This is a genomic window from Herpetosiphonaceae bacterium (assembly GCA_036374795.1).
In the GTDB taxonomy this organism is placed as follows: Bacteria; Chloroflexota; Chloroflexia; order Chloroflexales; family Kallotenuaceae; genus LB3-1.
The window spans coordinates 1-49,151 of sequence record DASUTC010000159.1 but is presented as its reverse complement, the minus strand read 5'-3'; the positions used below and the strand labels follow the sequence as shown (position 1 = coordinate 49,151).

The window sequence follows — 49,151 nt, the reverse complement described above, 5'->3', positions numbered from 1 at the left end:
TCTGGCTCCAGATGGGCCATCTCGCGCCGCACGGCACCTACGTACATGTCTATCTCAATGGCCTCTACTGGGGCCTGTACAATGTCACCGAGCGCATCGACGAGAAGTTTCTCCAGGCGTATCTCGGCCTGAGGGAGACGGACTACGATGTGATCGAGGCCGACGAGGACCTGGATGATATTCCCGTCGCCGACGCGGGCACCGTCGACGCCTGGAACGAGGTGCTGTCGCTCGTCTCAGGCAGCGCTCCGATCAGCAACGCGCAGTATCAGACGCTTAAAACGAAGGTCGATCTGGCGAATCTCGCGGATTATTTCGTCCACGTCCACTATATCGCCAAGACCGACTGGCCGCATCATAACTGGAACGCCTACCGGCAGCGCACCGGGCCGGACACCCGCTTGAAGTTCATGCCCTGGGACAACGATAGCGGCCTGAACAAGGTCGAGGAGAACACGACGCTGATGCAAGACCTCAAGGGTCCGCCCGATGCGCCCGTGCATGTCTTCCTGCGCCTGACGACCAACGCCGAGTTTCGGCAACTGCTGGCCGACCGGCTTTTCAAGCACGTTGTCGATCCCACGGGCAAGCTCACGCCCGCCAACTGCACAGCGCTCTATATCCAGCTCGCCAGTATCGTCGACCAAGCCGTGATCGGCGAGTCCGCGCGCTGGGGCGACTACATGCGCGATAAGTACCCGCCGACCAACGAAGCGCCCAAGGGCTTTCCGGCCTATCTCCACAGCCGCGACCTGCCCAACAGCTACACCGATCCGGCGAATGCGGTCGTCGACGGCGAGCAAAAGACCTGGGTCGACGTGCGCAGCCAGAAGATCGCAAGCTACTGTCCCAATCGCAGCAATACCCTGGTAGGCCAGTACGTCGCCAACGGCTGGTATCAGACCACGCTCAAGCCGCCCGCGTTCTCGCAGACCGGCGGCGCGGTGCCCGCCAACACGACGCTCAATCTCTCGAACGGGCCTAACGGCGGCGCTGGCACGATCTACTACACCATCGACGGCAGCGATCCACGGGCAGAGTTTGGGGCGGTCGCGCCGGGCGCGCTCAACGGTGCCGACTCGGTCAACGTGGCGATCAGCCGCGTGATGACGGTGCGCGCGCGCGTGCTCAACGGCAGCGCGTGGAGTCCTCTCGCAGCGTATACGTTCTACCCGCCACAGCCCTTTGAGAATCTGGTGATCAACGAGATCCACTACAGCCCGGTCGCGCCGTCGTCGCCCGCTGGCCTGGACCCCGACGACTACGAGTTTATCGAGCTGCACAACAAAGGCGGCATTCCGCTGCGGCTGGATAATGTCTCGTTCTCGCGCGGCATCAGCTTTCACTTCCCGCCGAGCACGACGATCGCGCCGGGGCAATACCTTGTGCTGGCGAGCGAGCGCGGCAGCTTCCAGGCGCGCTATAGCGCTGCGCCCTTTGGCGACTACCGGGGCAATTTGTCGAACGAGGGCGAGGCGCTTGAGCTGATCGACGCGCTCGGCACGCCGATCGACTTCGTCGACTATCAGATCACGGCTCCCTGGCCGACAGAGCCGAACGGCAGCGGCAAGTCGCTCAGCCTGCTCAATCCCAACGCCGACAACAGCGCGGCGACGAGCTGGCGAGCCTCGATCGGCAGCGGCGGCACACCGGGCGCGGCCAACGGCCATCTGCCGATCAACCTGCCGCGTCGGGCGCTGATTCCGATCATCGCCAAATAACGATGCCTATCCAGCGGCCTCCGTTTACCAACCTCATCCGGTGAGCGGAGGCGGCGGCTCCGCCTCTCCGCTGTCTGCTCCCTCCCCCGACTCAACCCACGATCGGCGTGCGCTTGCCGCTGCCGCAGCGTGCGGCTATACTCCACACGAGGCACAAGGAGGGAGCAGCTATGACGATCCGCACGGGCGCGGCGCTGGCGGCGCAGATCGAGCAGTTGGCGGTGCCGCAGGGCATGGTCGCGCTGTGGGCGCTTGGACAATCCGGCTTTGTGGTCAAGAGCGGCACGACGCTGGCGGTGATCGATCCCTACCTCTCGGACGCGATCCGCGCGATGGGCGGGCCTGAGCGGCGATTCCCGCCGCCGCTGGAGTCCGACATGCTGCGCGGCGTCGATCTGGTGCTGTGTACCCACGAGCATCCCGATCATACCGATGTGGAGACGCTCAAGCCGCTGCTGGCCGCGTCGCCCGCTGCTCAGGTGGTTGTCTCGCCGCAGAGCAAGACGCTGCTCGCCGACGCGGGCATTGCCGGTGAGCGCATTCACGTGCCGCAGCTTGGCGCGGACTATACGATCAAGGATCTGCGGTATCGCGCGCTGCCCGCCGCCCACTACGATCTGACGATCGACGACGAGGGTTATTCGCGCTGGATGGGCTTTCTGCTCGCCTGGGGCGACATCACGCTGCTGCACACCGGCGATACGCTGCTCGTACCGGCGCTGTATCAGGCGCTCGATGGCCTGTCGGTCGATGTGGCGCTGCTGCCGATCAATGGGCGCGACTATCTCAGGGAGCGGCAGGACATCCTCGGCAACGTCCTGCCACGCGAGGCGACTCAGTTTGCGCACGACATCGGGGCCGAGGTGCTGATCGGCATGCACAACGATCTCTTTGCCACCAACCGGCTCAATCCGGCTGAGCTGTGGGACGATCTCGATCGCCGCTTTCCGTGGCAGCGCTGCCATCTCTTACAGCCCGGCGAGCTGTATCTGTATGTGAAGTAAAGAACAAAGGGCGAGAGAACAAGTGAACAAAGGAACAAAGGAACAAGGGAACACGTCAACAAGCAACGAACAAAGAACAAAGAACAAAGGGACGTGATTCAACTTTGAACTCGAAACTTTGAACTTGGCACTCGGAGGATGCACAGCATGTCTCGAAATTGGATCATTGGACTCGTCATGGTAATTGCGCTCGGCGTAGCGCTGATCGACGCGCCGTGCGTCTTTGCCTGCTCCTGCATGATGCCTGGACCGCCGCAGCAAGAGCTGGGCCTTGCCAGCGCCGTCTTTACGGGAACGGTGGCGCAGCAGACGGCACCGCAAGGCCCAGCCGTCAGCAGCGCAGATCCGGTCAACGTCGCCTTTCAGGTCGATCAGGTCTGGAAAGGCCAGGTGCCCCGCAGCGTGATCGTGCAGACAGCGCGGGATAGCGCAAGCTGCGGCTTCACGTTCCAGAACGGCGGCGAGTATCTGGTCTATGCCCAAACCATCGACGGGCAGCTATCGGTTAGCCTGTGCAGCCGCACCAGCCTGCTGGCAGACGCGCAAGACGATCTGGCCGCGCTCGGCCAGGGCACGCCCCCGGCGGGCGAGCCAGAGGGCGCAGCGCCGCCGAGCGCTGAGGCAGCGCCGAGCCAGCGGTTCGTTCTTGGTGCCATCGCAGCGGGCGTGCTCGTCGTGCTGGGCGCGCTGACGCTACTGGGCATGCGGCTGTACAGGCGGCCGACATAGAGGGCGGATCAGCCCGATCGACACAGCCGGACCCATCCGATCGGACGAGCGCGGCGACTAAAGAACCGGGCACGGCGCGGGCAGTGCTCGGTTCTTTGTTCTCTCGCTCCCCATGCTATAATCGAGCGCATGGACATTGCATCGCTTATCCGCCCGGATCTGGCCGCGCTGGAGCCGTACACGCCGATCGTGCCGTTTGAAGCGCTCAGCGAGCGCCTGGGCTTACCCGCAGACCAGATCGTCAAGCTCGACGCCAACGAAAACCCCTACGGCCCGTCGCCGCGCGCCGTGGAAGCTATCGCCGCCTACCCGTACTATGCCATCTACCCCGATCCCGATCAACTGCCGCTGCGCCGCGCCCTGGCGCGCTACACGGGACAGCCCGAGTCGCGCATTCTGTGCGGCAACGGCTCCGATGAGATCATCGATCTGCTGATGCGCCTGTTCCTCGCGCCGGGCGATGCCGTCGTCGAAGCGCCGCCGACCTTCGGCATGTACAGCTTCAATACCGGCGTCGTCGGAGGGCGCATCGTGCAGGTGCCGCGCGACGGGCACTGGAACGTCGATGTAGAGCGCATTGCAGAGGCCGTGCAGGCTGAGCGCGCCAAGCTGGTCTTTTTGCCCTCGCCCAACAACCCCGACGGCAGCATCTTGCCGCGCGCCGCTGTCGAGCGGCTGCTGGAGCTGCCCGCCGTGATCGTGATCGACGAGGCATACGCCGAATTTAGCGGCGCGAGCGTCGCGGATCTGGTCGGCACCGTGCCCAACCTGATCGTGCTGCGCACCTTCTCGAAGTGGGCCGGGCTGGCTGGCCTGCGCATCGGCTACGGGCTGATCCCGGAGCCGATCATCCAGCACCTATGGAAGATCAAGCCGCCCTACAACATCAACATGGCTGCCAACGCCGCCGCCATCGCCTCGCTCGACGATCTGCCCTACCTGATGGACAACGTGCGGCGTATCGTCGCCGAGCGGGAGCGCGTCTTTGGCGAGCTTCAGATGATCGCCGGGCTGCGGCCCTACCCATCGCAGGCCAACTTCATCCTGATCCGCCTCCACGACGGACGCGGCAAAGAGCTGAAGGCGGCGCTGGAGCAGCGCGGCATCCTGATCCGCCACTACAACAAGCCCGGCCTGAGCGACTGTGTGCGCGTCAGCATCGGCACGCCAGCCCAGAACGATCGGCTGCTGGCGGCGCTGCGTGGGCAGTAGCGTCTCGAGTTCCAGGTTTCAAGTTTCGAGTCTCCTGCTCTTGATTCTCGGTTCTCGGTGCTTGGTTCTTAGTTCTCTGTGCTCCGTTTGCTCTTTGTTCTTTGTTCTGTTGTTCTTTGTTGTGTTCCGAGGTTATCATGCGCGACGAACCGATCCGGCAACTACTGGATTTTGCCCAGGAGTTGGCCTGGCAGGCCGGCAAGATCACGCTGGCCTACTTCGGCACCGGGGTTGTGCCAGAGACGAAGGTCGATCTCACGCCCGTGACGATCGCCGACCGGCAGGCCGAGCAGCGGCTGCGGGCGATGATCGAGGCGCGCTTTCCCGATCACGGCATCCTAGGCGAGGAGTACGGCGAGGCCAATCCGGGCGGGCGCTACCGCTGGATTCTCGATCCGATCGACGGCACCAAGTCTTTCGTGCAGGGCGTGCCGCTCTACGGCGTGCTCGTGGGGCTGGAGCGCGACGGCGAGCCGATCGTCGGCGTGTGCTTCCTCCCGGCGCTGGGCGAGATGATCGCGGCGGCGCGCGGCGAGGGCTGTACGCTCAACGGGCGGCGGGCGCAGGTCAGCAACGTTGCGCAGCTTGCCGACGCGGTGATGCTGGCGTCGGATACGCGCTCGTTCGACGAGCACGGGCGCGGCGCGGCCTATCGCGAGCTCGAGCGGCGGACCAAGTTCGGGCGCACCTGGGGCGATTGCTACGGCCATATCCTGGTGGCGACGGGCCGCGCCGAGATGATGCTCGATCCGATCATGAACTCGTGGGACTGTGCCGCGCTCCTGCCGATCGTTCAGGAGGCGGGCGGCACCTTCACCGACTGGCGCGGCGTCTCCACGATCCACGGCGGCAGCGCGCTCTCTACCAACGGGCTGCTCTTCGATGAGGTGATGGAGATTATCGAGAAAACAAAGATCAAAGAACAAAGAACAGAGAATAACCTTGAACTTTGACTTTGAACTCAAAACCGAGGAGCTTCCATGCCACGGACGGCGACCATCGAGCGCACGACCAAAGAGACGGAGATCACGCTCACGCTGAATCTCGACGGCAGCGGCCAATCGACGATCAGCACCGGCGTGGGCTTTTTCGACCACATGCTGGAGCATATTGCCAGGCACGGCCAGTTCGATCTCACGGTCCAGTGTGTCGGGGATCTGCACATCGACGAGCATCACACCGCAGAGGACGTATCGATCTGCCTGGGCCAGGCGATCAGCCAGGCGCTCGGCGACAAGGCCGGAATCGTGCGCGCGGCGCATGCGTTCGTGCCGATGGACGAGGCGCTCTGCTTTGCCGCGATCGACATCAGCGGACGACCCTACGCCGTCGTCGATGCCGAGTTTCACACCGACCGCCTGGGCGGCCTGAGCACCGATCTGATCTGGCACATCTTCGAGACGATCGCGATCCACGCGCGCATCACGGCGCATCTGCGCGTCCACTACGGTCGCAATGATCACCACAAGGCAGAGGGCCTGTTCAAAGCCTTTGCCCGCGCCCTCGACGCCGCAACGCGCATCGACGAGCGGATTCAGGGCCAGGTGCCGAGCACCAAGGGCGTGCTGTGAGCAGCCCGCCGTCAGAGTCCGAGCTGGCGGGACGGCTGGCGCGGTCGCTCACGCCTGAGGTCTATCGCCTGCTGCAAACAGCAGCGCTGATCGGCCAGCAGCAGCGCGTGCCAATCTATCTGGTGGGCGGCCCCGTTCGCGATCTGGTTCTTGAGCAGCCGATCACCGACATCGATCTGGTGATCGAGGGCGATGCCTGGCCGGTTGCCGAGGCGTTTCACGCGCATGTCGGCGGCAGGCTGACCGAGCACGCCGCGTTTCGGACGGCGGCGGTTGAGATCGAGGTCGACGGCGCGCCCTTCGCGATCGATTTTGTCACCGCCCGCCGCGAGGTCTATCCCGCGCCCGCCGCGCTGCCGGTGATCACGCCATCGCACATCAAAGACGATCTGCATCGCCGCGATTTTACGATCAACACGCTGGCGCTGCGCCTGGACATACCCGATGTGAAGCTGCTCGACCCGTACGACGGCCTGCGCGACATTCGTCATGGCCTCATGCGCGTGCTGCATGATGATTCGTTCAACGACGATCCGACGCGCATCCTGCGCGGCGCGCGCATCGCCACGCGCCTGCATTTCGCCGTCGAGCCGCACACGACCGCGCTGATCGGCCAGGCGCTGGATGTCGCGATGATCGCGCGGACCTCGGCGCAGCGCATCTTGCACGAGCTATGGCTGCTGCTGAGCGAGCCGGAGCCGGAGGCCGCGCTGACGCTGCTGCATGCGTGGGGCACGTTTCCGCAGCTTGAGCTGGTCTGGAGCACCGCGTGGCTCCATCAATTTCCGGCGGCACGTGCCCTCCACCCGCCCGACGCGCCGCTGCCCCTGATCTACGTCGGGCTGCTGCTCTGGCCGATGGACGCGACGCGACGCGCGATCTTCGCCACGCGCTACAACCTGCCGCACGCCGAGCGCAAGCTGCTGCATGACCTGCCGCCCGCGCTGCCAGCGGCGCTCTCACAGCCGGATCTTCCGGCGACCATGCTTGAGCAGATCTTGCATCCATACAGCGCCGTCGTGCTGCGCGTGCTTCAGCTTGTCGCGCCGCCCGCGATGGCGGCACAGATTATGCGCTACCTCACCACGATCCGCCCGCTCCCTGCCCTGCTCTCCGGCGACGATCTGCGGGCGCGCGGTATCGCGCCGGGGCCGATCTATCGCGATCTGCTCCATGAGCTACGTCAGGCGCAGCTTGGCGGCACCATCACCACCCGCGACGAGGCGCTCGGCTGGCTGGCCCGACGATGGGCCTGACGCGCCGACAGGCCGGGCAGGTGCCGTGCCCAGAGGGCACCCGGCCCGGGGTGTCGCCCAAAGATTCCCCGTGCTGATGCAGAAACGCATGAGTCCTTGCCCGAACAGGCTCGTTGATTCTGCACTAACGCTTAAGCCGTAGTCGTGCTACGATGGTAGTAAAGAAAGGTGCCAATCATGGAACAATTGCTGGCGCTGTTTCCGCTGAACGTGGTGCTTTTTCCCGGCGCGATCCTGCCGCTGCACATCTTCGAGCCGCGCTACCGGCAGATGATCAGCCGCTGTATTCAGCTTAAGCAGCCGTTCGGCGTGGTGCTGATCCGTGAAGGCGAAGAGGTCGGCGGTCCTGTGGCCGAGCCGTACACCGTGGGCACAACGGCGGCGATCCAGAATGTGCTGCGCTTTCCCGATGGTCGGATGCTGCTCTCGGCGCAGGGCGAGCGGCGCTTCCGCATCCTCCAGATCATCCAGGACGATCCCTACCTCGTTGCATCGGTCGAGATGCTGGAGGACGAGATTCCGCCGGATGCGCCGGAGCTGGCCGCGCAGGTGCGCGAGCTCTACCTCAAGCACCGCGATGCCGTGACTCACGCGACGGGCGTGACGCAGCCGCTGGAAGAGCTGCCCGACGATCCGGTTGCGCTGTCGTACCTGCTCTCCGATCAGTTTCGGGTCGTCAACTACTCCAAGCAGCAGTTGCTCGAAGCCGATGTTGAGGAGCGCCTGGGTGCTATCGCCGAGGCGTTCGATCGTGAGCTGCGCTTCCTCCCGCAGCCGCCGCAGATGCCTGCCCGGACCAGCGACGGCCCCTGGACGCTGAACTAGCCACGATCATCGGCGCGCGTGCGGCCCGCTTTCGGCTTGAAGCGGGTACAATACCTCGTGCGTGTATTCTTCACTACCTGATTGAGAATCTATGATTATCGGAAGCCTACTGCTCGAACTCTTCATCCCGACCTCGCACAGCTTGAAGGACAAGAGAAGCGTGGTTAAATCGATCCTGCAACGGTTGCGGAACGAGTTTAACGTATCCACTGCGGAGGTCGATCAACAGGACCGATGGCAGGTTGCGGTGCTGGGCGTTGCGTGCGTATCATCCGATCGACAGTATGCCCACCAGCAGTTGCAGGCCGTAGTCGAGTGGGTATACAACAATCGGCCCGATCTCGAAGTCAGCCGCGCCGACATCGAAATCCTCTAAGCTCACGCGACGTCTGGTGGAGCAGCATCACACGATGGACCCGATCAACGTTTATCCGTTTCCCGCGCTCGTCGGCCAATCCGAGCTGAAGCTGGCGCTGCTGCTGGCGCTGGTCAATCCGGCGATCGGCGGCGTGCTGCTGGAAGGGCCGTACGGCGTAGGCAAGACCACCGCCGTGCGCGCGCTGCTCGATCTGCTGCCGCCCGTGACACGCTCCGTCTGCCACCACGGCTGCACGCCCGACGACGAGGCGATCTGTCCGGCCTGCCGCGAGCGTCTGGCCCGAGGCGAGGCGCTGGTCGTCACCGAGCCGATGCGGCTGATCGAGCTGCCGCTCAACGCGCGGCTGGAAGATGTCGTCGGCGGCGTGAACGAGCGGGTAGCGCTGGAGCAGCGGCGGGTCTTGCTGGAGCCAGGCGTGCTGGCGGTAGCTCACGGCAACGTGCTCTACATCGACGAGGTCAACCTGCTCGACCCGGCGGTCGTCGATGCGATCCTCGACGCGGCGGCGCAGGGCCGTACGTTTGTCCGGCGCGGCGCGATGGTCCGGCTCTTCCCGTCGCGCTTCGTGCTGATCGGCTCGATGAATCCGGAGGAGGGCCGCCTCCGCCCGCAGATCCTCGACCGCTTTGGGCTGCGTGTGTGGATGCCGCCGCTGGTCGCCGGGGCGGAGCGGCTGGAAGCGACCCGCCGCGCGCGAGCCTATCGCGCCGATCCCGTGGCGTTTCGCGCCCGGTTTCACGCCGAGCTGCACGAGCTGGCACAGACGATCGATCGAGCGCGAGCCGCACTTGCCGAGATACAGCCCGGCGAAGATGCCGAGCTGCTGGCGGTCGAGCTGGTCGGCGCGCTTCAGATCCCCTCGCATCGCGCCGAGATTGTGCTGCTGGAAGCGGCCCGCGCTCATGCCGCGCTGCACGGCCAGCCCGGCGCCACGCCCGACGATGTTGCGCGCGTCGCGCCGCTGGTGCTGCGTCAACGGCGCTCCGCCGCGATCGACGCCGAGGCCGAGCGCGTAGCCCAGGAAGACGCCGCGATCCGCCAGGCGCTCGACGCCGCACGCGCCGCCTGCTCATCCCACTGAGCGCGCCGGCACCACGGAGCCGTGTGATGCCGCCCTACTTCTTCAGCTTTTCGAGATGCTGCTGGCGAAACTTGGCAACCTTGGGCGCGACGACCGCCGTGCAGTAGGGCTGCCGGGGATTGCGCTCGAAGTACTCCTGGTGATAATCTTCGGCGGGATAGAACGTCTGCAACGGCGCTACCTCGGTGACGATCGGCGCGCTCCACAGCCGGGCGGCATCCAACTCCTTGATCGTCTGCTCGGCGATCGTCTTCTGCTCCGGCGTGTGGTAGAAAATCGCGGATCGATACTGCGTCCCGACATCCGCGCCCTGGCGGTTGAGCGTCGTCGGATCGTGAATCGTGAAGAAGATCTCCAGCAGCTCCTTGAACGAGACAACCTGCGGGTTGAATGTAATCTGGACCACTTCGGCGTGGCCGGTGGTGCCGGAGCAGACCTGCTCGTACGAGGGATTGATCACCCTGCCGCCCGCATACCCCGACTCGACCTGCGTCACGCCCCTGAGCTGATCGTACACCGCCTCCAAGCACCAGAAGCAGCCACCGGCCAGCGTCGCCACCTCCAGATTATCGCCCGAACGAGCCGATCGATCTGATCCTTGCGTCATAGCTCTTACCTTTGCCTTCGTTTGTCGTACCCTTGAACAGGCCGTAGCCTCGATCATCAATACGCAGCGCGCGTGCCCTGAGATGTGCAGTGAAGAACAAGGGAACAAGAGAACAAGAGAACAACGGAACAAGAGAACAACGGAACAAAGGGGACGGAGAACCAAGAACCACCTTCCCCCTCGCCTGCGCAGCGGGAGCGGGGGCGGGTGCCCTCTGGGCATGGTGATGGCCTGGAACTTGGAACTCGGAACTTGAAACTTGAAACTTGAAACTCAAAGCTAGGGCAGCCGCAGCAGGGGTCGGCCCTGGCTCAAAAACGGCCACGGGATCGCAATCAGGATCAGCAGCAGCACGACGACCATCAGGATCGTGCCGACCTTGAAACGCCTGCGGTCGCTTGTGAGACGACGGACAATCGCGTTCCCGGTATGCGACAGGCCGATCGCGATCGTCATCTGGAGCGGATGCTCAAGCGTAAAGAAGCGCAGCACACGATCCCTCATGATCACATGCATGCTGCTGCGGTCGAGCACGCTGCTGACCAGCGCGCCCGGCAGCAGGTACAAGATCGCGCCGAGGACGAACTGCACGCTGAAAATGAGCGCAAACCAGCGCATACTGCGGCGATCGGCGGCGCTCCATGCGCGATTGCCGCGCCAGCCACGCGCCAGCCGGTAGAGCGCCCACGCGCCGAATGCGAGCACCAGCCAGCGGTTCAGATTATGCAGCGCCAGGAAGATGGGATAGCTCATGGAATAGTTTATAGCATATTGCCCGCTCATGATCATGGTACAAGCTAAGCGGCCTCACCCGCGCGCGACGGATGAGGCCAGGACTCAGGATATGCCTGGTTTTTAGCGATCGACGTAGAGGATCGCGCTGCTGCCCTGCGGCGATGCGGCGGCAAACGAGGCTACCTCGCGCAATGCTCCGGCGTCGTTGATCGGCAGCTCATACAGCCGCTCCTGCGCACCATCCTCGACCAGCAGGAGCAGCGCGTCGTCGCTGCGCCAGAGCGGAGTCCGCAGCTTCATGAAGGCAAAGGGTAGCTCCAGCCGCATTGGCTCCGTGATCGCGGGACCGACGATGGTGTAGCTCGTAGGCGGCCCGGCGTAGGGATCGCTACCGGCCAGGTGCGGCTTATAGAGCAGCTTGCTGCTATCGGGCGACCAGGCCAGGCTGCTCACGCCGCCGGGCTGCTCCGGCTCGATCAGCGTGGTTTCGCCCGATGCAAGATCCTGGATCGAGAGCGAGAAGGTCGGATTTTCGATGCCTAGGCCAACCATGCCGCCCACGATCGCAAGCTGCTTGCCGTCAGGCGAGGGCACCGCGTAGACATACGGATCCTTATCCGAGCGGATCCTGCGCAGGTCGCCAGTCGCAGGATCGATCAGATAGATTCCTTCCGGCCCGCCATCGGTGCCGTAGGCGAAGCCGCCGACCGCGATGATGCCCTGCGGTGTCCAGGCCAGCGGCACGTACATCGGCATATTACTGCCCTGCTGCAAGACGCGCTGCTCGCGGCTCGCTAGATCGAGCCGATACATCCGCCAATCTTGCCCGGCATCGTTGTCGACGGTGAAGACCAGCGCGCTGCTATCATGCGCGAAGCGAATATGTCCGACATGTCCGTCTTGCGGGATGATCTGCTGCTCGCCGGTTTCGGTGTTATGCAGCGCCAGACCCGATGCTGCATCTGGCATCACCGGTCCGGCAATCCACGAGCCGTCAGGCGAAACCGCAATATCGAAGGTTCGCGTCTCCAGGCCCTCAACCTGGATCTCGCTCGTCGATCCATCGGACGCGACAGATAGGAGCTTCTCGCCGCGCGAGAGCACGATCGCATCGGCTTTGGGAGCGGGCTGGAATGTCGGCGTCGGCGCGGCTACCGTTGGTGTGGGTGCGGCTGCCGTCGGCGTCGACGTCGGCGCGGGCGCGGGGGTCTGCGTAGCGACAAACGTCGCGGTGGGCACGCTCGGCTGAGTGGGCGAGGCTACCGGCGATGGCGTTGAGGCCGACGCTGTGGCAGCGCCGGTGGTGGCCTGTGGGCGCTCCGGCGCTGCCGCGCTGTCGGTTGAAGGTCTTGGTTCGGGCGAGCCACAGCCGACGAGCAGGCTGAGCACGATCAGATAGCTCCAAAGAATATGTCGCATGGGGGACTCCTGGTGAGATGCGTTGTATGGAGATAGCGTAGCCGGATGGCGGCAAAAATACGATGAGATCGCGGCTACAAGGGTGTGTAGCGTCGCTGAGAGAATTCGATCGTGTTCTCACCTTCTGTCTGGCGGCTGATACTGCCGCACGCAGCAAGGCCATGTCCGCGCCGGAACATGGCCGCTGCCTTCTCGCAGCGCTGGTTGTTCGCCGGAAGCATCAGGGCGTGTGGGGTAGCGCCTCGTTTAGATTGCGTTCAGATGCAGAGCGGAGCGCCGCAGGCGCAGCGCTCACGCCTCGGCCAGCAGCGTATTCAGAATATCGAGCGCGACGGCCTTATCGAGCGGCTGGTTGCCGTTGCCGCACTTGGGGCTTTGAATACAGCCTGGGCAGCCATCGGCGCATGGACACTCGCGGATCAGATCGCGGGTCATGCGCCACCACGTTTCAAGCTCGCCGTAGCCCAGCTCGCTGATGCCGACGCCTCCGGGCACGCCATCGTAGATAAAGATCGTCGCGGCGTCGGTGTCGGGATGCCAAGCCGTGGAAACACCGCCAATATCCCAGCGGTCGCACATCGCCAGCAGCGGCAGCAGCGCGATCATCGCGTGCTCGGCGGCGTGCAGACCTCCGCGCAGATCGTGCTGCGCCTGGCGCAGCCGCTCGACGTGCGGACGCGGCAGCGTAAACCAGATCGCGTGCGTGACGAACTGCTGCGGCGGTAGCTCAAGCTCGTGATCGCTCAGCACGTCCTCTTTGTAGAGCGCCTTGCGCCGGTAGCCGACCACCGTGCGGCGCACGTCGACCTCGCCGAAGGAGGCGGTAGTGATGCCTGCGGGACGGCTGGCACGCGCCTCGACCACCTGCACATCGGTGACATCGCGCGGCTGCGTGTAGTAGCTGACCTCGGCCTGCCGCGCCGTCGCCGAGCGTGTCAGCAGGTCCAGATCGAGCACCAGATAGCTCTCGCCCTGATGCAGATAGATCGCGCCGGAATGGACCTCGAACGGCGCGCGGTTCAGCGGCACCTGCTCAAGCACATGCCCATTCTCAAGCCGCAGCTCTACCGTCTCGCCGCCCGTGGCGCGAATCGAGACATGTTCGGCGGGATAGGTGCCGATCGGCATGTAGGCCCGGCCCGACCGCTCGCGCAGTAGCTCGTCTTCGATCAGCGCGGCGACCAGTGACACGCCACCATCGCCAAACCAGGCGGCGGTTTCGTCCGGCTCCAGAGGGCGCTCGTAGGCCGCGCACAGCAGATGATCGGACAGGATATAGGGATTGTCGAGCGCGATGCGCGCCTGCTCGTGAGGCCGCGCGAAAAACTCGGCGGGATGACGCATCCAATACTGGTCCATCGGATCATCGAGCGCCACCAGCACGCCCAGGCTTGGCTCCTGCCCGCGCCCGGCTCGCCCGAACTGCTGCCATGTGCTGGCGACGGTGCCGGGATAGCCGTTGAGGATCGCCGCGTCCAGCCCGCCGATGTCCACGCCCAGCTCCATCGCATTGGTCGAGACGATCCCGATCAGCTCGCCGGTGAAGAGCGCCCGCTCGATCGCCCGCCGATCCTGGGCCTGGTAGCCCGCGCGATACGACGAGATCCGCGCGGCGATGTCGGGATGCTGCGGCTCTAGCCTGCTGCGGGCATAGCGCACCAGCAGCTCGGCGATCTTGCGCGCTCGCGTAAAGGTGATCGTCTTGATCTCACGCTCGACCAGCTCGGTAAACAGCGCGGTCGTCTCCACGTTGGTCGAGGCGCGCTGGCCGGAGGCCACATCTTGCAGCGGCGGATTCCAGAAGACTACCGTGCGCGCGCCCTGCGGTGCTCCGTTGCCGTCGATCACCGCGACATCATCGCCCAGCAGCGCGCGTAGATGCTCGTGCGGATTGCCGATCGTCGCCGAGGCAAAGATAAACTGGGGATCGCTGCCGTACATGCGGCAGACGCGCCGCAGCCGACGCAGCAGCAGCGCCACGTGCGAGCCGAAGACCCCGCGATACACGTGCGCCTCGTCGATCACCACCACCGTAAGCCGACTAAAGAACCGGCTCCAGGTCGCGTGATTGGGCAGAATACCCATATGCAGCATATCGGGATTGGAGAGCAAAATATTGGCGCTGGCGCGGATCGTCGCGCGCTCCGACTGAGGCGTATCGCCGTCATAGATCGCCGCGCGAATATGCGGCAGATGCGTGCCGGTCAGCTCGCGCAGCGCCCGCAGCTGATCCTGCGCCAGCGCCTTGGTCGGAAACAGATACAGCGCGCGGGCACGCGGCTCGGCGTGGATCGCCTCCAGCGTCGGCAGGTGGTAGCACAGCGTCTTACCGGAGGCGGTCGCCGTGACAACGCCGAAGTGCCGCCTCGCGCGCCCCAGATCGAGCGCCTGCGCCTGATGGCTGTACAGCCGCCGAATGCCCTGCGTATCGAGCGCCGCCTGCAACGGCGCGGCTAACGGTGCCGTGGACTCGGCCCACTCTGCCATGCGCGGATTGATCCGCTCAAGGTGGACGATGCGCTCCCGGTATTCGGGACGCGACTGTAACAACTGTAAGAATTCTGAAAGATGCATGAAAATTTCGTCAAAAATCCTCTTCCAAAGTGCTGCCCTGCATGCTATACTACAGCAAGTCACAGTATATCACTTGCTACCCCCCACGCCCCCTGCGCCCACGACGACGCCACCTAGCTCGCAAGTTTACTGTCTTGACTGGTCGACGAAGATCAGAAAAGAAGAAGGAGGCCCACGATGTTGGACCCCCAAGTTACTCAACTCCTTGAAACCGCAGTTAACACATCCTGCAAACTGGCTATTGTTCTCACCTTCATGGAGCATAGCTCGCTTCGCGCCACACCAGGCGAGATGGCAGCTCGCGTGTGCCGCGACATCTGGAGCGTCGAAACCGCGCTCAATGAGCTGGTAGAAGATGGGATGCTCACACTCCGCGATAAACGGTATAGCTGTGAGCCGTGTGCCGAGCGACGCGCACAGCTGGGCGTGCTACGCGAAACGTACGAGCAACCCCTGCAACGCAACGAGCTGCACATGCTGCTGCGTGAGCTGGAGCGCTACGCGCCCTATCGCAAAGAACTACCGTATCCGTTTCTCCAAACGTTCGCACTGTAGACATATTGGCCCACTTCTTGCACGCTGCTGATCCGAAGCAGAGTAGCAAGGAGAGAGCCATATGAAGATTCTCAAGCTTTTGTTCGTCGGCATGCTGCTGGTCCTGGCGGCCTGCGGGCCTGCCGAGGTCGAGCAGGGTGCCAACGAGGCCGCTTCCGCCGTCAGCTCGGCATCGATACCGCCCGGCGCGGAGCAGACCGCTGCTGCGGCGCTCAACGATCCGACCGCCCAGGCGTTGCTCGAACAGGCTGGCGCGGAGCTAGAAGGGCTCGTGCCGTCCGACCTCAGACTTCAGCGCGATCAGCCGCTAGTGCTGGATACCACCAGAGAGGTCGCGGGCGTTACTAACTATAAGTGGACGGTCAGCCAGGCTCCGGCAGGTGCCGAGAGCGCCAAAGGCCAGGTCATTCGCGAAAACTCCAACGGCAAGCTCACGCTTGAGCCAGCCGATTACGAGAAGTACTTTCCGGTTGCCGGCGACTACACGATCGACCTTGAGCTGACCTTCACGGACGGCACCAAGCAGACCGTGCCACTTGAGGTGACAGCGCCGTAGGGGACGGAAGCGCAGAACTAAGAACCGGGAGCTTGGCACCTGGAACTCGACACAGAGGCGGACCCAAACGGGTCCGTTTCGTCGTTAAGCGGGTAGAAGTTGCGGTATAGTTCAGCCATGCAACAGACGTATGCTTCGATCACCCTGCTCGACGTGCGCATCGATGATGTCTCGATGGATCAGGCGGTCGCGCGGATTGCAGCCCTGGCCCGCGACGGCAAGGCCCATCATGTGGTGACGGTCAACCCCGAATTTGTGATGGCGGCACAGCGGCATCCGGCGTTTCTCAAGACGCTCCAACAGGCCGACCTGGCGGTTCCCGACGGCGTTGGCCTGAACTTCGCCGCGCGCTGGACCGGCCAGACACTCCGCAATCGCGTGCCCGGCATCGAGCTGTGCGAGCGACTGGCGGCGCTAAGCGCCAGCAGCGGCCTGCGCCTGTATCTGCTCGGAGCCGCGCCGGGGATCGCCGAGGCCGCCGCCGCCGTGCTGAAGCAGCGCTTTCCAGGCGTGGTCATCGCCGGGTGCTACGCCGGCTCGCCGCAGCCGAGCGACGAGCCGGAGATCCACGCGCGGATTCGGGCGGCGCGGCCCGATATTTTGCTCGTGGCCTACGGCTCTCCGGCGCAGGATCTCTGGATCGCGCGCAATCAGCCAGCGCTCCAAATACCCGTGGCGCTCGGCGTCGGCGGCACGCTCGACTACATCTCAGGTCGGGTTGTGCGCGCGCCGCGCTGGATGCGCCGGCTGGGCCTGGAGTGGCTCTTTCGGCTGGTGCGGCAGCCCTGGCGCTGGAAGCGGATCTGGACCGCCGTAGTCCGCTTTCCGCTGGCGGTGTGGCGGAGCCGCCATGCATAAGTAAGTTGAGCATCAGTGCTACACTTAGCGCAGAATAATCGTGAATCAGTGCAGGAAACCATATGCGTAAATGGCCGCTGCTGTATCAAATTCTAGCCGTGAACAGCGCGATCGTCTTTCTGGGCGCTGCCGCCGGGACCACCATTACCCGCACGCTGGCGCAACAGTCGAGCATCGCGCTGACCGTGAGCTTCGCCAGCCTGGGGCTGCTGCTGAGCATCGCCGCCAACTATGTCCTGCTGCGGCTGGCGCTGCGGCCTCTGCTGGTGCTGCAAACCGTCTCCGAGCTGGTGGCCGGTGGCGATCTGAGCGTGCGCGCCGAAGAAATCAGGCACGGCGAGCCGAATCTGGCACGGCTGGCGCATACCTTCAACACCATGCTCGACCGCCTGCAGGAGGACAAGCTGGCGCTTGAGCGCTCGCGCCGTCTGACCGAGCAACTGACCCAGCAGGTGATCTCGGCGCAGGAGGAGGAGCGTCGGCGGATCGCGCGCGAGCTGCACGACGAGACGGCGCAATCGCTGGCGACGCTCGGCATCTATATCGACACGGTGCTGAGCACGGAGGCCGATCAGATGACGCCCTCGCTGCTAGGCGGGCTGGGCCGCGTCCGTGAGGTCGTCGATCGCACGCTGGGCGGCGTCCGCGCGATCATCGCCGATCTGCGGCCCTCGCTGCTGGACGACCTTGGACTGGCCGCCGCGCTGCGCTGGCAGGCGCAGCATCGTCTGGAAGCGGCGGGCCTGCGCGTCGATCTCCAGATGCGCGGCGAGGGCCGTCGCCTGCCGCCGCCGATCGAGACGGCGCTCTATCGCATCATTCAGGAGACGATCACCAATATCTTGAAGTACGCCGCCGCCTCGTACGTCGAGATCGACCTGGACTTGAGCCGCGCCGACGTGGTGACGGCGCGCATCGAGGACGATGGGCGCGGCTTCGATCGGGCGGTGCTCGGGCCAACGCCGCACGGCCAGGGCGTCGGGATCTTCGGCATGCAGGAGCGCGCTAATCTGGTCGGCGGCACGCTCCAGATCGATAGCGCGCCCGGCGAGGGCACCGAGGTGCGCGTCAGCATCCCGCTCGGCGAGGAGGTGCCGCTGGTGCATGTGCCTGAGTGCCACGCGGAAGATACGAGCCTGCGTGCCAGGGTCGGGAACGTTTAAGCGTTCGCCTATTCGACGCACCAGACGAGTTGACACGCTCCCACAAACGTACTACGATCATCGTAGCGTCCCCGGCACATTTATTGCAGCACCACGTCCCACTTTTCCTTCAGTCGATCGGCATCCTGCATCGTTCAGGAACAGAAAGGGATACCCGTATGGACCCTCTGAGCAAATCCGTCAGCCGACGCGATCTCTTGCGCGGTGCGGCAGCGGGCGGCTTCGCGCTCGGCGGCATTCTGGCGTTCGGCGCAGATCTGACCGCAGCCAAAAGCCTGGCCCAGAAGCTCAAGATCGCCGACGCGCGCGACGTGCCGAGCATCTGCCCCTACTGCGCGGTCGGCTGCGGCACACTGATCAGCGTCAAAAAAGACGCGGCTACCGGCCAGGATACGATCATCAACATCGAGGGCAACCCCGACTCGCCGATCTCTGAGGGAAATCTCTGCCCCAAGGGCGCGGCTTCGCTGCAACTGGCCGTCAACCCGCTGCGCTCGACCAGGGTCAAATATCGCGCGCCGGGAGCGACCGACTGGGAAGAGAAGCCGCTCGACTGGGCGATGGAGCGCATCGCGCAGCTTGTCAAAGAGACGCGCGACCGCACCTTTGCCGAGAGCTTCAGCACCACCGACAAAGACGGCAATCAGGTGCAGAAGCAGGTCAACCACACGCTGGCGATCGGCTCGCTGGGCGGCGCGACGATGGACAACGAGTGGAACTACGTGCATCTCAAGCTGATGCGTGCGCTGGGCATCGTGTTCATCGAAAATCAGGCGCGCATATGACACTCTAGCACTGTGCCCGGTCTGGGCTCAAGCTATGGTCGTGGCGGCGCTACGACGTTTCAGCAAGATCTGCAAAACTCCGACTTCATCATGATCATGGGCTCCAACTTCGCCGAGTGCCACCCGGTGGGCTTTCGCTGGGCGATGAAAGGCAAGGCGCGCGGAGCCAAGATGATCCATGTCGATCCGCGCTTTACGCGCACCTCGGCGATGGCCGACATTCACGCGCCGATCCGCGCCGGATCGGACATCGTGTTCCTGGGCGGCCTGATCAACTATATCCTGACCAGCGACACATATTTCCGTGATTATGTCGTCAACTACACCAACGCGGCCACGCTGATCGATCCGGCCTACCAGGATGCCGAGGAGCTGGACGGACTCTTCTCCGGGTACAACGCCGAAGGCCGCAGGTACGACTCGGCTACCTGGAAGTATCAGACCGACGCGCCGGAGGGCCAGAATCAGCCTACGCCCGCGCAGGATGAGTCACAGTCGTTCTCGGCGCGCGTGGGCAAGCTCGTCGGCGGGCGGCCCCGGCAAGACCTGACGCTTCAGGACGAGAACTGCGTCTTTCAGATCTTGAAGCGGCACTACGCCCGCTACACGCCGGAGATGGTCGAGCAGGCAACGGGCTGTCCCCAGGCGGTGTTTCTCAAGGTTGCCGAGACGCTCACGCAGAACTCAGGGCCGGATCGTACCGGCATGGTGGTCTATGCCGTGGGCTGGACACAGCATACCGTTGGCGTGCAGATCATTCGCGCCGCAACGATCCTGCAATCGCTGCTCGGCAACATCGGGCGACCCGGCGGCGGGATTCTCGCGCTGCGCGGCCACGCCACGATCCAGGGATCGACCGATATTCCGACGCTCTACAACCTGCTGCCGGGCTACCTGAACACGCCCAGCGCGCTCAAAAAGCACGATACCCTGAGCGACTACCTTGAAACTGAGGTAACACCGACCGCCTACTGGTCGAACATGCCCAAGTTTATGGTTTCGCTGCTCAAGGCCTGGTACGGCGACGCCGCGACCGCCGACAGTGACTACGGCTATGCCTGGCAGCCCAAGATCGTCGGCGACCACTCGCACATGCCGATGTTCGTCCACATGGCCGAGGGCAAGATGGAAGGCTTCTTCGCTATGGGCCAGAACCCGGCGGTCGGCGGGCAGAACGCGGGCTTTCAGCGGCGGGCGCTGGCACAGCTTAAGTGGCTGGTCGTCAAAGACATCTTTGAAACCGAAACCGCGAGCTTCTGGAAGGACTCGCCCGAAGTCGACGAGGGTAAGCTCGATCCGACCAGCATCCAGACCGAGATCTTCTTCATCCCCGCCGCCGCCGTGCCGGAGATGGACGGCTCGTTCACCAACACGCAGCGGCTTGTGCAGTGGCACGATCGGGCGGTCGATCCGCCTGAGGACGCGCGCTCCGACCTGTGGTTTACGGTACATCTGGGGCTGCGGCTCAAGGAGCTGTACCAGGATAGCGCTAATCCGCGCGACGCCGGGATCAAGGCGCTGACCTGGGACTACATCGACGAGGAAGAGAACGCGCCGTGGCGGATCAAAGACGAGCCATCGGCCACGCGCGTGGTCAAAGAGATCAACGGCTACTTCACCGACACGGGCAAGCCGGTCAGGGGCTTCGGCGATCTCAAGGACGACGGCACAACCGCCTGCGGCGGGTGGATCTACTCCGGCATCTACGCCCCCGACGACGCGAATCCCGACGGCGTTAACCGCGCGGCGTCGCGCGAGAAAGGCCGCTGGATCTCGCCCAAGTGGGCCTTCGCCTGGCCTGCCAACCGTCACCTGATGTACAACCGCGCCTCGGCTGATCCGGCGGGCAATCCGTGGCCCAAGGAGGCGCGGCTGGCGCGCGAGTTCGATCCGTCGGGCGCGGCCAAAGGCTTTATCTGGTGGGACCCCGACGGCGAGACGAGGGACGCGCAGGGCAACATCATCAAAGGCAAGTGGACCGGCATCGAGGGCGAGGTGCCCGATTTTCCGGTGACGAAAGCGCCCACGGCGCAGCCCAAGCCCAACGGTGTCGGCCTGGACTTCCACAGCGGCGCAGATCCGTTCATCATGAAGGCCGACGGCAAGGCCTGGCTGTTCGCGCCGTCGGGCCTGACCGACGGGCCGCTCCCGACCCACTACGAGCCTGCCGAGTCGCCGGTGGAAAATATGCTCTACACGCAGCAGAACAACCCGGTCTACAAGCACTACGATGTCGAGGGCAATGCCCTGGCGAAAACGGGCGATCCGGCCTACCCACACATTCTGTCAACCTATCGGCTGACGGAGCATCACCTGAGCGGCTCGATGAGCCGGTGGGTGCCGTGGCTGGCCGAGCTTCAGCCTGAGCTGTTTGTCGAGATCAGCCCGGAGCTGGCGCAGGAGAAGGGCATCCGTAACACGCAGATGGTCAAAATCTCGACGCCGCGCGCGACGATTCGGGCCAAAGCGCTCGTGACCAAGCGGATGCGTCCGTTCAACATCGGCGGCAAGATCGTGCATCAGGTGGGCATGCCCTGGCACTGGGGCTACAAAGGCATCGCGCGAGGTGATGTCGTCAACAACCTGGCCGCGATGGTCGGCGATCCCAACGTCCAGATCCACGAGGCGAAGGTCTTTGTGTGTAATGTGGAGCCGGAATAGGAGAACAAAGAACAGAGAACAAAGAACAACATACGCAGCTTCTTTGTTTGTTCTTTGTTGGCTTGTTCTCCGCGAGGAGCAGCCCAATGAGCCAGCCCATGGGTTTTTACACGGATACATCGGTCTGCATCGGCTGTAAGGCGTGCCAGGTCGCCTGCCACCAGTGGAACGATCTGGAGGCCGAGCTTGCCGAGCAGCCAGCGGCGGACGGCAGCAATCCCGGCGCGACGCGAGCGCTGACCGGCATGAGCTACGACAACACCGGCTCGCTGTCGGCGGTCAACTGGCGACATGTCAGGTTCATCGAAAAGTCGGAGCTGAACGGCCAGGCCAGCTACGAGCCCACCGACGCCAGCCGCGATAACCTGCAATGGCTGATGATGTCGGATGTGTGCAAGCACTGCGTCAACGCGCCCTGCCTGGATGTCTGCCCCACGGGCGCGATCATGCGCACCGAGTTCGACAGCGTCTATATCCAGCAGCAGGTCTGCAACGGCTGCCGCGACTGTATGGCCGCCTGTCCCTTCGGCGTGATCCACATGAGCGGATCGGAGAACGAGGGCAAGGGCACCGCCAAAAAATGCACGCTGTGCTACGATCGGATGCAGCACGGCCTGACACCGGCCTGCGCGCAAGCCTGTCCCACGGCATCGATCCAGTTCGGGCCGATCGAGGAGCTGAGGCAGCGCGCCGACGCCCGCGTCAAGCAGCTTCACGATCAGGGCTTGACCCAGGCGCGGCTCTACGGTGCCGACGAGCAGATCCTGGGCGGCCTCAACGCCTTCTATCTGCTGATGGACGAGCCCGAAGTCTATAGCCTGCCGTCGAATCCCAAGCTGCCGAGCCGCACCGTGCTGCCCTCGTCGCTGTGGAGCATCGGCAGCGCGCTGGCAATGGCCGTGATCGGGCTGGTCAGCTTCCGCAAGCGGCGCATGGATCGTTTCGCAGAGGAGCGTCGGGAGGAGGTGCGCTAATGCCCGTCGATCGAATCGTCGCCTCGCCGCACTGGGAATGGTGGCTGGTCTTCTACTTTTATCTTGGCGGCATCGCCGCCGGAGCCTATTTCATGGCCGCGCTGATCGAGCTGATCGGCTCCGAGGAAGATCGCGAGCTGGCGAAGGTCGCGTACTATCTGGCCTTTCCGCTGGTCGCGATCTGCGGCATCCTGCTGATTCTGGACCTGGGACGGCCTGAGCGCTTCTGGCACATGCTGATCCAGTCGGAAACCTTCTGGCCGATGTTCAAATACTGGTCGCCGATGTCGGTCGGATCGTGGGCGCTCTTCATCTTTGGCGGCCTCTCGTTCCTCTCCTTCCTGGGCGTGCTGGCCGAGGATCGGCGCTTCGGCCTGGGACGCTTCAGCAATCTGGCGCGCTGGCTGCATCGCGGCCCGATCGGCCTGGGCTTCGAGCTGCTGGCGGCGGGCGTGGGCTTTTTTATCGCCTCGTACACCGGCGCGCTGCTGACCGCGACCAACCAGCCGTTCTGGAGCGATAGCCCGCTGATCGGCGCGCTGTTCCTGGCATCGGCGGCCTCGACGGGCATCGCGACGATGCTGCTGCTACGGCGGCGCTCAACCTCGCGCGGCTCGCTGGAGCGCCTCGAAACCGCCGACTCGCTGGCGATCGGGCTGGAGCTGCTGCTGATCGGGGCCTTTTTTGTCTCGCTGGGCGCGCTCGCCATGCCGCTGATCCGCAGCCGCTTCGGGCTGCTGCTGCTGATCGGCACCGGCCTGCTCGGGCTGCTGCTGCCGCTGGCGCTGCGCTTCATGCCGCGTCTGCGCGGCGGTCAGAACATGGTGCTACCGGCGATCCTGGTGCTGATCGGCGGGTTTATCCTGCGCTACAGCATCCTGATGGCCGGGCAAGAGCTGACGATCGCCGGACGATGACGAAAGAACCAAGAACCAGGAACCAGGTCCGAGAGAACAAGGGATCAGGGCGGGTGCCCTTTGGGCGAAGGAACAAGCGCGAGAACCCTGAACTCGAAACTCGAAACTTGAAACTTGAAGCTCGAAAGAGGAGACGCATGCCACACCTCACCACTCAGACCGCGCGGCGCGTGCTGCTGCTGCTGGCGCTGCTGGCGGCGCTGGCAGGCTGTGGTCCGGAGGCGGGCCGCGCGCGCGGCGGCGGGCCGGGCGCGGACCCCGGCAATTACACCGAGGACTTCAGGCCGCGATCGAAGGTCTTTGTGGGAGAATCGCAGCCATGAGCGGGCCGGGCCAACCGGATGATCGCGAGGATCTGGCAGCGCCGCTCCGACCCGCCGATCTGGCCTATCTCTTGCTGGCGGGCGGCGATCTGCTGCCGCGTCAGCGCGCCCGCGACCAGCAGGCGGATCTGGCGGGCATGGAGCTGAAGCGGCGGGTGCTGCATCAGCTTGTCGCGCTCGATCCCGAGCCGGACGCGCTCGACGCCGCGCTGGAGCGGATCATCGCCGAGATTGGCCCGCCCTACGGCCCTACTCGCGGGATTTGCCTCAACGTGCGCTACGACTGGGAAGCCGCCATCACCTCGCCGCAGTTCGTCGCCTGGCTGATCGATGAGGCCGTGCGCGCGGGCGAGGGCCAACGCAGAGGAAAGAAACGTGCTCCGCAATCCGATCAGTAAATTCCTCGATCGCCACAAGCCGCTACGGGCCGACGCCGAGCAGGCGCTACATCAGCTTGCGCGGCTCGCCGAGGAGCGCCCCGACCTGGCAGCGCTGGCGACGACTCACGCGGCCTTGCTGCGCGTGGCGTTTCGCGACACGCCGCCGTTGCCGCAGCTTACGCTCGATCCGGCCCACGCCGCAACCAAGCTGGCGGCGGGCGTGCCGCTGCTGCGCGGCGAGTCGCTGGCGCTGGATCACACCTGGCTCCACGAGCGCTTCCGGCAGCTCTGCGGCGCCCTTATCGAACAGCCCGCCGCCGATAGCACCGCCGCGCGTGCGCTGAGCCAGGCCGCGCAGCGCGGCGCGCTCGATGTACCTGGCCTGGCCGTCGAGGTGCTGGCTGGAGATCCCGGCGCGGTTGCCGATCATGCCGCGCGCCTGGACCTGGATGCGGGGCTGGCCGCGACGCTGCTGCGCTGGACGCTGCTGCCGACCCTGGAGCAGGTAGCGCTCCGGCTTCAGCCGCTACGGCAGCCGATCGACTGGCAGCCGGGCTACTGTCCCACCTGCGGCGCGTGGCCCTTGCTGGCGGAGCAGCGCGGCATCGAGCAGGCCCGCGTGCTGCGCTGTGGCCTGTGCGCGAGCGGCTGGCCGCTGGAGCGGCTGCGCTGTCCCTTCTGCGGCTCGCGCGCCCACGCTGACATCGCCTACCTCTATGAAGAGGCGCAGGAAGCGACTCAGCGCGCCGTTACCTGTGAGCGCTGCCATTGCTACTACAAAACCATCGCCACGCTCACGCCGCTCACGACACCGCAGCTTCTTGTCGCGGATCTGGCAACGCTGCATCTGGATCTCGTGGCGTTGGAGCGGGCTTACGCGCCGCCCGCTTAAGCCCGGCAGCGGCGCGCGGCTCCATGTGTTTCGTGCTCCTGTCAGTCCCAGCGCTGGGGCGGCGCAGGGCCAGAATCGAGCGCCGGACTACTGGCCGTCTATATCTTGTGTTAAATTTGTGCTACAATGGGTGGCAATACGACAGCTAGTGTATCGGGCATTGGATAGGAGCGTGACTCCGGCACCCCATCCTCTTTAATATATGCCCAGGCATCGACATTTCCCACAAACACATAGGCAAGAGGCTTTTCGTCGCTATCAGGCCATCGGGCTTGCTTCTTGAGGACAACGGGAACAACTCGGCATCCCCTCACCCCCCAAACTTAAGTGCCGAGCTTATGAGGTCGTACCAGCGGTCTGTACCAGCCTATGCTACAGCAGCTCGAACAGATCTCGATACGCTTGGCGTGGGCTACAACGGGCAAAACAGAATAGATCGGGGCAAGGAGCCGAGCCATGTCTACCTCCTTGACAGTCGAACGTAAAAGACTCACTATACATCGCTGGCCGCCACGAAAAGGCCCTCTCATCACGCTCGTCGTCGCGCTGATCAGCGAGGTTATGTCGCGGACGCTGCTCGACATTCCATTGGTCGCGCCGTTGTTCCTGCCGATTGTATACACTGCCTTTCGAGAAGGACGTGAAGCAGGGTTGATCAGCGCCGGGATCACGGTGCTGTACGCGCTCTATATCTTTGCAATACCGGGTCAGCCGCTCCACTATACGTTCAACGGCATGATCCGCGTCGCCGTGGTCGTCGGCACCGCGCCTGGTCTGGCTGTGCTCGTCGGAATGTTCAAGAATCGCGTGGAACGCGAATATACTGAGGCGCTCCGTATGCAAGATTACCAAAACTTGCTGCTCCAAAGCGTCAACGATGCAATTATCGCCACCGATATTGACCTTCAGATCCAGATCTGGAATCCGGCGAGCGAGATGATCTACGGCTGGCAAGCAGCCCAGGTGCAAGGGAAGGCGATCGACGAGGTGATTCCGATCCTGCGCTACGGCGACGGCAGCAGCCGAGAGCAGGCGCTTGCCATGCTCAAAGAGCAAGCGCATTGGAGTGGCCGCGTTGTTCAGCGGCATCGCGACGGCCACGAGCTACAGATCGAGACGGCGATGCGCGCGATCTACGATGCCGACCGTCGCGTGATCGGCTATGTCTCAGTCAATCGTGACATCACCGAGCAGCAGCACGCACGCGCGGAGCGCGAGCGGCTGCACCAGCAGTTGGAGAGCGAGCGGGCACGCTTCGAGGCGGTGCTGTGCCAGATGCCCGCAGGCGTTGCTATCGCGGAAGCCCCCTCTGGAAAGTTGGTCCTCGGCAACGAGCAACTGGCGCGCATTCTGCGCTATCCCTTCTTCCCGGCAGCGAACATCGCGGAGTACGATCGCTACCGGGGCTTTCACCACGACCGACGCCCGTACCAGGCCGAGGAGTGGCCCCTGGCGCGCTCGATCCTCACGGGAGAGGTTGTCGTCGACGAGGAGATCGACGTGCTGCGCGGCGATGGAACGACGGGCACGATCTGCGTCAGCTCCACGCCGATCCGCGATCGACACGGCAACATCACCGCCGCCGTCAGCACCTTTTACGATGTCACCGAGCGCAGACGCGGCGAGGAGCATCAGCGCTTCCTGGCGCAGGCGGGCAGCATCCTGGCCGACTCGCTCGATTACGAGTCGACGATCGCCAGCGTCGTCCACCTTGCGATCCCGCATCTGGCCGACTGGTGTATCGTTCACCTGCTCGGAGAGGACGGCACGCTCCAGCGTCCGGCGGTCGCGCATGTGAACTCAGATCTCGAAGGGCTGATCCGCGAGATCCAGCGTCGCCGCCCGATCGACGACGACCCGGAAAGTCCGATCATGGAGGTGCTGCACAGCGGACGCGCACAGATGGTGTCGGAGGTATCCGACGATCAGCTACGCTACGTCAGCTACGACGAGGAGCATTATCAGGCGTTGCAGCGGTTGGGCTTCAAGTCCTACATGATCGTGCCGCTGCTCGCGCATGGGCGGACGCTTGGCGCGGCCACGTTTGTCTCGGCCAACCACTGCTACACCGATGACGATCTGGCGCAGGCGGCGGAGCTGATGCGCCGCTGTGCACTCGCCGTCGACAACGCGCGGCTCTACCGCGAGGCACAGCAGGCGGTGCGCACCCGCAACGAATTAATCTTGATCGTCTCCCACGATCTCAAAAATCCCCTGAGCGCGATCAAAGGCTACGCCAATTTCTTGCAGCGACGCGGCGGGCGCGATCTGCCGGGTGTCGATTGGCTTGAAGATGGCCTGTCGAAGATCGACGCCACGACCAAGAAGATGACCGGGCTGCTCAACGAGCTGCTCGATTTTGCCCGGCTTCAGGAAGGCCAGACGATCGATCTCGATCTGCTGCCGACCGATCTGGTCGCGCTTGTCCGGCAGACCGTCGCAGAGTATCAGCAGGCAACCGATCACCACCAGATCAGCGTGGTCGCCGACGTGCCCTCCTTAGTCGGCCTGTACGACACGTCGCGGCTGGAGCGGGTGCTGGCGAATCTGCTGTCCAACGCGATTAAGTACAGCCCCGACGGCGGCGAGATCACGGTCGAAGTGACGCAGGTGGCAGCACCCGAAGCCCATGTGCTGATCAATGTTCGGGATCATGGCCTGGGCATTCCCGCGAACGACCTGCCGCATATTTTCGAGCCATTCCATCGCGCGCATAACGTGGTCGGGAGAGTGCGCGGGACAGGAATCGGCCTGACCAGCGCCAAGCAGATCGTCGAGCAGCACGGCGGCACGCTCACGGTCCAGAGCGCCGAGGGCAGCGGCTCGACCTTTACGATTCGGCTGCCGCTCACAACTGTCACGCCCGACGATCAGCCGCTCTGACAGGCGTCAATCCCACCGACAACCCGCGCTCTGCCCTGAGCCGGGCGCGCCGCAGACCTGCGAGCCGTCAAGGCTTCGATCGTGCTGATCACCGCCGCGTACCATCACGCCTGCCTCGTTCACACTTGGTAACAGATGCAGCCCGGCCCGCCGATTGGTTCGGGCTATAATGTCTCTATGCGACGCTTTTTGATCCCTTCTCTGATTCTGCTGACTGTATTGCTCAGCGGCGGCTGGTACTGGGCACGGACCCAGGCTGCTGCTCGCTCATACACGCCCACAGGACCCGGCGAGGTCTATCTTGCGCTCGGCGACTCGCTGGCGGCTGGCTTTATCGTCGAGCAGCCCCAGGAGGCCTATGTCGCGCGCATAGCCGCAGCGCTTCAGGCCCGGCAGCCGATCGAGGTGCGCAACTTGGCGATCCCCGGCGAGACGAGCGCATCGCTGCTGCGCCGCCAGCTGCCGCAGGCGCTGGCGTTTATCCGTGAGCAGCGCGCCGCCGGGAAGCGCGTCAGCCCGATCACCCTCGACATCGGCGGCAACGATGCGCGGGCGGTCCAATCCGCCTCGGACGAGGCGCGTCGCCGCATGATCGCGACGATCGAGGCGAACATCGGCACCACGCTCGACCAGCTGATCGCCGCGACCAGCACCCGCCTGGGCGGTCGCACCGCCGACATCGCGATCATGACCTACTACAATCCGTTTCCGGGCGACCCGGCGGACCAGACCACGCCCGCGTACTGGAGCGCACAGCTCAACGGGGCGATCACGCGGGCAGCCACGGCGCGCGGCGTGGCCGTAGCCGATGTGGATCGCGCCTTCGCCGGGGGCAGCGTCTACCGCTACACCTACATCGCGGCAGGCGACGTACATGCCAACGCCGCCGGCCATGCTGTGATCGCCGAGCGCTTTTTGCAGGCGCTACAGTATCGAGAAGGAGACGGATAAACCAAGAACTGAGAACCAGTGGCTCCCCTTCTCCTATGCCGCAGGAGGTGCCCTTTGGGCCTGGAGAAGGGGCTGGGGGATGAGGGCCTGAGCACAGAACTCGAAACGTCTTCCCCCGACCCCTTCTTCCCCTGCCCGGCGAGCGGTTTAGGCGTATGTTATAATGCTCGCTTACAGAAAAGCGTGTGTGTAGCGGGGAGCAAGGCCGCGCGGCTAGCGTGGCGTGCTGTCCGCATGGGTGTTTGCGATGGGAAAATATCATATCTGGACCGTCGGCTGCCAGATGAACGTCTCCGACTCGGAGCGGCTTGAGGCAGCGCTGCAAGGCGTCGGCTACTCGCCTACCGAGCAGGCCGAGGACGCCGATTTTATTGTGTTGAACTCGTGCAGCGTTCGCGAGAGCGCCGAAGAGCGGATCATGGGCAAGCTCGGCTCGCTGGCACATCTCAAAGAGCAGAAACCAGATACCACGATCGTCTTGTGGGGCTGTATGGTCGGCCCGGATAACCAATCGATCTTCAAAAATAAGCTGCCGATGGTCGATCATTTCGTGTCGCCCAGCGCGGTCGATGAGGTGATCGCGCGGGTGCCGAACCCGGTCTACTCGTTCGACGAGCCGGTGCTGCCGATCGCCGACGACAAGCACCCGCCCGTGCATGTGTACGTGCCGATCATCTACGGCTGCAACATGAGCTGCTCCTACTGCGTGATCCCGCTGCGGCGCGGTCGTGAGCGGTCGCGGCCCATCGCGGAGATCGCCGAGGAATGTCGGCGCGTGGTGGCCCGTGGCGCGAAAGAGATCACGCTGCTGGGCCAGATCGTCGACTCGTACGGCCACGATCTGCCGGGCCGCCCCGACCTGGCCGATCTGCTGGAAGTCGTCCACGAGACGCCCGGCCTGCTGCGGCTGCGCTTCCTGACCTCGCATCCGGCCTGGATGACGCAGAAGCTGATCGATACCGTAGCGCGGCTGCCCAGGTGTATGCCGGAGATCAACCTGCCGGTGCAGGCCGGTCACAACGCGATCCTCAAGATCATGAAGCGCGGCTACACCGTCGAGCGCTACAAAGACCTGATCGGGCGGATTCGCGCGACGATCCCCGACGTGTCGATGACCACCGACATCATCGTCGGCCATCCGGGCGAGACTGACGAGTACTTCCAGGCAACGCTCGATCTGGTCAGCGAGATCGGCTTCGGCAAAGTGCATATCGCCGCCTTCTCGGCCCGACCGGGCACGCCCGCCGCCGCGATGGAGGCCGACGAGGCGCTGGCGGTGCCGTACTGGAAGAAGCAGCTCCGGCGTGTCGAGCTGGAGCGCGCGCAGACGGCGATTGCCACCGCGCAGAACGAGCGCTACATGGGCCAGACCGTCGAGGTGCTGGTCGAGGAGCGCGCCAAGGGCAAGTGGCGCGGACGGAATCCACAGAACAAGCTGGTCTACTTTGAGGACGCCGCCGACTGGACCGGGCGGCTGGCGAGCGTTCGGATCACGCGCACCGGCCCGTGGTCGATGAGCGGCGATCTTGTCGACGGCCCGGCGCTGGAGCAGGCGCAGCCCCGGCGGCACGTAGCGATGGTGATCGAGTGATAGCCGAACCCTATACCGTGCCGGATGGGCCAGCGGAGCAGCTACCGCCCGCGCCTGCCAGGCCCAGGTGGCCGCTCGCCACGTGGATCATCCCCGACGGCATTATTGCGCTGCTGGTGACGTTCATCCTGTCGTTCGCGGTGATCATCGCCTGGATTGGCTTTCAGGTTGCCGGTGGAGCCGACCTTCAGGGGCTCTTCGGTCCTAACGGCACGACGCTCCCGATGAGCCTGCTGTTCGGGCTGCTGGCGGCGCAAAATCTGGCCTTCGCGGGAGTGGTGCTGCTGCGCACGCGGGTGCTTCGCAAGCTGCCGCTCCACTGGATCGGCCTGACCGCGCCGCGTCCGCTGCGGCTGATCGGCTGGGGCGTGCTCTTCGGCCTGCTGTTCGTCACGCTCAACTTCATCGTCGGCTGGATCTTCGCCTACTTCGGCATCGAGAGCGATCAGGCCGATCTCTTCCAGCTTCAGCCGGGCGATACCGTCGGGCAGGCGCTGATGTTCATCGGCGCTGTCGTCGCCGCGCCGATCGGCGAGGAGCTCTTCTTCCGGGGCTACATCTTCAAGGCGCTGCGCGAAAATAGCGCGCGTCGGACGATCGGGATCATCGCGATCCAACTGCTGCTGGTGCTCGGCCTGCCGATCCTGGCGATCGTCGGGTTTGGCTTTTACACCTGGAGCGATGTCGGGCTGCTGGTCGTCAGCCTGGCGGTCGCGCTGGTCGTCTCGGCGCTGGTGCCCTCGATGCGGGTACGAGCCTATCTGCTCAGCTCGGCGCTCTTTGCGGTGGTCCATCTCGGCGGCATCACGCAGGGCGCGGTCGCGCTGCTGGCGGCGACCTTTATCGGCGGCCTGTGCCTGGCGGGCGCGTTCGATCGGACGCAATCGCTGCTGCCGAGCATCATCGCGCACGGGATCAACAACAGCATCGCGTTCGGGCAACTGCTGTACTGCGTCAACACGTACGGCTCGGTCCAGAACTGCGGCTAAGCACGATCGATCGTCGGGGAAGGCAGCGGCCCGTTCCCGATCGATGATGGATACAACTATAGACAGGGAGAACAGGGTTGACGAAGCAAGATGAACGAATGCGCCTGCGCAAACGCCTGGTCGAGCGGGCGATCGAGCACGCGGCGAATAATCAGTGGGAAGACGCGATCAACGATAATCTGCGGCTATTCGATCTGGGCAAAGACGCCGAGACGCTCAACCGTCTGGGCAAGGCGTACTTCGAGCTGGGCAAGTACGATAAAGCGCTTGAGTACTACCGCGAGACGCTCCAGCACTATCCCTCAAACGTCATCGCGCGCAAGAACGTGTCGCGGCTGGAGCAGTTGCAGAACATCGAGGGCGGCGTCGATCTGAGGACCGAGCGCAAGCATGCCGATCCGCAGATCTTCATCGTCGAGACGGGCAAGACCGCGCTGACGACGCTGACCGGTATCGCGTCGAGCGATGTGATCGCCAGCCTGACGATCGGCGAGGACCTGAAGATCGAGCACGACGGCAAGAACGTGCGGCTGTTCGACGGCGAGGGACGGCTGATCGGCTCGCTTGAGCCGCAGCTCGCGCAGCGCTTGATCCAGATGATCGAGGGCGGCAACAGGTACGTCGCGGTCGTCGCCAACGTCGAGGCTGGCCTGGTCAAGGCGCTGATCCGCGAAATCTACCAGGCGCCCTACCAGCGCATGCGGGTATCGTTTCCCGGCAAGCTCGGCGGCGACATCGCGCACTTCCGCACCTACGTCCGCGACACGCCGCTGCGCTACGAGCTTGATACCGACGACCTGCAAGAGGACGACGACCTGACCGAGGACGAGGTTGGCGACGAGGCCGACGAAGATTTCTTCCGTGGCGACACGCAGGACGAGGAGGAGGTTGGCCTGGAGGAGATCGAGGCCGATCTTTCGCCCGACGAGGACGAGGAAGAAGAGTCCTAGATTCGCTGGTCGATCGATTCATAATCGTAGGGGCACGGCGCTGCCGTGCCCTTTTTGATCAGTCGATCACCGCCTGGCCGCGATGATGGTTGCGGATACACCGTCGGGGCGTCTTGCGCCACGCTCCTCCGACGTTATTTGCACCGATCAATACAAAAACATCGGCTTGCCCAGAATATGCGTCACGCGCGGGCGATACGTCGCCGCGTCGTACAGCTCGGCCACATCCACGCGCTTGGTGCCCTGCGCCATCGTATCGACCGGCACGGTGGTGTACATGCCGTTTTGCAGCGCGACCATTCGCCCGCTGTGGCCCTGGAGCACCTGATCGACCGCCAGATTCGCGTACGAGATCGCCACCATCCGATCGAGCGAGTCGGGCGCTCCGGCGCGCATCAGGTAGGCGAGCTGCTGGTGAACGATCTCTACGCCCGTGATCTTCTTCAGCGCCTCGCCGGTGATCATGCCGATGCCGCCGAGCTTTTTGTGGCCGTAGGCATCCTCCTGGCCGTACTCCACCACCTGCCCGCCGATCATCGACGCGCCCTCGGAGATCACGCAGATCGCGTAGTTAGAGGGATTGCGCCGCTGATCTTGCACCAAAAAGGCTCCCAGCCGCTCGATGTCGAAGGGCACTTCGCTGATGATCGCGCGGTCGACATCCGCGAGATACGCCGAGATCAGCGCGGTTTCGCCTGAGTTGCGGCCAAACAGCTCGATCACCGCGATGCGCTCGTGCGACCCCGTGGGCGTGCGCAGCGCGTTGATGAACTCGACCGAGCGCGTCACCGCCGTCGAGAAGCCGATGCAGTAGTCGGTGCCGAAGACATCGTTGTCCATCGTCTTGGGAATCGCTACCACACGCACGCCCTCCTGGTGCATGCGGACGGCGTAGCTCAGCGTGTCGTCGCCGCCGATCGGGATCAGCGTGTCGATGCCCAGGCGCTCCAGCACTCGCAGCACATGCGGCGTACAGTCGGCGTGGTGCTTGCCTTCAGGGATCGGAAATGTGTCTTTGAGAAACGCGGGCATCATCGTAGGCCGCACCCGGCCCGGATTGGTCCGCGAGGTATGCAGATGCGTGCCGCCGTAGCGATCGATCGTGCGGACATCGGCGCGCGTGAGCGGCTGAATACACTCGGCGCTGCCGGTTTCGTCGTCGAGATTGTAGTTGAGCAGGCCGCCCCAGCCGCGCCGAATACCGACGACCTCGATGCCTGCATCCGCCGCCCGATTGACTACCGCCTTGATACATGGATTGAGCCCCGGCACGTCGCCGCCGCCGGTCAGAATACCGATTTTCATGATTTCTCCTCACTGTGACAGGAACAGCGCTCGTCCTCTTCGACGGGCGTGTACGGCACGGAGGCGACGTTGCCAGCAGCGCACGAACGATGTGCTCCGCCATGCCGGATGATCACCAATCAAACGTCGACGCAGGCAGGTACGCCCGCCCGGCGTTCGACCTCCACTGTTAGACGCTCGGCACCAGCTCCTTGACGATCAGTTGCACGCGCCGCCGCCCCATGTACTCGTTGATCGCCAGCGTGTAGGCGACATCGACGCGCGGACAGCTCTTGAATGCATGAACATGCTCGGCGTTGCGCCACCAGAGCGCATCGATCGTCACACGACCGTCGAAGAGCCGCAGCTTGAGATGCTGGCGCTCCTTGCCCATCGCGTAGGCGTCGACCACTTTGACGCCGCGCGTGATCCACAGCGGCTCAGGATTGCCGTGGCCGTACGGCTCCAGCAGCGCCAGCTGCTCGACCAGATCCAGGCTCAGCCGATCGAGCGACAGCTCGGCGTCGTAGTAGAGCCGGGGTGTCAGCAGATCGTCGGGCAGGTCGCGGTCGGCAATCGCTTGCAGCCGAGTTTCCAGATCGGGCAGCCGCGTGTTGCTGATTGTAAAGCCCGCCGCCATGGTATGGCCGCCGAATTTTTCAAACAGCTCTCCGACCTCCGTCAGCGCGCCGATGATCGAAAAGCCCTCCACCGACCGCGCCGAGCCACGGCTGGTCGTCGCGCCGCGCTCCAGCAGCAGCACTGGACGGCCCCAGGTTTCGACCAGCCGCGCGGCTACCAGGCCGACGATGCCCGACGGAAACTCTGTATCGTCGAGGATCACGATCCGCCGCTGGTTCTTACCGCTGGCGACCGCCAGCTCGTGCGCGAGCTGCTGCACTTCCTTGGTCAGCGTCTGGCGCTGCACATTGATCGTGTTCAGCTCCTCGGCCAGCGCCTGGGCCTCTTCGTCCGTGGTTGCAAGCAGCAGATTGTATGCCCGGATCGCGTCGTCCAGCCGACCGGCGGCGTTGAGACGCGGACCTAGGACATAGCCGATCGTGCGCGTATCGATCGGACGCCGCGACGCCGACGCTTCGATCAGCGCCTTGATGCCGGGTCGCTCGCTCTCGTTGATCGCGTGCAGGCCATGCTTGACCAGAATCCGATTCTCGCCGGTCAGCGGTGCCATGTCGGTGACGGTGCCCAGGGCTACCACATCGAGCAGATCGCGGCCTCTGAGGCCGGTGCGCAGCCCTGCCCGGTAGAGCGCCTGCGTGAGCTTGTAGGCCACGCCGACGCCCGCCAGCATATCGTAGGGGTAGCTGCAATCGCTGCGCTTGGGATTGATCACCGCGTAGCCCTGCGGGATCACGGCGGGCGGCGTGTGGTGATCGAGCACGATCACATCGAGGCCCAGCGCCTGCGCGCGCGCGATCTCATCGACGTTCGAGATGCCACAGTCGACGGTGATCAACAGGTGCGCGCGCTCGGCAAGCTGCTCGACCGCCGGGATATTCAGGCCGTAGCCTTCCTCAAGCCGACGTGGAATATAGGGCATCACGTTCAGCCCCAGCGCCGAGAGCGCCTGCTTCAGCAGCGCGACGCCGGTAACGCCGTCGGTGTCGAAATCGCCATAGACCGCCACGGTCTGCTGCTCGTCGATCGCCCGGCGGATACGGGCTACCGCGCGATCCATATCGCGCAGCGCAAACGGGTCGTTGAGCGCGCCGTAGTCGGCGGCAAGAAACGCCTCAACCGCGCTGGGGTCGGTGATCTGACGACTCCAGAGCAACTGCCCGATCAGCGGTGAGATCGAGGCGGGCAGCTCATTCAAAAATGTTGCGGGCGCGGTAGGACGCGGCACCCAGCGAGAGCGTAACGGCATCTTTTCCTCAGAGGCATAGTAGCAGGATCAAAGGCAATGACAGCATCACGCGCTGCGCTCCCGATCAGCGTCGAACGGTGGGAGACAGGTGTCGATGCAGCTTGCCGTGTGATAAACGATTCTTTTACTGCTTTTATCTTACCAAAGGCTTTGAGATTTTCAACGCCCAGAAGCATCCTTGTCTCAAGTATCACACGCTTCCCCGCAGGAGCCTGCGCAACACGCCACAGCGCCGCCCGACGAATCGTGATCGCCACGCCGCGAGATGCATAGCCTGAAGCTATCATACCTTACGTGCCTATAGACATTACTCCAAATGCGGCGTATAGTTAATATACCTCGTTCGATCTGGCATAGATCCATCGTTTCGGGAATCCGCGTTCCGGTCGGCCCAGAGTGGAAGAATCTCTGGGATCTCCACCACACCCCGGCCTGCGGACGCACTAGCAAGCGATACCGTCATGAACGCCAACGAATTTTGTCGTGCACTCACCCCTCGGTATGCTGCCGTGGGTGGTGTTCGTACCCACTACGTCGAGTGCGGTCAAGGCCCAACCGTTGTGCTGATCCACGGCCTCTCAGCGTGCTTCTGGAACTGGTGGCGCAACCTCCCGGCACTGGCCCAACATTTTCGCGTCGTCGCCTTCGACCTCAAAGGCTGCGGCAAGTCCGACAAGGCCAGAGGCGCGTACAACACCGTCGCGTGTACCGAGCAACTGGTCGGCCTGCTCGATCATCTCGGCGTCAGCCGCGCCGCGCTGGTCGGGCACTCGATGGGCGCGCGCATCGCGCTCAACACGACGATCGCCCATCCATCCCGTGTACAATCTCTGATGCTGGTCAGCCCGTCGTGCTATCCGCAGACCGGCGGACGCGCCGTGAGCTTCCTGGTGCTGCCGGGTGTCGGCGAGCTCTACACGCAACTGCTCTTCAGCGGACGGCCCGAATATCTGGTGCGGCGCGCGCTGCGGGCATGTATGCATCCCAACGTAGCGATCACTGAAGAAGACGTGTACTGGAACATGGTATCGGGTCTTGAGCAGAAGCGCCGCCTGGCGCAGAGCTACCTGCGCTATGGGCGACATATGCAGTTCCACAAGCCGTGGAATCTGGCCGAGCGCTACCGCGAGATCGGCGTGCCCACACTGATCGTGAGCGGCGATAGCGACCGGCTGGTGCCGACCGAGCACTGTCACCGGCTTGCCCAGACGATCCCCGGCGCGAAGCTGGAGATCTGGCCTGGCACGGGGCATCTACCGCATACCGAGCAGGCCGAGCGCTTCAATAAGACGGTCAGCGCCTTCCTCCGCGATCATCTGCTGCCGGGCCACCGCAACCAGTGGGCCTGGCTCCAGCGCTTCGTGCTGCGGCGCTAACCGCACGCCGTTTTCCGCATGTTCCTACGACAACCGCGTTATCTGTGTGATTCTGGATCATCAGTTATTGTGCGGCAGCCCGTACCATCATTCCACGATACCTCTGTGACGCTAGCTGTCGCACCTGGGTGCTATAGGTATAGCACAGGCAAATACCCAGGAGGATGGTATGGGCAAGGTCATCACAGGCTTCACGATGTCGCTGGATGGCTTTATCGCCGGGCCGAACGATGACATACGACAGCTCTTTAAGTGGTTCTCCAGCGGCGACACCCCGTTTCCGGTCCCAGGCACGGACATGGTGTTTCAGATCTCAAGCGCCAGCGCCGCATTCATTGGTGAGCTTTGGGGATCGATCGGCGCGATGGTGACAGGGCGGCATGATTTCGATGTGTCCGGCGCGTGGGGCGGCAAGCCTCCGTACGGCTGGCCCTCGTTTATCGTGACCCATACCCCGCCGCAAGCATGGGTCAAAGAAGGCTCGCCGTTCACCTTTATCACGGACGGCGTCTTGAGCGCCATCGAGCAGGCCAGGCGAGTCGCAGGGGATAAGCACGTCGTCGTCGGCGGCACAACGATCGTCCGGCAATGCCTGAAGGTGGGGCTGCTGGACGAGATCCACATTGATCTGGCATCGATGCTGCTCGGCGACGGCAAGCGTCTCTTCGATCACCTTGACACTGAGCCGATCGCGCTTGAGCGCTTGCATGTCGTCGAAGGCACGGATGTTACCCACATCGGCTTTCGCGTTGTCAAGTAGTCGGTCAGGCAGACGACCACAGCCGCTCGGCTCGATTATCCGGTCGGGCGGCTCCCATCTCCACCGTTGCGCGGCTGTGAGTTCCTTTCCTGATCGATGCAGCTCTTGTTCTCCATCAATCGCGGCACTACTCAGTACTCGAACGCACCAAAAGTACTACGTTGAGTGGTACACAACTGTGCTATAGTACTTTAGCCTCCCACAAGTAGTACTTCGTTAGCTTCAACCAATCAATAAGTTCATAGCAGCGCTCTTCATCGTCGCGGGCTGCGCGGGTCACACTCCGCCTGCCGTCGTCGGCGTTGCGTGCTGCCCATAAGGAGCGTCGATGAATCTACGTCGCCTGGTTTCGTGCTGTGCGTTGCTCGCTCATGCCTTACTCTGGATGCCTTCTCACACCCAGGCCCAGCCGTCGTCCGTCGGAGCGACGGCGACCACCTGCGCCGCCAACACATCGCCGGTGCAGCTCGTGCCGCTGATCAGCGAGTTCATGCCGGACCCCAGCAACGGCACTGAGTGGGTCGAGATCTATAATCCGCATGACACGCCGATCGCGATCGGCGGCTGGAAGATCGACGACGTTCCCGGCAACAGTACTAGCCCAAAGGTCATCCCCACAGGCACGACGATCCAGGCGCATGGATTTTATGTCTACAACATTAGCGGATTCATGCTGAATAATGATACCGACGCGGCGCGGCTGCTCGATCACAGCGACGCGCAGATCGCATGCAAGGCGTACAGCTCAAGCGCCAAAGGCTCGGCCTGGAGCCGCATGCCCAACGGCGCGGGGCTGTGGTACAGCGTATCCGCGCCGACGCCCGGCGCAGCGAATGGCGCTCCACCGCAGCCAGCGCTCCTGATCAACGAGTTCGTGCCGCTGCCCGAAGCAGGCACAGCCTGGATCGAGCTGCGTAACCTTGGGCCAACGCCGATCGATCTTGAGGGCTTGATCGTCGACGATGGAGCAGACGACGAGATCCATCTGGTCATCGCCGAGTCGATCGTGCTGGCTCCTGATCCGCAGGCATTCGCGGCCTTCGACCTGCCGCCGGATCTGCTCGATGACAGCGACGCGCTGCGGCTGCTACAGCCGGATCGTGAGGTGCTCGACGATTTCTTGTACGATCAGGCGCAGCCCGATCAGGCGTTTGGACGCTATCCCGACGGCCAGGATTGGCGCGACGATTTGCTGCCTTCGCGCGGCATGCCCAATATGCTCCCCCCAACGCCGACACCAACGCCGACGAATACGCCGACGCCCACTGCGACGCCGACGGATACGCCAACATCCACGGCCACACCCACCCGCACGCCCACACCCACCCGCACGCCCACACCCACCCGCACCCCAACGCCCACCCATACGCCCACGGCAACCCGTACGCCATCCCCGACGCACGAGCCAACCGAGACGCGCGAGCCGACCGAGACGCGCGAGCCCACGGCGACCCGTACGCCATCACCGACTCGCACCTCAACGCCCACGCGCACCCCAACGCCCACGAGAACGGCGGCGAGCGTTCGAGCCACGCCGACGGATGCCGCTGCCGGACCGACGACCACCGATCCGGGCACGACCGCAGCGCCCCACGATGTGCTGATCGCGGAGGTGCTCTACGATCCCGCGCAGGCCAGAGCCGAATCCAGCGGCGAGTGGGTCAGCCTCTACAACGCGACCGATCGCACGATCACGCTCGCGGGATGGGCGCTCCGCGACAGCAAAGAGAGCACCAGGCTGCCGCGCTTCGAGCTACCGGCGCAGGGTCGTGCGCTGATCGCAGCCTCGGATGAGGTACGCCAGCAGGTGCCAAGCTTTGACGGCGCGTGGATTCTACTCGATGGCCGGATCGGCAATGGTCTGGGCAACAGCGGCGACGAGCTGGTACTGCTCGACAGCGCCGGTCAGGTGATCGACGGGCTATCCTGGGGCAGCAACACCAGCATCCTGAATCCGCCGGTCAAGCTTGCGGCGAAGGGGCAGACGTTGAAGCGCCGCCTGCCGCACGACACGGATACCGCCGCCGATTGGCAGCCTGAGCAGGCGGGTGGCAGCACGAGCGGTCCCAGCGTGAGCGATCGGAGTGGGAGCGGCACGGCGCAGCGTGTTACCGCCACCCCCGCGCCAGCCAGCAGCGGCGATACGTCGGCGCAACCGACCGGAACCGCAGCCGGACGACTGATCTTTAGCGAGATCGCGCCTGAGCGTGCCTGGATCGAGCTGTACAACACCCAATCCAGGCCCCAGGCCATCGACGGCTGGAAGGTCGACGACGGCGATCCCGCGACGCCGCCGATCGCGCTCGCGCCCGCCACGACGATCAGCCCGCACGGGTTTTTGGTCGTCGAAAGCGCACAGCTTGGAGCGCTCCAGGGGCAGACCTTGCGGCTGCTGCGGCCAGACGGCAGCCTCGCCGACACGATAGTGTACGACGAGATCGCGGCGGGAACGACCCGCAGCCGCTACCCGGTGCATGGCGGCGGCTGGCAATCGAACACGCCGCCAACGCCGGGCGACTTCAATCGGGCGGCACCAGTGAGCGCTACGCCCACGCTAAGGCCAACGCCGCTTGCGGATGGATCGGCCAAGCGCGCAGGCAACCCTGCAAGCCTCACCGCAGGCCGGGCCGCACAGCGCATCAACTGGAACAGAATACTGCCGCCGCTGCTGGCGCTCAGCTCAGTCGTCATGCTGCTGGTCTGGTCCTGGCGGCGGCGCGTGGCAGATCCTTCGTTGGACGATCCGCCGTCGAACGACGAGCGCGCGCCCGCGCCGGAAGATGCCGTAGCGCCTGAGGCGGCGGATGCCGAGGACGAAGCAACTTCGTAAGCATGCCATACGCCTGATCGGGTACAATACAGGGAAGATCGTTGCGCGCAGCGCTGGTCCAACCATCATCGCTGCGCCGCTGATATATATCGGGAGCATGCTATGCGCGTTGCAGGAGAGCGACGACGACCATCTCAGCGGTTGCTGGTGGCACTGGGCTTTGTCGTGATCGCCGGAGCGATCATTGTGGGGCTGTTGCTGCCAGCCGGAGGCGAGCGGCTCGGCACCGTGGAGAGCGGGCAGAGCGCAATGGGCCTGGTGCTGTCCGCAGCTCTGCCGACCTTTCTGGCGGGCATCTTTTCGTTTCTCTCGCCCTGCACCCTGCCGATCCTACCGGCCTACTTCGCCTTCACCTTCGAGGCCAGACGCCAGCAGATCGCGCTGATGACTCTGGCATTCTTCCTGGGCCTCGCCACGACGATGACGCTCTTCGGCGCGACGGCCTCGCTGCTGGGAAGCGCGCTGACGACCAGCAACGTGCGCCAGACGCTTACCTTCTGGGGCGGTATCCTGATCATCGGGCTGGGCATCGCCAACATGCTCGGCAAAGGCTTTAGCGGCATCCAGATGCAGCAGCGACCGAGCGCGACGTTCGCAGGCACCTATCTGTTCGGCATGACCTTTGCGCTCGGCTGGAGCGCGTGCGTCGGGCCGATCCTGGGCACGCTGCTGACCCTGCTGGTGGCGCAGGGAGCCTCGGTGCTGGCGGGCGCGGTGCTGGCGCAGATCTACGCGCTCGGTCTGGCGCTGCCGCTCTTCGTGGTGGCGACCTTCTTCCGGCAGATGGGCACGAGCAGCCGCGCCTGGAGGCTGCTGCGCGGGCGCGGCTTTTCGGTGCAGGTCTTTGGCTACACGCTGCATCTGCACACCACCAGCATCTTGAGCGGCCTCCTGCTGATCGTGATCGGCTATTTCCTGGCGAGCGGGCAGTTGTACCGCTTCTCGGAGTGGGCCACGGCGACCAGCGCGGGCCAGTGGGCGCTCGACATCGAGACATGGATCAGCCGCGTCTTCGGCGTGGGACAATGAGCGCCACACGATCGATCGCCGCATCAGCCGAACGGTTGCAGGCGTACCTCCAGACCTTTGAGCGACTGGCCCTTCAGCCGCGCGACCAATGGCGCGGCTTTTTCACGCCGCGCAGCGAGTCGATGAACTTCGGGCTGCGCTTTCAACTGGCCTTTCCCTGCTACGCCGTCGCCGCGATCACCCATGCGCTGCCCGCGACTCGTGAGCGCAGCCTGCGGATCATGGCGGCTCTGATCGACCGCATGCTCGATCCGCGTGTGTGGCACTACTGGAGCCGCGCGACCGGCAGCGGCGATCCGGTGGGCTGGGCCAATATCCAGTACAGCGGCCATCTCAGCCATATGATCGGCCTGTACCGGCTGCTCGGCGGCCAGCGCTTCGATCAGCCGTTCCACTTCACCCACAACGGCCAGACCGTCGAGCACACCCACACCACGCTGGCGAGCGCGCTCTACGAGCAGATGCGCCGCAATCGCTATCATGGCGTGGATTGCGAGCCGGGCAACACCTATGTCTCGTGTACAGACCACGCGCTGTGGTCGAATGTGCTGCACGATCGGCTGCACGGCACGAGCTTTGCCGCGATCAACGTGCAGTGGCTCGATTTTCTCGAACGCCGCCTGACCTTTCGCGGGCCGCGCATCGTGGGGCGCGGCGCGGTCAGCGCGATCTACCTGACGAAGCTCAACGTTGCCGCGCCGCTTGGCCTCAACTTCATGGATGCGTGGTCGCTGGCGCTGCTGGCACCGATCGCGCCGGAGTGGACGCGCCGCAACGCCGATCGGCTGTGGGCACGATTACGCTGGTCGCAGCCCGACATGGCCTGTCTGCCCTCGGCCAAGATCTGGACGCGCATGGAGGGCTGCGATACGGCGGTCAACACCGGCTTCGCGTATCTGCTGGCGGTCGAGCTGGACGATCAACGGAGGGCAGCGGCGCTGCTGCGCTACGCCGAGCGGGAGTTGCAGCCATTGGAGCAGCACGGCGCGCGGCTGCTGATCGGCGGTCTGGCCGCGCCATACACCACGGCGCTCTTCGCGGTGGGCGAGGCCGGTGGGCTGGGGCGGGTGCTGAGCGCGTGACGATCGCTTTAGATCCGGCGACTCCCGGCACGTAATCTGCTGGCAGAGCAAAGGTTTCGCTTCGATCAAGAAAGGAATACACATGCGGACACTGGTTGGCTTCCTTCTCATGACAATCCTGGCCGCCGTCAGCAGCGCAAACGTCGCAGCCCAAACCGGAGAGCTACGCGCCAGCGCCGAACTCAAAGACGCCAGCGGTCAAGCCGTCGGTACGATAACGCTGGTGCAGGAGGGCGATACCGTCCATCTGCTGGGCAGCGTCCAGCGCCTACCGCCCGGCACGCACGGGATTCATATTCATGCTGTCGGCGCATGCACGCCTGATTTCAACGCCGCCGGTGGGCACTACAACCCCACGAGCAAGAAGCACGGCCTGGAAAATCCAGAGGGCGCGCACGCAGGTGACATGCCCAACCTTCAGGTCAACGCCGACGGCACCGGCAGTTACGATCACAAGAACTCGATGGTGACGCTGCGTGAGGGTCCCGCCACGCTCTACGATGCCGACGGCAGCTCGATCGTGATCCATGCGGGCGCGGACGACTACAAGACCGATCCCTCTGGCAACAGCGGCGCGCGGATCGCCTGCGCCGTGATCCCGGCAGCTCAGCGCGACACGCCCGCGGCCTCGCCGACCGCGCGCCCACCTCAGCCGACGCCTGCGCCAGGTGGCGGTCGCCCGGCGCAACTGCCAGATACCGGCAGTGAGTGGCCGCTACTGCCGCTGCTGTTGCTGTCTGGTCTTGGGATGATAGGCGGCCTGCTGGTGACGCGCCGAGTGCGCCGCCAGAGCTAAGGTTCAAGCAGAGAGGCGATGCGCGTCTCGGAGCGATCCGGGGCGCGTCGTCGTGCCTGGCGCGTGACAAGCATGTAACACTCCTGCTACACTGAGCGCCGGGGATCCAGAATCACCGCGCACAGGAACGACAATCATGCAGCAGCCGCGCTGGAACTTCGAGCAGCCGCTCACCTACACACCGCCCGCCGTCGATCGCTTTCTGGCGCTGCTCAACAGGCACGCCGACTTCTGGCAGCCCAACACGCCGATCGTGGTCGGGCGCGCTCCCGGCAGGCTCGATCTGATGGGCGGCATCGCTGATTATTCGGGCGCGCTCGTGCTCCAACTGCCGCTGGATGTCGCCGCCCTGGTCGCGGTCCAGCCCGATCCCCAGCCGATGTTGACGATCTTCAGCACGAATGCCCGTGAGCTGGACGCAGAGCCGCTGGCGCTGCTGCCGCTCGATGCGCTGGCGCGCGCCGATCAGCCGTTGAGCTATGCCGCAGCCCACGCGCTGCTCAGCGCCGATCCGCGCCGCAGTTGGGCCGCCTATGTCGCGGGCGTGCTGCTGGTCTTGCAGCGGGAGCGCGGCCTGCGCATCGATTGCGGCCTGCGCGTGCTGATCCACTCGGACGTGCCGCCGGGCAAAGGTGTCAGCTCGTCGGCGGCGCTTGAGGTCGCGGCGATGCAAGCGCTCTGCGGCAGCTTCGATCTACCGCTCAATGGACGCGAGATGGCGATCTTATGTCAAAAGGCGGAGAATCTGGTCGTCGGCGCGCCGTGCGGCGTGATGGATCAGATGACGGCGGCGTGTGGCGAGCAGGATCGCCTGCTGGCGCTGCTGTGCCAGCCCGCCGAGCTTCTGCCCTCGGTCGTGCTGCCGCCGGAGGTCGAGGTCTGGGGCATCGATTCGGGGATTCGTCACACGGTCAGCGGCAGCGATTACGGCTCCGTGCGCGTGGGCGCGTTCATGGGCTATCGCATCATCGCCGATCTCGCCGGGCTGACGGTCGCGCCGCTGGATGATGGGCGCGTGGCGGTCGACGATCGGCGCTGGCACGGCTACCTCGCCAATATCACGCCCTCGGAGTGGGAGACGCTCTACCGCGACCACGTGCCGGAGACGCTCGACGGCGCGGCGTTCCTGGCGCGCTACGGCGGCTCGACCGATCCGGTCACACGGATCGATCCGCAGCGCAGCTACGCCGTGCGCCAGCCCACGGCCCACCCGATCTACGAGCATCAGCGCGTGCGGCTCTTTCGGTCGCTGCTCGAATGCCAGCCCACCACCGAAACGCTGCATCTGCTCGGCGAGCTGATGTACCAGTCGCACGCGAGCTACGGCGCGTGTGGGCTTGGCTCGGAGGGAACGGATCGGCTGGTGGCGCTGGTGCGTGAGGCGGGCGCGGACCACGGGCTGTACGGGGCGAAGATCACCGGGGGCGGCAGCGGCGGCACGGTGGCGGTGCTGGCGCGGCGCGGCGCGATCGAGGCTATTCGGCGCATCGCGGCGCAGTACGAGCGCGAGAGCGGACGGCGAGCGCTCCTTCTGGGCGGGTCGTCGTCCGGCGCGGTGGCGTGCGGGACGGGCCGGGTAGTGCGGGGGTAAAACGTTCTCGAACAACAGGAGCCTTCAAGCTGCCGCCACGTGGTACACTTGCCTGCACAAAAAACTACCCTGGACAACCGTATGACCGAACCCATCCGCTACCGGCGCGTGGTGGTCAAGCTCGGAACGAGCGTGCTGACGGCAGGCACCGATCGCCTGCACCGGCCACGGATGGTCGAGCTGATCCGCCAGATCGCAGCGCTGCGTGACCTGGGCGCAGAGGCAATCCTTGTGACATCAGGAGCCGTGCTCGCAGGCTGGGAGCAGCTTGGCTTTCCGCCGCGCAAGCGCAACCTGCCCGAAAAACAGCTCTTCGCCGCGATCGGCCAGAGCCGCCTGATGAGCCTCTACGCACAGCTTGCCGACATCTACGGCATTCCAGTCGCGCAGACGCTGCTGACGCGCGACGACCTGCGCGACCGCCGCCGCTACCTCAACGCCCGCAACACCTTGCTCGGCTGCCTGACGCGCGGTGTGCTGCCGATCGTCAACGAGAACGACGCCGTCGCCGTGGACGAGATCAAGGTCGGCGATAACGACACGCTCTCGGCGCTGGTCGCCAATCTGGTGGACGCCGACCTGCTGCTGATCTGCACCGACCGCCCTGGCCTGTTCAGCGCCGACCCGCGCGTTGACGCGAACGCGCAGCTCATCCCCGACGTGCCGACGATCGACGAGACGATCTGGGCGCTGGCCGGAGACGCAGGCAGCCATCGCGGGACCGGCGGGATGCGCACCAAAATTCAGGCTGCCGATCTCGCCACGCGCGCCGGAATCGATGTGCTGATCGCGGCGGGTGAAGCGCCTAACGTGATCGTGCAGGCGGCGCAGGGAGCGGCGATCGGCACGCGGCTGCATGCCCGCGCAACCCGGCTTGAGGCGCGCAAGCGCTGGATTCTGGCCGAAACCGCCCGCCAGAGCCGTGTGGTGGTCGACGCGGGCGCCGCGCGGGCGCTGCGCGAGCAAGGCCGCAGCCTGCTTCCGGCGGGCATCGTGCGCATTGAGGGCGCGTTCGATCGCGGCCAGACCGTGCGGATCTTCACCGAGAGCGGCCTTGAGCTGGCGCGCGGCCTGACCCAATATCGCGCCTCCGACCTGGCGCTGATCGGCGGCAAGCGCTCCACGCAGATCGAGGAGATCCTGGGCTACACCTACGGGCCGGAGGCCGTCCACCGCGACGATCTGGTGATGTTGAGCTAGTTTCGAGGTCAAAGGTCAACGTTTCGAGGTCAAAGTTAAGGGATCAGGGGTCAGGGATCTCCGTGTTTCTCTTTTGTTCCTTTGTTCACGATGCACGGAGAGGGAAGAAAAGATGGTGGGGGACGCTCCCACACCCCCGGCCTGACGGCCCTGGTTCTCGCGAAGGGAATTTCTTATGGACACGCCAAACCTACAGATCATCGGGCAGCGGGCCAGAGCTGCCGCGCGGCGGCTGGCGACGCTGCCGACCGCCACCAAAGACCGGGCGCTGCTGGCGATTGCGGCGGAGCTGCGCGCCGACCAGGCGACGATCCTGGCCGCCAACGAGCAGGATGTGGCCGATGCGCGTGCCAGCGGCCTATCGGACGCGCTGATCGACCGGCTGAGGCTGACGCCTGAGCGATTGAGCGCTATCGCCGCCGATGTCGAGCATGTCACCGAGCTTTCCGATCCCGTCGGCGAGCGCTTCGACGAGCGGACGCTGCCGAATGGCCTGCGGATTCATCGGCGGCGCGTCCCGCTGGGCGTCGTGGGCGTGATCTACGAGTCGCGGCCCAACGTCACCGTCGATGTCGCCTCGCTCTGCCTGAAGACCGGCAACGCGGTGATCCTGCGCGGCGGCAAAGAAACCGTTCGCTCGAATGCGGCGCTGGTGACGACGATCCGCCGCGCGCTGGCCGCCACTGGTCTGCCCGACGACGCCGTGCAGGTGATCGCCGATCCCAGCCGCGAGCGAGTGCTGGAGCTGCTGCGGCTCGACCAGTACGTCGACATGATCATTCCACGCGGCGGCGCGGGCCTGCACCGGCTCTGCCGCGAGCACGCCACGATCCCGGTGATCACCGGCGGCATCGGCGTCTGCCATATGTACGTCGACGGCAGCGCGAATATCGAGCGGGCGATTCCGGTGATCCGCAATGCCAAAGTCCAGCGTCCGAGCGTCTGCAATGCGCTGGATACCCTGCTGGTCCAGCGCGAGATCGCGCCGCGTGTGCTGCCGCTGCTCGGCGAAAATCTGGCTGCGGCGGGCGTCGAGCTACACGCCGATGCTGAGGCGCTGCCGCTGCTGGCGACGGCGGGCCAGCGGGCGCTACCGGCGACCGATCAGGACTGGGGCACTGAGTTTCTGGCACTGGTGCTGTCGGTCAAGGTCGTCGCGGGTCTGGACGAGGCATTGGAGCATATCTGGCGCTACAGCACCGGGCACTCCGACGCGATCCTGACCGAAGATCCGGCAGCCGCCGCGCGCTTCGTGGACGAGGTCGACTCGGCGGCGGTGCTAGTCAACGCCTCGACGCGCTTCAACGACGGCGGGCAGCTTGGCCTCGGCGCGGAGGTAGCCGTGAGCACGCAGAAGCTCCACGCGCGTGGCCCGATGGCGCTGCGTGAGCTAACAACCTACAAATGGGTGATCGAGGGCGACGGACATGTCCGAGCGTAGATCGAAGCGCCGAATCCAAGCTGCATTGCTCACCGTCATGATCGGATGTTGGCGATGAATTGGTATAATACAGCGCTGGCTGATATGAGATGATACCGATGCCTGCATCGATCGCACGATGGCAGCAGAGCGGCGGCGATTATGGCACAGCTCCATACATATGCAAAAGCATCATGAGCTGATCCTGACATCGAATGCACCGAGTAACGATAGAGATCCTGTGATTGCCAATGGCGGCCATCACAGCGTGTACGGAGGAGATCGTAGTGCCTACGGAACAACCTACCGCAACAGGTACAGATTCGCTCGACGCCAAACACCTTTTGCGCGTCCTGATGGCTGTCAAAAAAGGCGACTTTTCGGTGCGCATGCCAGATGACCTGACGGGCACTGCTGGTAAAATCGCCGACACGCTCAACGACATCATCGAGCTCAACCAGAAGATGACCAACGAGTTCGAGCGCATTAGCACCGTCGTCGGCAAAGAAGGCAAGATCAGCCAGCGCGCCAGTCTCGGCTCGCCGAGCGGCTCGTGGGCACGCTGCGTCGACGCCGTGAACACGCTGACCACCGATCTGGTCCAGCCGACGACCGAAGTCGCGCGCGTGATCGGCTCGGTCGCGCGTGGCGATCTGAGCCAGAGCGTGCCGCTTGAGATCGACGGGCGACCACTGGACGGCGAGTTCCTGCGTACCGCCAAGATCGTCAACACGATGGTCGACCAGCTCAGCTCGTTCGCCTCGGAAGTCACCCGCGTCGCCCGCGAGGTCGGTACCGAGGGCAAGCTCGGCGGCCAGGCCGATGTCAAGGGCGTCAGCGGCACCTGGAAAGATCTGACCGATAGCGTCAACATGATGGCGGGCAACTTGACCGCCCAGGTGCGTAACATCGCCGACGTGACCACCGCCGTGGCGAATGGCGACCTGAGCAAGAAGATCACCGTGGACGTGCGCGGCGAGATCCTCGAACTCAAGAACACGATCAACACGATGGTCGATCAGCTCAGCTCGTTCGCCTCGGAAGTCACCCGCGTCGCCCGCGAGGTCGGTACCGAGGGCAAGCTCGGCGGCCAGGCCGATGTCAAGGGCGTCAGCGGCACGTGGAAAGACCTGACCGACAACGTCAACTACATGGCGGGCAACTTGACCGCCCAGGTGCGTAACATCGCCGACGTGACCACCGCCGTGGCGAATGGCGACCTGGGCAAGAAGATCACCGTGGACGTGCGCGGCGAGATCCTCGAACTCAAGAACACGATCAACACGATGGTCGATCAGCTCAGCTCGTTCGCCTCGGAAGTCACCCGCGTCGCCCGCGAGGTCGGTACCGAGGG

At 64.5% G+C, this 49,151-nt stretch carries 41 protein-coding genes; 35 read left to right on the top strand and 6 right to left on the bottom strand.

The features are described 5' to 3' along the window. From VFZ66_11565 to VFZ66_11520, 10 genes are all read left to right on the top strand, one after another. Positions 1-1,721, top strand: a 1,721-nt coding sequence (locus tag VFZ66_11565) for a CotH kinase family protein (protein HEX6289824.1), incomplete at its 5' end; no start/stop codon positions are given. 170 nt (positions 1,722-1,891) lie between these two features. Next, positions 1,892-2,725 (top strand): MBL fold metallo-hydrolase, encoded by an 834-nt coding sequence (locus tag VFZ66_11560; protein ID HEX6289823.1) that lies wholly within the window; start codon positions 1,892-1,894, stop codon positions 2,723-2,725. Between the two features lie 147 nt (positions 2,726-2,872). Then, the gene (locus VFZ66_11555) at positions 2,873-3,454 is read left to right on the top strand and encodes a hypothetical protein (protein HEX6289822.1); all 582 of its coding nucleotides are present in this window, start codon (positions 2,873-2,875) and stop codon (positions 3,452-3,454) included. Between the two features lie 129 nt (positions 3,455-3,583). Next, positions 3,584-4,666: a histidinol-phosphate transaminase gene (gene hisC / locus VFZ66_11550; GenBank protein ID HEX6289821.1), complete on the top strand. Its 1,083-nt coding sequence runs from the start codon at positions 3,584-3,586 to the stop codon at positions 4,664-4,666. A 137-nt stretch (positions 4,667-4,803) separates the two neighbouring features. Continuing rightward, positions 4,804-5,619, top strand: coding sequence for a histidinol-phosphatase (hisN, locus tag VFZ66_11545; protein HEX6289820.1), 816 nt, complete (start codon positions 4,804-4,806; stop codon positions 5,617-5,619). Positions 5,620-5,646: 27 nt separating this feature from the next. Then, positions 5,647-6,237, top strand: a complete 591-nt coding sequence (hisB, locus tag VFZ66_11540; protein ID HEX6289819.1) for an imidazoleglycerol-phosphate dehydratase HisB — start codon at positions 5,647-5,649, stop codon at positions 6,235-6,237. Then, positions 6,234-7,493 carry a hypothetical protein gene (locus VFZ66_11535; protein ID HEX6289818.1) on the top strand — a complete coding sequence of 420 codons (1,260 nt, stop codon included), beginning with the start codon at positions 6,234-6,236 and terminating at the stop codon, positions 7,491-7,493. The genes hisB and VFZ66_11535 overlap by 4 nt, the downstream gene beginning before the upstream one ends. Positions 7,494-7,670: 177 nt before the next feature. Further along, positions 7,671-8,318 (top strand): LON peptidase substrate-binding domain-containing protein, encoded by a 648-nt coding sequence (locus VFZ66_11530; protein ID HEX6289817.1) that lies wholly within the window; start codon positions 7,671-7,673, stop codon positions 8,316-8,318. A 91-nt stretch (positions 8,319-8,409) separates the two neighbouring features. Next, on the top strand, positions 8,410-8,694 hold the full coding sequence (locus VFZ66_11525; protein HEX6289816.1) for a DUF503 domain-containing protein: 285 nt from the start codon (positions 8,410-8,412) through the stop codon (positions 8,692-8,694). Positions 8,695-8,728: 34 nt separating this feature from the next. Further along, on the top strand, positions 8,729-9,778 hold the full coding sequence (locus VFZ66_11520; GenBank protein ID HEX6289815.1) for an ATP-binding protein: 1,050 nt from the start codon (positions 8,729-8,731) through the stop codon (positions 9,776-9,778). Positions 9,779-9,812: 34 nt separating this feature from the next. Here the strand turns inward: VFZ66_11520 and msrA are convergent, their stop codons facing one another. The 4 genes from msrA to VFZ66_11500 form a co-directional block, all read right to left on the bottom strand. Beyond that, positions 9,813-10,385, bottom strand: a complete 573-nt coding sequence (gene msrA / locus VFZ66_11515; protein HEX6289814.1) for a peptide-methionine (S)-S-oxide reductase MsrA — start codon at positions 10,383-10,385, stop codon at positions 9,813-9,815. Positions 10,386-10,664: 279 nt separating this feature from the next. Further along, positions 10,665-11,138: a hypothetical protein gene (locus tag VFZ66_11510; GenBank protein HEX6289813.1), complete on the bottom strand. Its 474-nt coding sequence runs from the start codon at positions 11,136-11,138 to the stop codon at positions 10,665-10,667. Positions 11,139-11,240: 102 nt separating this feature from the next. After that, entirely contained in the window at positions 11,241-12,539 is a 1,299-nt protein-coding gene (locus VFZ66_11505) for a hypothetical protein (protein HEX6289812.1), read from the bottom strand. 291 nt (positions 12,540-12,830) lie between these two features. Continuing rightward, on the bottom strand, positions 12,831-15,113 hold the full coding sequence (locus VFZ66_11500; protein ID HEX6289811.1) for a DEAD/DEAH box helicase: 2,283 nt from the start codon (positions 15,111-15,113) through the stop codon (positions 12,831-12,833). A 291-nt stretch (positions 15,114-15,404) separates the two neighbouring features. Between VFZ66_11500 and VFZ66_11495 the strand changes: the two genes are divergently transcribed. The 15 genes from VFZ66_11495 to VFZ66_11425 all read left to right on the top strand — a co-directional run bounded on the left by VFZ66_11495 (position 15,405) and on the right by VFZ66_11425 (position 32,541). Beyond that, the gene (locus VFZ66_11495) at positions 15,405-15,668 is read left to right on the top strand and encodes a hypothetical protein (GenBank protein ID HEX6289810.1); all 264 of its coding nucleotides are present in this window, start codon (positions 15,405-15,407) and stop codon (positions 15,666-15,668) included. Between the two features lie 61 nt (positions 15,669-15,729). After that, positions 15,730-16,224 (top strand): hypothetical protein, encoded by a 495-nt coding sequence (locus tag VFZ66_11490; GenBank protein HEX6289809.1) that lies wholly within the window; start codon positions 15,730-15,732, stop codon positions 16,222-16,224. A gap of 117 nt (positions 16,225-16,341) precedes the next feature. Continuing rightward, complete coding sequence (locus VFZ66_11485; GenBank protein ID HEX6289808.1) at positions 16,342-17,082, top strand: WecB/TagA/CpsF family glycosyltransferase; 741 nt, start codon at positions 16,342-16,344, stop codon at positions 17,080-17,082. Positions 17,083-17,144: 62 nt separating this feature from the next. Further along, positions 17,145-18,245, top strand: coding sequence for an ATP-binding protein (locus VFZ66_11480; protein ID HEX6289807.1), 1,101 nt, complete (start codon positions 17,145-17,147; stop codon positions 18,243-18,245). Between the two features lie 158 nt (positions 18,246-18,403). Beyond that, positions 18,404-21,691 (top strand): formate dehydrogenase, encoded by a 3,288-nt coding sequence (gene fdh, locus VFZ66_11475; protein ID HEX6289806.1) that lies wholly within the window; start codon positions 18,404-18,406, stop codon positions 21,689-21,691. Positions 21,692-21,777: 86 nt separating this feature from the next. Then, positions 21,778-22,665 (top strand): 4Fe-4S dicluster domain-containing protein, encoded by an 888-nt coding sequence (locus VFZ66_11470; GenBank protein HEX6289805.1) that lies wholly within the window; start codon positions 21,778-21,780, stop codon positions 22,663-22,665. Continuing rightward, positions 22,665-23,582 carry an NrfD/PsrC family molybdoenzyme membrane anchor subunit gene (nrfD, locus tag VFZ66_11465; GenBank protein HEX6289804.1) on the top strand — a complete coding sequence of 306 codons (918 nt, stop codon included), beginning with the start codon at positions 22,665-22,667 and terminating at the stop codon, positions 23,580-23,582. The genes VFZ66_11470 and nrfD overlap by 1 nt, the downstream gene beginning before the upstream one ends. A 137-nt stretch (positions 23,583-23,719) precedes the next feature. Continuing rightward, positions 23,720-23,905: a hypothetical protein gene (locus tag VFZ66_11460; GenBank protein ID HEX6289803.1), complete on the top strand. Its 186-nt coding sequence runs from the start codon at positions 23,720-23,722 to the stop codon at positions 23,903-23,905. Continuing rightward, positions 23,902-24,303, top strand: coding sequence for a hypothetical protein (locus tag VFZ66_11455; protein HEX6289802.1), 402 nt, complete (start codon positions 23,902-23,904; stop codon positions 24,301-24,303). Before VFZ66_11460 ends, VFZ66_11455 begins: the two co-directional genes overlap by 4 nt. Then, complete coding sequence (locus VFZ66_11450) at positions 24,281-25,177, top strand: formate dehydrogenase accessory protein FdhE (GenBank protein ID HEX6289801.1); 897 nt, start codon at positions 24,281-24,283, stop codon at positions 25,175-25,177. Before VFZ66_11455 ends, VFZ66_11450 begins: the two co-directional genes overlap by 23 nt. A 456-nt stretch (positions 25,178-25,633) precedes the next feature. Beyond that, positions 25,634-28,060, top strand: coding sequence for an ATP-binding protein (locus tag VFZ66_11445; GenBank protein ID HEX6289800.1), 2,427 nt, complete (start codon positions 25,634-25,636; stop codon positions 28,058-28,060). Between the two features lie 177 nt (positions 28,061-28,237). After that, positions 28,238-29,011, top strand: a complete 774-nt coding sequence (locus tag VFZ66_11440) for an SGNH/GDSL hydrolase family protein (protein HEX6289799.1) — start codon at positions 28,238-28,240, stop codon at positions 29,009-29,011. 247 nt (positions 29,012-29,258) lie between these two features. Further along, positions 29,259-30,602: a tRNA (N6-isopentenyl adenosine(37)-C2)-methylthiotransferase MiaB gene (miaB, locus tag VFZ66_11435; GenBank protein HEX6289798.1), complete on the top strand. Its 1,344-nt coding sequence runs from the start codon at positions 29,259-29,261 to the stop codon at positions 30,600-30,602. Beyond that, positions 30,599-31,591, top strand: a complete 993-nt coding sequence (locus VFZ66_11430) for a type II CAAX endopeptidase family protein (GenBank protein ID HEX6289797.1) — start codon at positions 30,599-30,601, stop codon at positions 31,589-31,591. Before miaB ends, VFZ66_11430 begins: the two co-directional genes overlap by 4 nt. 77 nt (positions 31,592-31,668) lie before the next feature. Further along, a complete protein-coding gene (locus tag VFZ66_11425) occupies positions 31,669-32,541 on the top strand; it encodes a tetratricopeptide repeat protein (protein ID HEX6289796.1) in 873 nt (290 codons plus the stop codon). 147 nt (positions 32,542-32,688) lie between these two features. On the opposite strand, the gene VFZ66_11420 is transcribed toward VFZ66_11425, so the two are convergent. After that, positions 32,689-33,846: an ATP-dependent 6-phosphofructokinase gene (locus tag VFZ66_11420; protein HEX6289795.1), complete on the bottom strand. Its 1,158-nt coding sequence runs from the start codon at positions 33,844-33,846 to the stop codon at positions 32,689-32,691. 169 nt (positions 33,847-34,015) lie between these two features. Then, complete coding sequence (gene recJ / locus VFZ66_11415; protein ID HEX6289794.1) at positions 34,016-35,713, bottom strand: single-stranded-DNA-specific exonuclease RecJ; 1,698 nt, start codon at positions 35,711-35,713, stop codon at positions 34,016-34,018. Positions 35,714-36,174: 461 nt separating this feature from the next. Here recJ and VFZ66_11410 point away from each other — a divergent pair, with 461 nt between their 5' ends. The 10 genes from VFZ66_11410 to VFZ66_11365 all read left to right on the top strand — a co-directional run. Further along, the gene (locus VFZ66_11410; GenBank protein ID HEX6289793.1) at positions 36,175-37,089 is read left to right on the top strand and encodes an alpha/beta hydrolase; all 915 of its coding nucleotides are present in this window, start codon (positions 36,175-36,177) and stop codon (positions 37,087-37,089) included. A 169-nt stretch (positions 37,090-37,258) separates the two neighbouring features. Beyond that, on the top strand, positions 37,259-37,849 hold the full coding sequence (locus tag VFZ66_11405) for a dihydrofolate reductase family protein (GenBank protein ID HEX6289792.1): 591 nt from the start codon (positions 37,259-37,261) through the stop codon (positions 37,847-37,849). Positions 37,850-38,177: 328 nt separating this feature from the next. Next, on the top strand, positions 38,178-40,679 hold the full coding sequence (locus VFZ66_11400; GenBank protein ID HEX6289791.1) for a lamin tail domain-containing protein: 2,502 nt from the start codon (positions 38,178-38,180) through the stop codon (positions 40,677-40,679). Positions 40,680-40,781: 102 nt separating this feature from the next. Beyond that, positions 40,782-41,708 carry a cytochrome c biogenesis protein CcdA gene (locus tag VFZ66_11395; protein HEX6289790.1) on the top strand — a complete coding sequence of 309 codons (927 nt, stop codon included), beginning with the start codon at positions 40,782-40,784 and terminating at the stop codon, positions 41,706-41,708. Beyond that, positions 41,705-42,790 carry a hypothetical protein gene (locus VFZ66_11390; GenBank protein ID HEX6289789.1) on the top strand — a complete coding sequence of 362 codons (1,086 nt, stop codon included), beginning with the start codon at positions 41,705-41,707 and terminating at the stop codon, positions 42,788-42,790. The genes VFZ66_11395 and VFZ66_11390 overlap by 4 nt, the downstream gene beginning before the upstream one ends. Before the next feature lie 82 nt (positions 42,791-42,872). Next, positions 42,873-43,586, top strand: a complete 714-nt coding sequence (locus VFZ66_11385) for a superoxide dismutase family protein (protein HEX6289788.1) — start codon at positions 42,873-42,875, stop codon at positions 43,584-43,586. A 136-nt stretch (positions 43,587-43,722) separates the two neighbouring features. Further along, positions 43,723-45,177, top strand: coding sequence for a galactokinase family protein (locus VFZ66_11380; protein ID HEX6289787.1), 1,455 nt, complete (start codon positions 43,723-43,725; stop codon positions 45,175-45,177). An 81-nt stretch (positions 45,178-45,258) separates the two neighbouring features. Continuing rightward, positions 45,259-46,377 (top strand): glutamate 5-kinase, encoded by a 1,119-nt coding sequence (gene proB / locus VFZ66_11375; GenBank protein HEX6289786.1) that lies wholly within the window; start codon positions 45,259-45,261, stop codon positions 46,375-46,377. 175 nt (positions 46,378-46,552) lie between these two features. Further along, entirely contained in the window at positions 46,553-47,818 is a 1,266-nt protein-coding gene (locus VFZ66_11370; protein ID HEX6289785.1) for a glutamate-5-semialdehyde dehydrogenase, read from the top strand. A gap of 368 nt (positions 47,819-48,186) precedes the next feature. Next, the coding region (locus VFZ66_11365) for a HAMP domain-containing protein (GenBank protein HEX6289784.1) at positions 48,187-49,151 on the top strand (965 nt) is incomplete at its 3' end.

Excerpts from the sequence above, each read along its gene's own strand:
- hisC (HEX6289821.1), top strand. The coding sequence starts at position 3,584 with ATGGACATTGCATCGCTTATCCGCCCGGATCTGGCCGCGCTGGAGCCG.
- VFZ66_11485 (HEX6289808.1), top strand. The coding sequence starts at position 16,342 with ATGCAACAGACGTATGCTTCGATCACCCTGCTCGACGTGCGCATCGAT.
- VFZ66_11385 (HEX6289788.1), top strand. The coding sequence starts at position 42,873 with ATGCGGACACTGGTTGGCTTCCTTCTCATGACAATCCTGGCCGCCGTC.
- recJ (HEX6289794.1), bottom strand. The coding sequence starts at position 35,713 with ATGCCGTTACGCTCTCGCTGGGTGCCGCGTCCTACCGCGCCCGCAACA.
- msrA (HEX6289814.1), bottom strand. The coding sequence starts at position 10,385 with ATGACGCAAGGATCAGATCGATCGGCTCGTTCGGGCGATAATCTGGAG.
- VFZ66_11380 (HEX6289787.1), top strand. The coding sequence starts at position 43,723 with ATGCAGCAGCCGCGCTGGAACTTCGAGCAGCCGCTCACCTACACACCG.
- nrfD (HEX6289804.1), top strand. The coding sequence starts at position 22,665 with ATGCCCGTCGATCGAATCGTCGCCTCGCCGCACTGGGAATGGTGGCTG.
- VFZ66_11520 (HEX6289815.1), top strand. The coding sequence starts at position 8,729 with ATGGACCCGATCAACGTTTATCCGTTTCCCGCGCTCGTCGGCCAATCC.
- VFZ66_11455 (HEX6289802.1), top strand. The coding sequence starts at position 23,902 with ATGAGCGGGCCGGGCCAACCGGATGATCGCGAGGATCTGGCAGCGCCG.
- VFZ66_11405 (HEX6289792.1), top strand. The coding sequence starts at position 37,259 with ATGGGCAAGGTCATCACAGGCTTCACGATGTCGCTGGATGGCTTTATC.
- VFZ66_11490 (HEX6289809.1), top strand. The coding sequence starts at position 15,730 with ATGAAGATTCTCAAGCTTTTGTTCGTCGGCATGCTGCTGGTCCTGGCG.
- VFZ66_11440 (HEX6289799.1), top strand. The coding sequence starts at position 28,238 with ATGCGACGCTTTTTGATCCCTTCTCTGATTCTGCTGACTGTATTGCTC.
- VFZ66_11460 (HEX6289803.1), top strand. The coding sequence starts at position 23,720 with ATGCCACACCTCACCACTCAGACCGCGCGGCGCGTGCTGCTGCTGCTG.
- VFZ66_11395 (HEX6289790.1), top strand. The coding sequence starts at position 40,782 with ATGCGCGTTGCAGGAGAGCGACGACGACCATCTCAGCGGTTGCTGGTG.
- VFZ66_11500 (HEX6289811.1), bottom strand. The coding sequence starts at position 15,113 with ATGCATCTTTCAGAATTCTTACAGTTGTTACAGTCGCGTCCCGAATAC.
- VFZ66_11555 (HEX6289822.1), top strand. The coding sequence starts at position 2,873 with ATGTCTCGAAATTGGATCATTGGACTCGTCATGGTAATTGCGCTCGGC.
- VFZ66_11505 (HEX6289812.1), bottom strand. The coding sequence starts at position 12,539 with ATGCGACATATTCTTTGGAGCTATCTGATCGTGCTCAGCCTGCTCGTC.
- miaB (HEX6289798.1), top strand. The coding sequence starts at position 29,259 with ATGGGAAAATATCATATCTGGACCGTCGGCTGCCAGATGAACGTCTCC.
- VFZ66_11445 (HEX6289800.1), top strand. The coding sequence starts at position 25,634 with ATGTCTACCTCCTTGACAGTCGAACGTAAAAGACTCACTATACATCGC.
- VFZ66_11480 (HEX6289807.1), top strand. The coding sequence starts at position 17,145 with ATGCGTAAATGGCCGCTGCTGTATCAAATTCTAGCCGTGAACAGCGCG.
- VFZ66_11420 (HEX6289795.1), bottom strand. The coding sequence starts at position 33,846 with ATGAAAATCGGTATTCTGACCGGCGGCGGCGACGTGCCGGGGCTCAAT.
- VFZ66_11530 (HEX6289817.1), top strand. The coding sequence starts at position 7,671 with ATGGAACAATTGCTGGCGCTGTTTCCGCTGAACGTGGTGCTTTTTCCC.
- hisN (HEX6289820.1), top strand. The coding sequence starts at position 4,804 with ATGCGCGACGAACCGATCCGGCAACTACTGGATTTTGCCCAGGAGTTG.
- VFZ66_11470 (HEX6289805.1), top strand. The coding sequence starts at position 21,778 with ATGAGCCAGCCCATGGGTTTTTACACGGATACATCGGTCTGCATCGGC.
- VFZ66_11400 (HEX6289791.1), top strand. The coding sequence starts at position 38,178 with ATGAATCTACGTCGCCTGGTTTCGTGCTGTGCGTTGCTCGCTCATGCC.
- VFZ66_11495 (HEX6289810.1), top strand. The coding sequence starts at position 15,405 with ATGGCAGCTCGCGTGTGCCGCGACATCTGGAGCGTCGAAACCGCGCTC.
- VFZ66_11510 (HEX6289813.1), bottom strand. The coding sequence starts at position 11,138 with ATGAGCTATCCCATCTTCCTGGCGCTGCATAATCTGAACCGCTGGCTG.
- VFZ66_11560 (HEX6289823.1), top strand. The coding sequence starts at position 1,892 with ATGACGATCCGCACGGGCGCGGCGCTGGCGGCGCAGATCGAGCAGTTG.
- VFZ66_11370 (HEX6289785.1), top strand. The coding sequence starts at position 46,553 with ATGGACACGCCAAACCTACAGATCATCGGGCAGCGGGCCAGAGCTGCC.
- proB (HEX6289786.1), top strand. The coding sequence starts at position 45,259 with ATGACCGAACCCATCCGCTACCGGCGCGTGGTGGTCAAGCTCGGAACG.
- VFZ66_11410 (HEX6289793.1), top strand. The coding sequence starts at position 36,175 with ATGAACGCCAACGAATTTTGTCGTGCACTCACCCCTCGGTATGCTGCC.
- hisB (HEX6289819.1), top strand. The coding sequence starts at position 5,647 with ATGCCACGGACGGCGACCATCGAGCGCACGACCAAAGAGACGGAGATC.
- VFZ66_11390 (HEX6289789.1), top strand. The coding sequence starts at position 41,705 with ATGAGCGCCACACGATCGATCGCCGCATCAGCCGAACGGTTGCAGGCG.
- VFZ66_11525 (HEX6289816.1), top strand. The coding sequence starts at position 8,410 with ATGATTATCGGAAGCCTACTGCTCGAACTCTTCATCCCGACCTCGCAC.